This is a genomic window from Parashewanella curva (genome assembly GCF_003675895.1).
Classification (GTDB): Bacteria; Pseudomonadota; Gammaproteobacteria; order Enterobacterales; family Shewanellaceae; genus Parashewanella; species Parashewanella curva.
The window spans coordinates 115344-173014 of the sequence record NZ_ML014753.1 but is presented as its reverse complement, the minus strand read 5'-3'; the positions used below and the strand labels follow the sequence as shown (position 1 = coordinate 173014).

Genomic DNA, 57671 nt, shown 5'->3' with positions numbered 1-57671 from the left:
GTACAAGCTTACCTGCAACATCAGAAATACGTTTAATGCCGCCCATTAGTACCAAACCAACCAGTACCATCATAGCGATACCAGTGATTAAAGGGTCGATACCAAAGCTAGATTCTAAAGCATGAGCAACAGAGTTAGACTGAACCGTATTACCAATACCAAAGCCAGCAATTGAACCGAAGATAGCAAAAGCGCCACCTAACCATGCCCATTTTTTGCCTAAGCCATTTTTGATGTAAAACATTGGGCCACCGATGTGGTTGCCATTTTCATCTGTTTCACGATATTTCACAGCAAGAACAGCTTCTGCAAATTTTGTCGCCATACCCACAAGGGCGGTACACCACATCCAAAATAGTGCGCCGGGGCCACCAAGAACAATGGCAGTAGCAACACCAGCGATATTACCCGTTCCCACAGTGGCTGAAAGAGATGTCATTAGCGCATTAAAAGGGCTGATTTCGCCTTCTTTTTCATCGCCTTGTTTGGGTGTTCGACCACTCCACAGTAACTTAAAACCTGTGCCAAGTTTAAGAATGGGCATTAGTTTTAGGCCAACAGTTAGGAACAACCCAACCCCCAAAATAGCAACCAGCATTGGTACACCCCATACAACGCTGTTTACTGCCGAAATCCAGCTAGTAAGCATTTCCATAACACTTTTTCCTGTGTTTTATTGATAGACACTCAAATCAAGCAGAGCGATTGTTATAATTTGGTTAACAACTTATCGAAAACAGCAGAGCTTGCCAAGTTGAAGACTGAATATTTATGTACTAAAACACAAAAATGTGTTTTCTAGTGAATTAAGGCGTTTGTGTTTGACGGGAATTTGGCTCCAAATCAAAGCTAAAAAATTATCTTCACTCTTTAATTCGTTGGTTAACAAGGATTAACAGTAATTTAATAATTTCAACGTATTAATTTTAAAGGTTTTTTATTTTAGATTGTCGAGGTGGGTAATTTAAGGGCTAGATTTTTAGCTGGTGATGAATAAAGTTATTTCTACACTATCTTCAATCAGTTATCAAAATGAGTATTGAACAAGCTGAAGCTAACTATGAAAATCATATACCAAGCGATGACTGGATGTCTGAAAATGACTTGGATGCAGATGGTGAAGAAGTCGCTGTGGCAGTGGTTCTTGAGTTAAACAATAATAATGTTCCTTCTTTATACTCAACTAATGTTACTGAGAAACCATCCGATGCTCGGAAACAACTTAGCGCTAAGCCTTTAGGTGAATCCGAACAGTCTCACCCACATCCCGATGTGCTGGGAGTTGCTCCATCTAGGGAGAAAAACACTCCTTCTGAGCAAAAGGGGGCTGACAGTGACGAATGTGAAGTTAAGTCAAAAGTTGTGGTTAAGCCTGAAGTTTTTCCTGCGAATTCAAGTACCCACCTATCAAAGAAAGCACCCCAAATGCAATCCGAGGATGGAAAATGGAAAGCAAAGGCTCTAGCTGAGCCAGCTCAACATTCCCTTCAAGCAGAACTGCTGGCCACAGTCCAAAGAAGGAAAAAAGATCTCACTTCCGAGCAGAGAGTTTTTGGCGAAAGCGACTGTGTCGTTAAGTCAAAAATGGAAGGTAAGCCAAAAGTATCTTTAGCAAATCCAAATCCACCCCTAGCAGCGGCAGCGTATGGAGTAATTCCTTTTGAGGATGGAAACTTGGCGGATGACGAAGATGATGAAGGCGAACAGTTCAATTCTATGAGATACATTCACGGTACTGATATTGCCGCGTTTCCTATGCCGCGACCTATAAAACCGGCAAAAACCGCTCTACAGCTAACTGCAAGCGCTGAGCTTGAACCAGTTACAAAAATTACAAACTCATCAGAAACAGTTTCAAATTTTGACCAAGCTACGCTAACTCCTGCGAGCGAAAATGTTACAAAATTTCAAAATTTTAGCGGTTTTGAGAATAAAGAAAGTAAAACGCTCGATGATGCTGATGAAACTGATTATAGGGATCGTTTAGAAGGCTATGGTATCAAAATAATAGGCCAAAGGCGGAATAAACCTCAAAGAGCTTCTTATTCAGATAAAGGTAATCAGTTGAGTGATTATACCGCAAGGATGAAATTAGGAGGGACTCAGCAGCAACTTACAACTGATGAACTTAGGAGGAAAAGGCTGGCTCGGCTAACAAATACATAGCTACCAGCGCAGTGGTTCTTCTAACGAAAAAATCAAAAGCTATCAATTTATCGCTTGATACAGCATGGGTTAAGTCTGCCTAAGAGAGTATAAAAAAGGTTTTGATAAATTAAGGGGTTAACTTTTGGGCTCTCATTGTGAAATTGCTATTTTCTATTATTTTTTCAGGCAAGAAAAATGATAAACGGAGGAGGAAATACAGGAGTAAGCTATTGGTATCATGAGCCTGCAATGCTTCCTACTGGCAATTCAGAGGCGGACGCGACTAAAAGCTCATCTGCAATAGAGCTCCCTCAAAAAGCAACCCCACAAGATGTTGCTTCTCTGAAGAAGCAAGTTATTGAGGAGTACTCAAGGTTTACTGAAGATGACGCTCAATATCTTAAAGGCGATTCTATATGCTGCTGCAGTGATCAAAATACTTGGGGAAAAGCGGATGGCTGTCTAGTTTTATTAGAACGGTTTATCAATACTAATGAAGAAGATTTTTTGCGTAGTGTCATACAACTAAAAAAGTATATAGCGCAAATTGAGAGAGAAGGTGATATCCATCCGAATAGTGATAAGTCTCAAGAAAATTTAGATAACATTAAAAGTCTACATCGTCGCTATATTTTAATTTTTTTCCTGAGTTCAAACGACTGGGGCATGTTTATTCATGAGTTAAAATTTAGAAATAAAGAAGAGCGAGTTTTATTCTTTTCTTCGATTCTTGAATTCGCTTCTAACAATAAGCAATCGAAAGTAAATAAAAATTATCGTCTACTTCGACACTGTAATCTCATGTGTCATTCCAAAGGGAACTCAAGTTATCTAGCAAAACAAGCTTTAGGTCTCATTGAACCCCAAAGTGCGAAAGATTATTGTCCAGAGCATGTTATCAGATCCCTCTCTGAGGTAGATACTCAATGCTTAGCTGAATACTTTAAAACAGCGACAACAAATTTCTCTGAGTTTCAAAAAGTAATCACTACATTAGTGGAGCTTTTAAAGCATCCTGAAAGTGAAGAAAGGAGTAGCGCAAGCCAGTTCTTACTGAGCTCGAAGAATTATTTCATTAATTGTTTGGCCGTCATGATTTATATCTTTCCTCAATTTGGAAAACCGGAAGTCGCTATGGCTGAAAACGTGCTCTGTGAACTTAGAGTTAGAGGGAGGCATGAGCAAGGGCACATCTATGTGTATCAATATTGGGAAGATTCTTTAGTAAAATTAAAACAATTAAAAATCCCTCCTGCAAGCTTAAAGTTATATGTTGAGGGTTATTGTTTTTCTGGCATTAATAAAATGTATATGGAAGCGCTGATACAATTTGAATTTAAGGAGTGCGATAGGTTTTATGCTGCGCTATTTGATAAGTGCGGCACTGACATTGAACGGTGGAATGTTGAGTCATTGGGGTTAGTTTTTCTGGCTGTTTTTATGTTCAATTTTGTCAATATGTCCCCTAATCTAAGGCAATTCTTTAGAAATTCTTCAATAACTCCTGAGCAGTTTGATGATTTGAAATTAAAGTCATTAGAGCAACTTAACCCTCAGACTTGGATGGTCGCGTATCTTCAATATTCATTGTTTAAAAGCCCAGATAAAGAAGGTTTTCATTTATTCATTTTTCAATCCGAAGCGACTTTTCATGACAAAATGCAATCGCTAATTGAGCGCCTTAAATTTTGCCCACACCCATTCATACAAGTGCTTAGATATGTGTTGGGTTATATCGGTAAAAGTGTTGGAGACGAAGAAAATGTAAATGAATCTATAGCACTTTATCCTTTAGATAGCTTTATTTTATTGGCCATCACTAAAGCGTCAACCAAATCACATTCCTCTTCCTCAATCTCAAGTGAACTTTTAGCCAATTTACATCGACGAGAACACGTGACCAGCCTTGCTGCATTAGAGAGAGTCTTATTTTATAAACCCAAAAGCTCACAAAGCTTAGAGCAAATTCAGTGGGAGCTCGGATTACCGGACTATTGCATAAAAAATCCAATGATACTGGTTCGAATACTTAATCATATGTGCGAAGCTCCGCCAGTTCAGCTTAGTGATGAGTATTTTTCATTTTGTTTTCAGCTGCTTGCAGTGCTTAAAGGGGTTTGGGGAAATGCTACTGTGCATATTGAGAAGCTAGAGTTCATTGATGCTGAGCTTGGCATGAAGGTGTTTAAGATGTATATCGGCTTCTTATCCGAAAATGAACTAAGCGAAGAGTCTTGTCGGGCTTTCTCTTTATTAGCAAAAAGCAATCAAAAGTGGAAGGTGGATTTCAATGATGCAACTCCTTTTGTTAAAAAGAAAGAAGCGAATCAAGAAACTCAGCTGATGTGTATACAGACTCACAACTCTTTTCCTGTATTGGCTTATTATAATTACTTTTTGTTAATGAAGTTAAATAAGAGTGCCGTCGCATCTCAAAGTCCTTTTTATCTAGCGATATGGTTCAATCAAGCTATTGATTTTTTTCAATATAATTATGCATCTTTTTCATTGGATCAACAGCAAGCTTTTATCAGAACGCTAAGAGACACAATAGAAGCAATGGCTGTTTTGTCAAATTCGCTTTTCGACAAAATGCATTATCAGATAGTTTCACGCCTTGAAACTATCGATACCGCTAAAGCTAAGCGTTCACTTGAGATGCTTAAAAGAGAGCACTCGATTCGGTCATGGAATAAAAGAGAATGTTCAGTTCGAATACTTTCTCAAAATAAGCCTCGATTTCCTGCTGACCTTTCTCCCTTAAATTATGAACATAAACTAGAGCCAAAAGTCAGAAATGGAGAATGTGAACCATCAAAATTAGTTGAATTAGTCTATGCAGGTTTAGAAAAAAATGAATTGGATGTTTACTTTGTTGTTAGTGAGTGTTTGCAAGTAATGGCGCAATCAACAGGAGAACATTATCAAAAATATCGCGCTTGTGTGATGAAGCTAGTGAAGCCGTTTTATGAAGCAAAAAATAAGATACAGAATATTCAGGACTTCAACGAAATTATGTATCTAAAGTTACTTTTTGAAATTAGCTTTTTACATTCTAAGTCCCCAACCGTTGACGAAAAAGAGCCGTCATTGATAAAGCTTGAGCAAGAGCTTGTTGAGTTTTCTTGTTCAGAAAGACTTGCCATAGTTCCGTACGAAGAGTGTTGTGGTGAGTCGAGAATAAAGTATGCTCAATTTGCACATTTTGTAACGGCTCGGCGGCCAATATCCGAATCACTTGTTGCTAATAAAATTGCTGAAACTTTTGTATCATACATGCAGTATATACGCGTTACAGGAATGTCATTTCAGGCATGCACTTTAAACAAGAAAAAAACATCTCAGGTTGAAACTGCTTTGTTTGAGCTTGCACATAATGCGAAAGTAATCGGGCTTTCTTCCGTTAGAAAAATACTTAAGCTGCTCGAGAATGAACCTTATTCAACTTCGGCGAAACAAAAGCGAGCTCAAGTCTCAAAAGTTATTTTGTATTTGTGGTCAGAGAATAGTATTCCTACTTCACAGATTTCAATGTTAATTGATGAGCTAAATGTCATAGAACCTTTCACTAAAAGGGTTTTAAAGGTGATATTGAGTGAATCACCAGAACAGATTATTGCTGAATACAGAGCCATACATTTAGAATTTAAGCGCTCAGAACAACTTCATTCTAATAGTGAGTCTCTTTATTTATCTAATATGACTTTACTTAACGTACTGGCTGGGCAGTTGATTAGACTGGGGCTTCTAAAAGAAGCTGAGTTAATCTACGCAAATATTTACTCACAACATGCATTAATTTTGTTAGAAATCATTCGGGGAGCTAGTTTCATTAATGCAGTAAAGAGCCATAACTCTATACCTGAGTTTGATTTAGTATTTCTTTCCACAACGAATTTTGGTCAACCATTATTATGTACTGTGGCTCAACATCTGCTAATAGATACTCATGTGACTGAATTAGATAAGATAAGGTTTTATCGTTATCTCTGCAGTGGAGATGTTTGTCCAAGAGCCTCTGAAAAAGAGTTATTAAGACTCGTTTTCGAATTTAGAGGAATTGGCTGCCCCGCAAACCCAAAAAAATGGGAGGAAGCAGTCTTATATGCAGAAAGATCCCCTTTTGCGATGACATCTTTTCAGCTTTATAAGCTTATGGAGTCATGTCAGTTAGGATGCGAAAGTGAAAAAACAGCTTGCCTCAAACAGTTTGCAGAAAAACACTTTAATCCTAAATTTGATCTCATCCATGTTGTTTTTAATTTAAATCTGAGTCAGTACATCTACTTCGTTGAGAAGCTAAAAGTTCTAAAGGAAGAGTTTTGTGGGGCTGAATCTACTGAATTTTCCCTTAGAATAAGGCAGCTGGAGGAAGTGTTAGAACAGAGGAAACTGGCTGAAATGCCTCAAATAGTCGTTGTGTCAGAAGGCGAAGATGACAATGTTTCATCTATATATCATGGTGCGTCAGAAGTTGAAGAACAAGACATTCGATTAGAATCCCCTGTGCCGATACCACCGCAAGAACTTTCGAGAGCGCATCGTTCTGAACCTGAACTGGAGGTTGAGCTCAAACTTAATAAAACTGCAGTGAAAGCCAAACCTAAACCCAAAAAAAATGGTAAGAAAAGCAAGACTAAACCAGCCTCTAAACAGGTGCAGCGACAAAGACAGATGAAAATAGCTACGAAGCAAGCCTTTTTACAAAATGCGGCTGAACAAAGTGCAAGGCAATTAACTGAAGAACAAGTCGGAAAGTTACAGCAAGATATTCTAAATTTACTCACCCCAAAGATAGTGAGTAAACCTAATCCCCAAAAATCGGCCGAGAAAACACTTAAAATACCTGATGAACAAACGTTTGAACCCATTAATAAAGCAGAGGTAATTTCTAAAGCTCAGGAACTCGTACTACATGGTATAAGTCATCTATTCGTTATGCCTCCGGAGAAACGATTCAAATTATCCATTCTGCTTCCATTAACTGAAACAAATCGAGAAATACATCTAGCCTTAGTATCAGGATTCAAAGCAGAGCAATGGCAGATGTTTTATGCTGAATGTACTAACCTTGTTTGTTCAAACTCTTCTGAGAGTGTCCAAAACGGAGAAGAAATTGTAGAGGAAATTGAACCCAAGGCGCAGCAATATGAATATCTTTGGTCGCTTCTACCCAGCAGCTTTACATTTAAAGAAAGTGATGAAACTATAAAACCTTTATTTGATTATATTGTAACGGCTAATACAGTATCTAAGCCTCTTGCTAGAATACTCTCTTTGCCTGAAAATGTTCAAGTTCTTGAAATTTTGCTTATCAAAACGGCTTGCCTAGAAGTATCCGCGCACAGACAACTTTATATTGACTACCTTTCAACTAAATTAGGAATCGTTGCTGCTGTATTTCATTCAAAAGGAGATGATGAATTGCTAAAGCAATTTCTTTCATCCAATTTAAGCGTATTCTCAATTCCTCAAGTAAGATTTTATATATTTTCAGACACTTTATTAACAGTGCAAGAAAAACTTAATTATTTTCTAAAACTGAAGAAAAATTTGAAAATAGAATTATTGAATGACGATGCTTGCAAGCAAAAGATACTGGAATTGGTTTTTGAGGAAATTAGTGAATCCTCAAGCCAAGCTCGGGTGAATACTTATCGACAAAAGGCCGTCCAATGTATAACTGGAACAGAAAAATTTAATCTAAAAACATTATTGAGTATTTATACATCAGTTCTTCAGTACAATAATATTCCGAATCAACGTAATCCTTTTGAAAAATTAGACATAGTTAAAGATAAGCTGGTTGAGCTAGCTAGACATGAATTAGAATTACATGCGAAAGTGCTCGTTGTGATGTCAGTCGATGAATCTGAAGATGTAACTCATAATCAAAAGAAAGAAGACATTGAGTTATCGACGACACCACCTGAGCCTCTACGTACTACTCTTTCTCAAGATAAAACAAGCTTCGAACTCTCCCGTCAAATGCTTTATGCCATAGCCGTTTTAGATAAATGGTCGCCAAAAAACTTAAAAAAACCTTTCCCTAATAGTGTTCCTTTACCGGACACTCAGCGGACAATTAATCGTGTCCGTGGACACAGCTAAGTTACAATTTATTGCGCAATGTTTTTATAGTTTGTTGATTTTTATTGTGAAATATTGATTGGCATGTTGGTTGCTATCCCTTGAGCATAAATCGATAAAGGATAGCCGTAATGATTCAGGATACCAGCAAACAAGATATTACTCTTTCTTCCACATCTACAAATTTGTGGAAGAAGGCGTTATGGCCCGTTGCTATTATTGTGATAATTTTCGTTGGTGCATGGTGGAGTGTTGGTAGCGAGTCAGTTAGTCACTCAGTTGCTAAGGATGAGTTAAGGTTATCAACTATCATCCGTGGAGATCTGACCCGTGATATTGCTGCGACAGGTAAAATTGTAGCGGCGAATGCACCTGTGTTATATAGCACTGAAGCCGGCATTGTTACCTTAGTCTGTAAGCCGGGAGATCAAGTCAAAGCGGGTGATGTTCTTGCTGTAATCACTAGCCCCTCTTTAGCCAATCTAGCAAAGCAGCAGCAATCCACTCTTTCTGCGATGAAAATTGAGTTTGAACGAACCAAGCTTACAGCACGCAGTGAACAGCTTACCGCTCAACGCAGTTTAGATATGGCGCAAGTCGAAATGGCTGCGGCAGATCGTGAAAACCGTCGAGCACAGTTACTTATCAAAGATAATCTGATTTCAAAAATTGATTTTGAAAAAAGTAAAGATGACCTCAATAAAGCGAAGCTTCAATACAAACACGCCGGCCAAGAACTTGAATTAATCAAAGAGCGATTAGCGTTTGAGGTAAAAAACAAATCGTTAGAGGTGGAGCGCCAAGCTTTGGTTGTTGCCGACTTAGAAAGGCAATTACAAGAATTACAAATTAAGGCTCCTGTAGATGGCATTATTGGCAATTGGCTGGTAGAGCAAAAAGCTCGTATCGCAGCCAGTCAGCCAGTGCTTACCGTTGTTGACTTAAGCGCGTTTGAAGCCGAACTTTCAGTTCCTGAATCTTATGCTGATGAAATCGGCTTAGGTATGGACGTTGAACTAAATATTGGTGGCAACAAAATTATGGGAAGTTTATCAGCCATTTCACCAGAAGTTCGAAATCGAGAAGTCACAACTCGGGTTCGTTTTAATCAAAATTCATCTCTTAAGTTAAGACAAAACCAACGACTTTCAGCCCGAGTATTACTTGAAAATAAACAAAATGTACTAATGGTCAAACGTGGAGCCTTTTTAAGTTCAAGCGGTGGTCGTTACACCTATCAACTTCATGATGAATTAGCGAAACGCATTCCTATTCAACTTGGTGCTCAAAGTATGAGCCACATTGAAGTGTTGTCAGGTGCGAAAGAGGGGGATGTGTGGGTTGTGTCTGACTTATCAAGCTTTAAAGAATCACAACAAGTGAGGGTTCGATAATGAAACGGAAATTTATTGCAGCGATGGCGTTACTGCTTTTGAGTGTTGCATTTCATCACGTATTTTCAGAAATAAACCATTGGTCAATGATAGGTTTATTCGCAATAGAAATTACAGAATTAGTTTTTAGTAGTTAGCAGAATTGAAAAAATAGAATTGGAAATAAGGAAATTCAGTATGTTGAAAATGAACAAGGTCAGCAAAGTTTTTAAAACTGAGCTGGTGGAAACCCATGCATTACGTGACTTTAATCTAACCGTAAATGAAGGTGAGTTTGTGGCGGTGACCGGGCCATCAGGCTCAGGCAAAACGACCTTTTTGAATATTGCAGGGTTGTTAGAGCCTTTTAGTCAAGGCGAGTTTGAGTTAGATGGTATTGATGTGGCTAACTTAAATGATAACCAAAGAACCCAAATTCGAAATGAAAAAATTGGCTTTATCTTTCAGGGCTTTAATTTGATCCCAGATTTGAACTTAGCCGAAAACGTTGAAGTGCCATTGCGTTATCGAGGTATGGGACGTAAAGAACGTCAGCAACGAGTGAACGCCGCCCTTGAGCAGGTAGGGTTAGGTTCTCGTCATAAGCATTTGCCATCTCAGCTTTCTGGTGGTCAGCAACAACGTGTGGCTATAGCTAGGGCGTTAGCGGGTGAACCTCGTTTTCTGCTCGCCGATGAGCCAACAGGGAATTTGGATAGCTTAATGGCGCGTCAAGTGATGGAGCTTTTAGAGGATATTAACCGTAAAGGTACCACCATCATTATGGTGACTCATGATCCAGAACTCGCTCGCCGAGCCCAAAGAAACATTCAAATTGTGGATGGTCAGGTTTGTGATTTCACCATGTATCAGCCTCAGCAGGAATCAAATAAAGATGTCCAATTAGAAGAAGCATTGAGTGAGTAATCTATTGGACTTGAATAAGAACGGACAGTCAGAGAACAAGGAACAATAGTGCGCACGACAACAGAAGCGTACGTCCATGTACTGACGACCGTTACATCCTGTAACGGACGGTTGTCTTACCGCACTATTGCTCCATCTGTGTGAACGGAAGTTTCAGATGCTTTAAAAAAATAAAACTCTAAAGGAATACAGAATGTTTCTACATTATTTAGATTTAGCGTGGCGAAGTATTCGCAAAACGCCAGCACTGTCGCTGCTAATGGTGACAGCTATCGCCATTGGCATCGGGATCACTACTACCACGTTGAATATTTACCAAATGATGGCGCTCAACCCAACGGGTGAACGAAGTGAACAATTACATGCGGTGCAGTTATGGAGTCATGGCCCAGATACTTGGGATGAGTTTCATATGCAAATTACCTATCAAGATGCGATGAATCTGAGAAACTTAGCTCCTCAATTTAAGCAGTTAGCGCAGATGCGTTCAGGTATGGTTATTCAAGTCGATAGTGACAAGTTTGAGCCCGAGCTTAGAGCTGTTCGAGTTACGGATAGTGACTTTTTTTCTATGTTCTCAGTCCCTTTTCTTTATGGAACGTCTTGGGGAGAACAGGTAGATAAAGATGCGGCTTATCATGTAGTGATCAGTGAAAAATATAATCAAAAAATGTTTGGTGGTGGGGATAATGTCGGTAAGACCGTATACCTTAACCGTAAACCCTATCAAGTAGTGGGTATCGTTGATAACTGGAACCCTCAACCAAAATTTTTCGACCCGATGAACGGTGCCTTTCGTGATGCTGAAGAAGTCTTTGTACCATTCTCTCTACTGCCAATTGAGAAGTTCCAAGTGTGGGGAAATATCAGTGGTTGGAAACATGAAGACACGAAAAACTTCTCAGATACGGTGAAATCAGAAAAAGTTTGGATCCAATATTGGGTTGAGCTAAACAGCCAAGAAAGCCGCCAGCAATATAAACAAATTTTGACCGGTTATATTGATGAGCAAAAAGCGTTAGGACGATTTACTGACAATAAGACTTCGGCAGATTCAAGTCGGTTAAACACGGTTGCACAGTGGTTAAGTATTGCTGAGGTAATTAAAGAAGATAATCGTATTTTAGTTGGGTTAAGTTTCTTATTTCTATCGGTTTGTTTAGTGAACATCCTTGGGCTGATATTGACGAAGTTTTTAAAGAGAACATCAGAGGTAGGAGTCAGAAGGGCTATAGGCGCAAGCCGAATGCACATTTTTAGTCAATATATGGTTGAGGTCGGTATTATCGGATTACTGGGTGGTCTCGTCGGTCTAGCTTTGGCATCAGGCATGCTTTATCTACTGGGTGAAAAATTCGGTATGGATTCATCACTGATCAGTATGAGTAATAGCATGTGGTTTATTGCACCTTTTATCGCCATTATGACTACTTTAGTGGCAGGCATTTTCCCTGCATGGAAGGTGTGTCATACCAAGCCAAGCGTTTATTTAAAGAGCCAGTAAGGGAATACCATGTTAAATATTAAACCTATTATTAGCGCATTATGGCGTAGTAAAAGCGGCCCAGTTTTATTATTACTGCAAATTATTTTATCAGTAGCGATTGTGGCTAATGCCAGTTTTATTATTCATGAACGATTGCAGAAAATGAATCGTGAATCGGGTATCGCAGAAGCTGAAGTATTTACTGTGAACATTTATAACTTTGGAGAAAATGTTGACTACGACTTGCAACGTCGTAAAGACATCGAAGCTATAAAAAATTTACCCGATGTCAAAAATGCTTCCTTAGTGAGCATGATACCGATGAGTGGAAGTGGGTGGTCTTCAAGCTTTACAAGAGAAGCGTTCGATAGGAACAAAGAGAATCAAGAAGAAGTATCAGCGGGGATCTTTTTTAATGACCATAATTTTATTGATACACTTGGATTAAAATTAATTGAAGGCCGCAATTTTCGAATCGAGGAGATAGATTATTCTCCGAATGCGAAAGACGTTAAGGCTATAGTATCAAGAGCGTTTGCAACTGCTATGTGGGGCGAAGGCCCAGCAGTAGGGAAAACGTTTTTTAATGGCCCAGATGAGAGTGCAGAAGTTGTTGGGGTATTAGAGTACTTACAAGGCGACAGTGTCGGAAGAAGTACCTTTCAGCATGGAGTGATATTTAGCTATGACTTTGTAAGGGCCGGCAAAAATGCTATCTATGCCGTTAGAGCAAACCCTAAAGATATTCCTCAATTAAAGAAAGACATTAAAGATGCTTTGTTAGCTGACAATCCATATCGAGTATTCCAAGGTTTTGAAACCATTGCTGAAATCCGTGTGGATGCATATCGGAATGATGCATTAATGGTCACAGCATTGTCGATGATCATTGTGCTTCTTCTAGTTATTGCCTCTCTCGGTCTATCCGGCATGGTGATGTTCAACATCCAAAAGCGCACTAAACAGATTGGTACGCGCCGAGCATTGGGTGCGAAAAAACGCGATATCATTCAGCAGTTTTTAGTCGAAAATTATCTGATTTGCAGCTTAGGCGCTTTGCTTGGTGGCATTCTTGCCATGCAGTTAGGTAGTCAATTGATGCGTCACTATGATTTACCTATGTTGGATCTCAGTTATGTCTTTGTTACAGTGGCGGGATTATTTGTCGTTACTACCATAGCGGTATTACTTCCAGCTAGAAAGGCGGCAGCAATATCGCCTGCAATTGCTACGAGAAGTGTATAAGACTTAATTGCCGTCATGCCTGCTGAGGCAGGCATCCAGTGACTTTTTAATGGATAAAGGTACTAGGTTCCAGCTTGCGCTGCTGTACGCTTATTAACGGAAAAAACAAAAGAAATGGATAAAATTCTTATTGTCGATGACAACCTATCTGTCTGCCAAGCATTAGCCTTAATGTTGGAGCTTAATGGTCATCGTGCCTTGTTTTGTCATACCGAATCAGATGCGCTGAGTATTATTGAGCAGCAAGATATTTCACTGGTTATTCAGGATATGAATTTCAGTGCGGACACTACGTCAGGTCAAGAAGGACAACAGCTGTTTTATGCCATTCGTGAGCTACAGCCTAATTTACCAATCATTTTGATCACCGCATGGACGCAACTTGAAATGGCTGTGGAATTGGTAAAAGAAGGTTCGGCAGATTATATGTCTAAACCGTGGGATGACGATAAGCTGTTAACAAGTATCAGCAATTTATTGGAGTTACACCGCGCCACTAAGAACAACCAACAGCTAAAACGAGTTGATAATCAACGAACTGAACAAATTGCCAAAGCCGATTTATGTGGTTTGGTGTTTGCAAGTGGCACTATGCAGCGAGTTGTGGACTTAGCCTTGCAGCTTGCTAACTCTGATGTATCTGTATTGGTTGCAGGTCCAAACGGTGCAGGTAAAGATAAAGTAGCCGATATTCTGCACGCTAATTCCCCTCTTAAAGATAAACCTCTTATAAAAGTGAATATCGGGGCGCTGCCGAGTGAGCTATTAGAAGCAGAGCTGTTTGGTGCTGAAGCTGGAGCGTTTACTGGAGCTAGCAAAACCAGAGTTGGTCGCTTTGAAGCAGCTAACGGTGGCACTTTATTTTTGGATGAAATTGGTAATCTTCCGCTTTCTGGGCAAGTAAAGTTACTGAGAATTTTGCAAACGGGAGAGTATGAACGTCTTGGTAGCAGCCAAACCCGTAAAGTGAATGTTCGAGTGATCAGCGCGACCAATGCAGATTTATTATCAGATATTGCTAACGGCAGTTTTCGTGAAGATTTATACTATCGTCTCAATGTTATTGAACTAAAAGTCCCCGCTTTGTGCGAACGAAAAGACGATATTGTGCCTTTAATAGAGCATTTTATTGGTCCTGAGTTTTCATTAGAAAAAATGACGAAACAAGCCCTATTATCACATCCTTGGAATGGGAATGTACGAGAGCTACAAAATGCCTGTAAACGTGCAACTCTGCTTGCAAGAGATAGCAAATTACAACCGCAAGATTTCGGCTTGGTTGCGTCTGACGTTAATCAAGAAATAGAAGTGAATAAACAGCAAATACTAGATGCAATGGAGCAGCATAATGGTGTCATTGCTCATGTAGCTAAATCCGTAGGCTTAAGTCGTCAGGCTTTGTATCGTCGTTTAGATAAGTTCGGGATTGAGCGATGAATTTATCTTCAAGGCTGGCTTTAATTCTAGGTAGTTGTAGCGCAATCAGCGTCTTACTCATCTTGTGGTCAAATTCATTATTGCAACAACCTAATAGTTGGTTAGCAATGGTGAATCATTGGCTTGGGTGGGATATAAGCTGGTTGTTTCACCTATGTGTAATACTGTGTGGCGTTTGGCTTGTAAAGCATTTAACCGCAAATATCAGTAACAGTTTGCAGGCGTTAGAAGTCGGATTGTTAAATTTCAAAGATAATGATTTTAGCGTTACTGTCCCCGAAGTTAAAGACAAGGAAGTAAACCGACTGATACAGTTATTTAATCAGGCTGCTATGATTTTAAGAAAAGAAAAACAGTCGATTTATCAGAGAGAATTGCTACTCGACAAAGTCATTCAAAGTTCTCCTCATATCATGCTGTTGTTGGATAACGCTCAAAGAGTCATATACTCCAACGATGCCGCTAGGCATTGGTTTGCTCAAGGTAAATCTATCACAGGCTGTTTGTTACAAGACTTAAGTGATAACTTACCACCTGAAATGGCACAAATTATCCAAAGTCAGCAAGAAGGGCTGTTTACCTTAAATCAAGAGGAAGCTGAAAGCTGGCATATCAGCCGCGGTACTTTTGTTCTTAATGGTCAGCATCATAACTTATTGCTATTAAAGCAACTTACTAAAGAGATAAGTCGACAAGAAGTGCAGGTATGGAAGAAGGTCATTCGCATCATTAGCCACGAGCTAAATAACTCTTTGGCACCGATTGCTTCAATGGTGAATTCAGGGCGAAAATTAACTCAAGAGAATCAATCGCCCAAGTTAAATTTGATCTTTGACACCATAGAAAGTCGTTGTTCTCACTTAAATCAGTTCATTTTTAATTATGCTCGCTTTGCTAAACTTCCTTTACCACAGAAAGCATCGGTTGAGTGGGAAGCTTTAACTCAGCAACTCTCTCAACATTATTCATTTAAGTTAACAGGGCAATTACCCAGTGAAGCTGGGTATTTCGATCAAATCCAAATCGAGCAAGTTCTATTAAACCTACTGAAAAATGCTCATGAATCAGGTTCAAAGCTTGATGAGATCACAATGACCATTCAAACCACAAGAATTGCAGCTAAACAAGGTGTGAGCATTAGTATTTCTGATGCTGGCTCTGGGATGTCTAGTGAAGTGATGCAGCAAGCGTTATTACCGTTTTATTCGACTAAACAGTCAGGCACAGGATTAGGCTTACCGCTTTGCCGAGAAATCATTGAAGCTCACGATGGGCAAATCAGCTTGCACCATCGACAGTCTCAAGGGTTAGTCGTTCAAGTTTGGTTGCCATGTTAGAAGGCTGTTCAGCGGTACTTTCGCCAGTTTGAGCCTGATAAAAATCAATAAAATTTAGCATAAGTGCTGCACCATCAATAACACTTTGACGATCTTCAGCTTTCTTTAGATAAGCTTGTTCACCCGCTTTGATAAGGTCGATTACAATCGGTATACCCTCAGGGTAATGTTTTGTTAAGTAATCGATTAAAAAGCTGAACCGATTTAACTCACTAAACCTTTGGTGTATAGCATATATCGAGAGGAAACTTTCTGTCAAAATATGGTCAAAGTAAAAATCAAGATTTTTTTCAACATAAGGAATGAAATCCTGATAGAGATGATTTCTTCTCATTAAGTAATTTCGTTCATTAAATTTTTTAGCTGGCTCAGAATCACAATAATTTTCAACATACTCTTTCATTCGCTCTGCATATTGTGTTGATTGTGTATCAAGAAAAGCCAGAGCAAGATCGAAGCTTTTTTGAATGAGTTGAGCAAACGTTTCTGTTACTTCCTGTGCGCACCTCAGATCTGTATGCATTCTATCGATATGTAAACAAAGTTTGCAGATAGGTTCATCTATTCGGCTGATCTGCAATATATACCTTCCATCTTGTAATGCTGAAAATAGTTTCGATACATCTCGGTATATTAATTGTTCAACATTGTTTGAAACTGCATTGTTATAGAGTCTGATACGGTGCTTGTGTTGCCATCGATAATCAGCTAAATCGTCAGCGGACGTATCACCGAGTACAGGTACAGGTTCATACGGGTTGTTATATGTTTGGAGAAATTGGTTAATTAAATTAAATGAAAGTATATACAGGGTGCAATTTTCACTATCGATGGCGACAGTACTATGGCTTAATCGGCTAAACCAACAATAATGATTATACATCTGCTGAGTATCTGAAGTATTGCCTTCATGAGGAATGGTATTAAATGTTTTTTTATCCATTTTCACCATTTGTACATAAGCATTTTCACAAGAATTGTTTTCTAACATTGCAATTAGTCCATAAACTGGGGCATCCGATTTTTGGTAGCAATGTTTGACGATTTCTATCACTCGAGCTTTATCATGGGCATATGAAGGCGATTGTAGGTCAATGACCCTACAAAATTTACAGGGGATGTCTTCAGGGCTTTTTACATAACTTTGCCCCATTTGCTGAAAACCTAAAATAATGAGTGCAGCATTTAAATATTGCACCGCATCCAATTGCTCATTTAGATACAGCGCTAATACTATGTATTCGGCTTTCTCTGTCAAAAAGACTGAAGCATTCCAATCGTTACTTGTGATGGTAAAATGAAAAACCTCCATTTCAGTTGGAGTGACTTTACTGAGCTTGTCGTTTAAATTATCAAGTCCATGGGCGTGTTTTGTTAGGTGGCGATATCGCTCCGAGCGAGTCCAATCCTCAACGCCTGTGGGTTCAAGGCTACTTTCTCCAACGAACTCGGTCGCTGATAGTGGTGTGGTCACGGTTTGAGCTTCTATCATATTGCTACTTTCACTTCGTATATGGATAATGTTGATAATCTATAATGTAAGTACCTGACCATAAGTTTCTTAAGATTTTTTTGCGCTCAGCTTCAGCACTCTACGGCGTTGCAATTTCGGTTACATAGCTACGGCTATGCCCCCTTCATTGCGCCTTGTATTGCACTAAATCTGAACAAAACAATTTTCAAAGAACTTATCGACAGGTGCTTATTGCTGTGAATTGGACTAATTAACGTTAAAATATAAATCATGCCCAGTGATTCTTGCTTTCCAACTATCCAAGCCTTTATTTTGCACTAAATAGATTGTATCTAATGTTTTATTGTCCTTGCTTACGTTGCCAACCATGGCAATTGTGGTTGGCGAACCACAATCTTTAAGGCTCATACTGATAGCCAAAGCATTACCATTGCTACTGCCTTTAAAAGGAATTGGGTAACCAATGCAGGATTTCGTGTCTGCTACAGCAGTTATAAAGGTTCCGATAAAATCATCATTCTCGGTTTGAGTGATGGTTAACGTTGAACCGCGTTCGTTTTTCCAAGTGCCTATTAATCGCCTTGCGCCAAAATTAGATTGGCAAAATGTATTTAATGATGTGAAAGAAAGTGCAAATATTGCGATATGAAAAAGGCGTTTCATAGTTGTGCTCCAGTATTCCTGTATGGCTTGTGCAATTTTACTAAAGGAATACTGGATGAAAACTTAAGGAGTTACTTTAAAAAACTACCTAATAGAAACTTTTGTAGCTTGGTGCCATAAGGTGGGTGGATAAATTTGCCCATATCAAACCAGCCTTTCTTTAATACTGTTTTTGCGTGGCTAAAGGTTTTGAATCCCTCTTTACCATGGTAGTGTCCCATTCCTGATGGGCCAATTCCGCCAAATGGTGCGTCGTCTACCGCCACTTGCATCACGGTATCGTTAATACTGATGCCGCCTGAATGAGTATGGTTTATGATGTGGTTTTGAATATCAGCATCAAAGCTCATGATATACAATGCCAATGGGCGAGGGCGTTGGTTAATGTAATCAAGGCTTTCATCTAAGCTATCGTAACCAACAATTGGTAGAATCGGCCCAAAAATCTCTTGTTGCATTATTTGCATATTATCAGTCACACCTGTGACTAATTGAGTGGCAAATTTTCTTTGTTGCTTATCAATATCGGTATTAGATGCTGAAACAATATGCGCGCCTTTTTCACGGGCATCGTCCAGTAAATTCATTAATCGCTCAAACTGACGCTCATTGATGATACTGGTGTAATCTTGGTTGTTCTCCAAATTTTGATACATGACTTGAAAGCGTTGTTGGTAAGTTTGAACGAATTCTTCAATTCGATGCGATGGGCAAAGTATATAATCAGGAGCCACGCAGATTTGACCAGCATTAAGACATTTACCGTAAATTAAGCGTTCGACAGCAGTTTCAATTTTCATATCTGGAGCAATGATCACCGGTGACTTGCCCCCTAATTCTAATGTGATAGGAGTTAGATTATCGGCTGCCGCTCGCATCACATGGCGTCCCACTTGAGTCGAACCTGTAAATAACAGGTGATCGAAAGGTAAGGCTGAAAATTCTGCTGCAACGTCAGCTTCACCCTCTATAACTGCAATATGGTTTTGAGAAAAAGTAGTTTCGATGACTTTTCTAATAACTGCATTAGTATTTGGAGTGAATTCTGATAGCTTGAGCATCACACGATTACCCGCAGCAATAGCAGTAGCAAGTGGGCCAAGTGATAACATAATCGGAAAATTCCACGGCACAATGATTCCAACCACACCTTTAGGTTGATAGTGCACTTTTACCTTGGCTGGTGCCAACATTAGCCCTGCACTTCGGTTTTCTGGCTTCATCCATTTTTTTAATTTGGAAATCGTATAATTGATTTGAGATACAGTGGGAAGTGTATCGCCAATCATTGTGTCGTATTCTGAGCGACCACTGTAGTCTTGATTCAACGCTGAAACTAACTCTGCTTGATGAGCTAACAGTGATTTTTTTAACGATTTTAAGAAATGAATTCGAACAGAGTAGGGGAGAAATGGTTCACTCTGAAACGCTAGTTTTTGATTATTAAACGTTGAAAGTAAAAGTGAAGCTTGTCCGTTAGTATTCATACTTTTTAAATCTCAATCGTCATCAGGAAGTTAGAATAATAGCACTATAACCTAATGAAAAATTTGATAAAAGAGGTAGTATAAGAATAGCAAGATGAGAAAGTTGGTGCCCGAACCCGGAATCGAACCAGGGACACGAGGATTTTCAATCCTCTGCTCTACCAACTGAGCTATTCGGGCAACGGGCGACATTAAACGGTTTTTTATTGTTGGAGTCAACTCTTTTCATGTGCTTTCTTTAAAAAAGGCGATTAATCGAAGGTTTTGTATACGCTAAAGCTAGACCTAGTTCATTTATTTCCTTATAAAGTTATGAGCATAAAGGCTGATTTTACCTACTTCTTCTCTTGTTGCTTGCTTTACATCATTAGTCTTGGTGTATTCAGGTTTATATTTTGCTGGAAGTTTAGGGAAGTGACTTTGGGGCTGGGTAAAATAAAGGCGAACGCCTGTTTTTGATGCTGCAATCCACATGGCATTTTCAGTCGAACTTTTATCTAGTAATTTATCACTGGCTTTCAATCTAAATAAAACGGTATTGGCATGAGTGAGTTGCATGCCTGAAAAAGGGCATGATGGTGGTTTAATCGAAAGACGAAGACTGGAGTAACTATCAGGTGGAGGCAAAATCCCACTTTCTGCTTGTTTGATAGTATTTAACTCTTGGAAAACGGGAAATAGTTGTTTCCCTTCTGTGGTATTAAAAAATGCTTGGTAGCTATCGCAAATGATAACCTCATCATAGGTTGCAGTTGAATCTTTGTTAATTAAAACAAAGTCAGCGAATTCCGTTTCAAATTCAGAATCTGTCACTTGAGGCGCTGTAGCTTCTGGTGAGTTGACAACGGACTCATTTTCTTGTTTCAATTGTGGCTCTATTGGTTGTATTTTTTCCTGCAGCAAGATTTGCTCTATATACTTTCCTATCTGTTTCGCTTGCAATGAATTACTTTCGTTAGGAGTAACGGTGAATGATGCGTTTGATGTTGAAGTGAATATGCTGAGCAATTTTCTGAGTCTGGCTTTAGGCTTAAACAAGACTGTAAATTCGAATTCATTAATGGTTAATCTGCGTTGACCAGTTGTTTGTTGGAGTAACTGAGTCATCACAAGTTCATGAACATAATCTTGCGTTATTGGGGTCGCAGTTGAAGATGAAGTTGCCATGCTCAGTGCCTTAGGTCGATTAATGCAGTTCGATTAAATATGGAGTAGATTTTAATTATAAGAAAACTATGGATTATGTTCAGTTAAATGAAATTCATGCTCTCTAAATACAAAGTTATGATCATTAAATCGATATTGACATCGCTGAGCCTTATTTATGTTGTCAGCGGTAACTTCCCGGATATCTTCTTCTGTAAGGTGTTCTGGAGAAAAATCAGCAGGAACTGATTCATATTGTTCACCTTCATGCATTGACAGCAGGTATCGGCGCAAACCGACTCTTGAGACTGTAACCCAATGTTCTTCTGCATCTTTGGTAGGGTCAGTAACATCTGGTCTATGTAATCTGAGCTGAATAGCGTTGTCATCTTTGAGTTTTTCACCCGTAAAAGGGCAGATGCATGGGGAAGCTGTCCATTCGGTGGTTTCTTTGCCAAAAAAACGTAAAATGGCTTGTGTAAATAGCTTGAAATTAGAGTTATTGTATTTTTCGTGAACTTGGGCTCCCACTTCTGAGAGAGTAAATAGCTGTTTGACAATTTCCTTTGCTTTTTTACCTTTGTCGGTTTCTAGAAAAGACTCAAGATTACTTTTAAGAGTGGGATTGGGATCTAGAGCTTCGATTTCCCCTATTACTTCAATTTCATTGCCGGGTTGGCTGATATCTAATGAGATAAACTCATCTTTTTTTTCAAACTCTTGTACTCTTTTTAGATCCTCTGCTTTTACAAGTTCTTGCTGTCTTGCTAATGAATCTCTAATAGGTGGAAGTTCTATGCCTGTATCATCACCTGATGCTGTTGCTGATACTGTATGTTCAAATACAGTGTCACCGTCACAAACTATATAATCCTCTAATAAGTTTGATTCTGAATCTTTTTTTGCACTTTCTCTAGATTCATATGCCTTTATCTTTTTTACAGTACTCCTTTGAGGCTCTGGAATACCTGCAACTGGAGATGCGGCTGCAATACCCTCTTCCAAAAAAGCCTTGATCACAGCTTGATGATGTAAATCTGATTGTGGCCCTCCTGCGACTTTATTGACCGTAAAGGCTTTGGTTTCGGCATGGAACTCTAAACTATATGCACTTTGCTTGTTGCCACGTTTATTTGTATCGCGATCTACGACGACAGAAACACCACCATCTTTATTATAATGGAAGTGTTCTTTGCCTACTTCTAACCAAGCGTAGTGAGCAGCTTGTTCTTGGAGTGGACGTTTGTATAAAGGAAAAGACATTAAATCATTCCATAATTTGGAGAATAATTAATAAGTTAAGTGTAGGTCATGTTTTAGGCTTGATAAATAAAGGAAAGGCTGTAGTTTTTACAGCCTTTGGGAAGAAGCTATCTAAGTAGAGAGTTATTAGGGTAATTGGCTTTCATCACGCTCAGCACATGATTTTCTAATGTCTTTTGACCTAATTCTTTGTAGGCTTTGGCCATGATTTCTAAGGCTTTCTCTCTTGATGGAGAGCCTTCGAAAGTTTCTAACACGTACTGAGCTCGACTTGCTGCGGCGCTCCATGCACTCATTTTAAAATAGTATTCTGCAACATGAATGGAATAACGCGCCAAGCGATTTTTGATAGCTTTCATACGTTGACGAGCATCAGCCGCATATTTGCTTGTGGGGTGAAGTTTGATCAATTTGTCAAAATCTTTAAATGCTTGCTCGGCGTGCTGAGGATCACGGTCTGTTCGGTCAATGTTCAGTAGGTCGTGAAATAGGTAGTCATCCGACTGCATATTGGTTAAGCCACGCATAAAGTAAACATAATCAATATCTTTACTGGTCGGATTCAAGCGAATAAAACGGTCAATGTTTGCTAATGCCTGTGCTGTATCGCCTGTTTTGTAGTATGAATAAATCATATCCAATTGAACTTGAGTTTTGTATGGTCCAAATGGATAACGAGAATCTAGAGCCTCAAGGGTACGGATGGCTTTAGAGTAGTTACCTAACTCCATAGAGGTTCTTGCCTGAGAGTATAAAACCTCTGCTGTGGCTTTTTTAGAAATTTCTTCTGGTTTACTACTACAGGCATTTAGCGTTAATGCAAGTAGGGCTAGGGCAACACCTTTTGACACTCTATTCATACTTAAACCTAAAAAAAGCAGTTAGATGTAGTAATAAAGCTAACTGCAAATATTAATAAAAGAAAAAGTATCTGTATGACTCACTTATAAAGGTGAATGCTAAACGTCCATAAGTTGGTCAAAATTTTTGCTAGCCGCATTATGGATTTTGTAGGTACGAAGAACTAGCTACTGCAATCCAGGCCTTGCTAGCAGAAATTTTTCCTGCGCTTCTGAACGTTCCCAACTACTTTTTCTAGGTTGAATTCAATTCTTTTAAAGTTGTAGTTAAGAATTTTTCCATTTCGCGATAAAATGGAGGTTATCCGATTGTAACAGAGATACCAGAGATTCTTCAAAACGTCGAGAGAAATACTTGAAAGCATCTGAATAATCAAACTCTGGTATTCACATATTGACCCCAAAGTTGGGTTAGGGTTCCCATGTCTCAAGAGATTAATCTAAAAAGTGAGTTTTCATCAACTCAAACTGGTCAGCGTTTAGATCAAGCGTTGGCTGAATTGTTTCCCGATTATTCCCGTACTCGAATAAAAGAGTGGATTTTATCGGGTGCAGTCACTGTCGATGGTGAGGTGTGGGACAAGCCTAGAACCAAGGTAATGGAGATGCAGCAGGTCTCGGTAAGCACAGAGCTACCAGAAGAAGTTGTCGCTGAAGCCCAACAAATTGACTTAGATATCGTTTATGAAGATGAAGATATTTTAGTGATAAATAAACAAGCTGGGCTAGTGGTTCATCCTGGTGCGGGTAATCAAGACGGTACTTTAATGAATGCGCTATTGCATCATTGTCCAAATATTGAGTTAGTACCAAGAGCAGGGATTGTTCATCGTTTAGATAAAGACACAACTGGCTTGATGGTAGTGGCTAAAACCGTTGAAGCGCAAACTCACTTAGTAGCAGCGCTACAAGCTCGTGAAATCACTCGTGAATACGAAGCTATTGCAATTGGAACTATGACGGCTGGTGGCTTAGTAGATGCTCCTATTGGTCGCCACCCTACCAAACGAACTCATATGGCGGTGCATCATTCGGGAAAACCGGCTGTTACCCATTATCGTGTGGCAGAAAAGTTTCGTGCTCATACCCGCTTGCGTTTGCGCTTAGAGTCAGGTCGTACTCACCAAATCCGTGTTCATATGGCTCATATTGGCCATATTCTGGTGGGTGATCCTGTTTATGGTGGACGCCCTCGCTTACCTAAAGCGGCTAGCCCAGAGTTTATTGATGTACTGAAAAACTTTAAACGTCAGGCACTTCATGCCGTTCGACTTGAGCTTCAGCACCCAATCACTTGTGAAATGATGAGCTGGACAGCTCCTGTACCAGAGGACATGGCGGAGTTAACCAAAGCGTTGCGTAAAGACACTGAGTTGAACCCCGTAGTCATATAAGTTTTATCGCTACGTTCCAGCAAAACTAGAAACGTAGCGATTTAAGCTTAAGCTCAGGCCTATTAAATCAGAATCGTATCTGATATATCCTCAGCTCTGCATAAACCAACCTCTACAGCACAGCTACTTATGTGCATTTCCCGTGTTAGAACAGTCCGAAATAGGCCAGCTATTACGAACTGTTCTGCTTTGAGCTACACATAATTAGTAGCACTGTAGATAAAAATTTATTGTTTATTTTGTAAATCAGAATGTTATTGATTTCGTTATACAGAGCAGAGGTTAATATACCTCTACCCTGCCTGTTACAAAGTCTATGTCTTGCCGAATGAAACATGGTTAATTGAAATTAACGTGTGAATCTAATCATTCTGAGTAGTATCAATTCTTAGCAAGTTATCCGTGTAGAGGATGTTATGGCAGCTTTAACTGGTGAACAGGTCGATACCACTCCACTTCTGGAAGGTTATCCGCAAGAATTAACTACTATCGAGCTAGAGCAGGTGGACGGTAAGCATCGATTAAAATGCGGCCCTAAAGTGATTTCTCAATTAGTGTTGAACGATAGCTTTGATGTTAGGATTATTAATCAAGAACAGCAGATAATTACTTTTCATTGTCGACAATTACCTAGTCGTCACAGTAAACAAATTAAGTGGCAATGCAAGCATGATGCTCAACAGCCCAAAGTATGCGGATTTGGAATTGTCGACCCAAATGCCAAAATTACCAAAGTCGTAAAAGAAACTTTAGAGTTTCCTGAAGCGACACACTTTTTTGCAGCTATTTTAAACGGTAAAGATAATACTCAAAATGAAAAAAATGTAGAACGCGTTACTCGTTTTTTAAGCCGACCTATCAACTTAATGGTTAAAACAAGCCCTTCAAACTTTTCAGAATCGGTACGACAAAAAAAAGGAGTTGTTCTACATAGAGGAGGTGAAAGTCTTGTTGTTGACGGAGTGACTTATAAAGGCTTTTTATCTATGGGGCAGAGTGCTCTTCACTTGGCGGTTCATGCTGATAACCCTAAGCTCATTAAAATATTAATAGATGCAGGTGCTGATAAAAATGCACAAAACGATCTCAATTTAACGCCATTGGAATTAGCTGTTTACTCAGGACATCCCTATTGTATAGAAGCATTGTTTGATGCCGGAGTAATAATAGATAAAGCAAGTGGACATAAACTGTTAAATGTTGCTCTTCAATGTTCCTTTAAATCATATTCTAATCGCTTAGACGAGTCAGCTGAACTGCTAATAAAGGCGGGAGCTGACATTAATGGCATAGATGAAGCTGGCTATTCGGTACTTATGCGATGTATAGAGCAAGATGATAAAGCTGGAACTATCTTTATCTTAAAACAAGGTGCGGACCCTGCTGTTTGTGGGATTGATGGTCATAGTGCTATTTCATTTATGCTTGAGCAAAACCTCAAAAGATCACCATCCGTTGGGCTGTATTTATTTACAGAACATTATAAAGATGAGCCTTATGACATGAATGGTGGGGCGTTCAAAATTGCTTTTGCATATGCAGCAAAAAAAGGAGCTGTGAGAGATTTAGACTTTTTAATCGAAAAAGGTACTCTGCAAACAGAAATTACGGGTGTTGCATTCCCAAGTAAAGAGTTATTAATCGCTGCTGAAAATGGACAGTGTGAAGCTTGTAAAATATTGCTAAATGATTGGTTTGATAAGCACGAAACTGTTAACGTTTCATCTGAGTCCAGTGAAGAAAAAAATAAGTTTGAAAGGCTATTACAGAAAAAAGAAATGGAAGGTGTATTGGAAGTGTATAAGGAAAAAGCAAAGCTGTTGTGAGAGTTTTATTCCTAGAGCCAGTTCCCTATTAAAGACGTTTTGATTTGTTACAGCATAAAGTTTGCAAAATCACCGGTTATGAAATCATTCAGTCAACAAATCGACCATATAATGATACTTTATAATCTCACTCCACTTTCGGAAAACTAAATGTTTTATAAACATCGTTGGCCTGTTCCTGAAAATGTCGGTATCGCGATGACCACTCGCTATGGTGGTGTCAGCATGCCACCATTCGATAGTCTAAATCTTGCTTTGCACGTTGAAGATGATAAGGCGCATGTGCAGGCTAATCGTGAGCGACTCAAAACTAAATTAGGGTTAAATGTCGATCCCACTTGGCTTGAGCAAGTTCATGGTACCGAGGTTGTTAGTTTACCTCAAAAAGGCGTTCCAGTGGCTGATGGCAGCCACAGTAATCAAGTAGGGCAAGTGTGTGTGGTAATGACAGCCGATTGCTTGCCTGTGCTACTGTGCAATGATGAAGGTACAGAAGTCAGTGCCTTACATGCTGGTTGGCGTGGTTTATGTGATGGCGTGATTGAAAGTGGCGTAGCTAAATTTCAATCTCAACCTCAAAGCATTAGAGCCTATTTAGGGTCTGCAATTAGTGCTCAGGCTTTTGAAGTTGGTGCAGAAGTAAAGCAAGCTTTTGTTAATAGAGATGATATGGCTGAAGAATGTTTTAAACCATTCGGTCATAAATTTCTGGCAGACTTGCAGGGCTTGGCAGTACAGCGGTTACATAGCTTAGGTATCAAACAAATTTACCTTTCAAATCAATGCACATTTTCTAGTTCTGATTACTTCTCTTATCGCCGTGACGGTCTTACTGGAAGGCAAGCCTCTTTGATCTGGATTAAATAATTCATACATATTCACTATTCCCTCGCTTGAAAAAACGCCAACAAGCCCCATCTTTTAAATCAAGTTAGTTTGATTTTAAGGAGAGGCAGTATGCGACTCGACAGAATGACCAATAAATTTCAACAGGCATTATCCGATGCTCAGTCGCTAGCATTGGGGCGCGATCACCAGTTCATTGAACCTGTTCATGTGATGACTGCCTTGATGAACCAAGAAGGTACATCCATTACTCCGCTTTTAAGCGAAGCGGGAGTCAATGTTAGAAGCTTGCGTTCTGCACTCAGCCAAGAGATAGATCGTTTACCTGTTGTTGAAGGCACTGGTGGTGATGTTCAATTGTCTCAATCCATGGGACGCTTACTGAACCTCTGTGATAAAACCGCACAAAAGCGCAATGATAAGTTTATCTCCAGCGAGTTATTTGTTTTAGCTGCATTAGATAGCAATGACAAGTTAACTTCATTGCTTAAAGATGCTGGGGCAACAAAAGAAAAAATCGAAAAAACCATAGAGGCCATTCGTGGCGGTCAAAATATGGATGATCCCAACGCAGAAGATAATCGCCAAGCATTGAAAAAGTATACGGTTGACCTTACTGAACGTGCAGAACAAGGCAAGTTAGATCCTGTGATTGGTCGTGATGAAGAAATCCGTCGCACCATTCAAGTATTGCAGCGTCGTAGTAAAAATAATCCTGTTTTGATCGGTGAGCCGGGCGTGGGGAAAACTGCGATTGTTGAAGGATTGGCTCAACGCATCGTAAACGGGGAAGTGCCTGAAGGCATTAAAAACAAGCGTGTACTTTCTTTAGATATGGGTGCGTTAATTGCTGGCGCTAAATACCGTGGTGAATTTGAAGAACGTTTAAAAGCGGTATTGAATGAATTAGCTCAGCAAGAAGGGCAAATCATCCTGTTTATTGATGAGTTGCACACCATGGTTGGCGCGGGTAAAACCGATGGCGCTATGGATGCAGGTAATATGCTCAAGCCTGCTTTAGCTCGCGGTGAACTCCATTGTGTAGGTGCTACGACATTAGACGAATATCGTCAGTATGTTGAGAAAGATGCAGCATTGGAACGTCGTTTCCAAAAAGTGCTTGTGGAAGAACCAAATGTGGAATCCACCATTGCCATTTTACGTGGTTTAAAAGAGCGTTATGAACTCCATCATCACGTTGAGATCACCGACCCAGCTATTGTGGCTGCGGCAACTATGTCACACCGTTATATGTCTGATCGAAAGCTTCCAGATAAAGCCATTGATTTAATTGATGAAGCAGCATCCTCGATCCGTCTACAAATGGATTCCAAGCCAGAGCCATTAGATAGATTAGAGCGTCGCGCTATTCAGTTAAAACTTGAAGAACAGGCATTATCAAAAGAGAAAGATGATGCCAGTGCTAAGCGTTTGAAAACGTTACGCGATGAATTAAACAAGGTCGAAAAAGAAGTGGCGGAGTTGACTGAAGTCTGGACGGCAGAAAAAGCAGCTCTGGCTGGCACTCAACATATTAAAGCCGATTTAGAGCAAGCTAGGCATGACTTGGAGGTAGCACGTCGTGCCAGTGATTTAGGTCGCATGTCGGAATTACAGTACGGCAAGATTCCTGAATTGGAAAAACAACTGGATTTAGCTTCACAAGCTGAAATGCAAGAAATGACCTTGCTTCGTAATAAGGTAACCGATGTTGAGATTGCAGAAGTGCTATCGAAGGCTACAGGTATTCCTGTTGCCAAGATGATGGAAGGCGAAAAAGAAAAATTGCTGCAAATGGAAGATGCCTTGCATGAGCGAGTGATTGGACAAAACGAAGCGGTAGATGCGGTAGCAAACTCAATCCGTCGAAGCCGAGCAGGCTTGTCAGATCCAAATCGCCCTATTGGTTCTTTCTTATTCTTAGGCCCTACAGGTGTTGGTAAAACTGAGCTGTGTAAATCGCTAGCGACGTTTCTTTTCGATACTGAATCGGCATTGGTTCGAATTGATATGTCGGAGTTTATGGAGAAACACTCTGTGGCTCGTTTGGTGGGAGCTCCTCCTGGATACGTGGGTTATGAAGAAGGTGGTTATTTAACTGAAGCGGTTCGACGTAAGCCTTATTCTGTCATTTTGCTAGATGAAGTAGAGAAAGCCCATCCTGATGTGTTTAATATTCTGTTGCAAGTATTAGATGATGGACGCTTAACAGATGGGCAAGGTCGTACCGTCGATTTTCGAAATACTGTGGTGATCATGACATCGAACTTAGGTTCAGACTTGATCCAAGAACACGCTTCGGATCTTAATTACCAAGAAATGAAGCAAGCGGTGATGGGCGTTGTATCTAACAACTTCCGTCCAGAGTTCTTAAATCGAATTGATGAAACCGTGGTGTTCCATAGCTTAGGGCAAGAGCACATTAAACACATCGCTGGAATTCAACTTGAAAACTTGCGTAGGCGTTTGGCGGACAAAGATTACAGTCTAGAGTTAGGCGAAGAAGCGTTAGAGCTTATCGCTCAAGCAGGCTTTGATCCTGTATATGGAGCAAGACCGTTGAAGAGAACTATACAAACTGAAATAGAGAATCCATTGGCTCAGCAAATTTTGCAAGGTAAATTGCTACCCGGAATGCCTATTAAAGTTAAACGAGTAGATAATGAATTAGCGTTTGAGCAGTAGTTTTTACTGTTTCGAAATACATAAAATGCCGCGATTATCGCGGCATTTTTATGTCCTCATAGAAGGAGTTTTTGAACTTTTAGGATTAAATTTTGTGCTATTTGAGCACTTATCTGTTCAAGGCGTGAGCAGTGAAGCTTAGCCATCTAAGTAAGCTGAACACAACACAGAACAGGAAGTGCTCAAAAGCATCGAAGACAGCGTAAATTGGTCACTTCTGCTACGTTATCGTTTGTTTATGTGGAAACGAAGTAACGACAGTTTTGTATGTCGGTAATAACCACACCGCACAAACTCTGCCTTGCATAAGATAGCCAATTTATCACTGCAAAAATAATCACGAAAGATCGACAGACCCTAATCCCAGTCGCTACACTTATTTAAAACACACTTAACGCCAACATAGTTTTTAGCATCACCGTTATAGAGCACTTTTCCCCCCAGCATACTGATGATTTCAACTTTCTCGGTATCATGTTTTTCAGTTTTATTAGACAGAGTGACTAATCCAAGTTGAGCGAGCTGAGTTGCACCAAGTTTTGTGTCTGGAAACTTCAAAACCAGTGGGAGAATTGATAAATTTCCGACGGGAATACAAGTTGCAGGGTTCCGCTTTAACTTACATACCAGTGATGGAATGGATCCCTGTGGCGTAAAATTACTCGAAGGAACTTTAGATGTACTGACAGTGAAATTTGAAAGGTTATTTGAGCTTTGCAAATTGCTAGTTGCGTGGCTTGCAGCCATGGCTGTACTACAGGTTAGGGTCAATGACGCGAATGCGAGTAGCTTAAGCTTATTAAAAGTACTCATTGTTTCTCCTTTAGTATAAAGAAAATGAGCTGGTATACGGTAAGACGTGTACCAAGAACGAGTAAATCTAATGGCTGTTAATTAAGGCTGTCAAAGAGAATCTTTGAATAAAAAAACTATAAGCTAGGTAAAAGTTGTTTGTTATTGATTTCCCAAGGAAATAGGTTTTATATTTGTTAACTATAGGATATAGCTAAGCTTGATAATGCAGCAAAGCATAAGAAATCTGATGTTTGGCTTTTTTGTTATAGAAATAAATGGAAGAAATCACTAAATGACAACAATTACCATCCGTCATAGCACCCCTGAAGACATCAATGCTATTGTTGCCTTGTATCAGCAACCAAGCATTTACGCTAATACACTTCAACTACCTCACCCATCTACCGAAAAATGGAAGTCTTTTTTTGACTCTTTACCTGAAAACTTTTACAGCTTAGTGGCAGAAATAGATGGCAAAATTGTTGGGCAATTAGGTATGGAAGTGTTTACCCGACCTAGACGTAAGCATGTGGCTAACTTAGGTATGGGAGTGTGCGAGTCTGCACGAGGTCAAGGTGTAGGCAAAGTTTTATTAAAAGAAGCACAGAGACTTGCTCATGATTGGTTGGCTGTATCACGTATTGAAATTGAGGTTTATACCGACAATCACTCAGCGATTGCATTATATAAGAGTTGTGGCTTTGAAATGGAAGGCACTGCTAAGAAGTATGCTTTCCGAGATGGTGAATATGTTGATGCGTATTATATGGCGTCGCTATCGAACTAGTTGTTCTTCTGCTTTTTCTTAAATTTAGAACGGCTGGTGATGTTAGTTAAGTCGCTGTTTTATTTTGGAAACAATCTAAGGTGTAATTTTTCTGTAGTATTTTTTAAATTTTTTAGAAATATAAAATAAACATTTTAGAAATATAAATGCAGTTCTATTGTCATTTTTGAGAGTTAAGTTTTTACCTGCCTAAAAACTTAACCCTAAATTCCGTCCTCGGAGATGACAATGGAACTGAAGAATCTTTTCAAATTGGCTGCTTTAACATCAGCATTAGCATTAGCTGGTTGTGGTGGCGATATCAATGTAAATACTGGTAGTGAAGGTAACAATGGCGGCGGTACTGTTACACCTCCCTCACCTGTAAAGTCTGATCAAGAAAAAGCATATGGTGGCTTTGCATCAAAAAGTACCACAATTGCGAAAGTAGACGGTAAAGAGGTATGGGTACTTAAAGGGACTCTAGCTCCTGCGACTGGTGCTTCAACTATTGGCAATAGCGGTGGTCAAGACGGTAAGCGTATCGTTTTAGGAAACGACGTAGTTTGGTTACTTGAAGGTGCGGTTGTTGCTGGTGGTGACAATGCAAATCAAATCGACTTAGAAGTTCAAGCAGGCACTAAGATCATAGGTGCAAGTGAATCTTATCTTGTTATTAGTCGTGGCTCAAAAATTAAGGCCGAAGGTACTGAAAGTGCCCCAATCGTTTTCACATCTGTAGCTAAAGGAATTGGTCAGCAAGGCACTGCAGGTCAGTGGGGTGGACTAGTATTACTTGGTAATGCTCCTGTCAACACTTGTCCTGACTTAAACGATTGTTCAGCTTCATTTGAAGTCGGTAACCATAATTATGGTGGTAACAAAGCTGACGATAACTCTGGTTCTCTTAAGTATGTTCGCGTTGAGTTTGGCGGTTTTAAAATCAATGATACTCAAGAAATGAATGGTATCTCTTTCGGCGCGGTTGGTAGTGGTACTAAAGTCAGTCATATACAAATTCATGAGAATAATGATGATGGTATCGAATTCTGGGGTGGTAGCGTTTCAGTTAAAAACGTTGTGCTTACTAATAACTTTGATGACTCTTTAGATTGGACCAATGGCTGGACGGGTGCTGCACAGCATGTATATATTCGCCAAAAAGACAATGGATCTAACCGTGGTATTGAAGCAGATAGCAACAGCGAAGCAGATGCAGATCCAATGTCTAATCCTGTGCTAGCTAACTTCACGATTGAAGTAGCTGAAGGTAAAAATTCAGGTGGTGATGATGCAGAAGGTATTCTATTTCGTAAAGGAACTGGTGTTAAAGCTTATAACCTTTTAGTAAAAGGTATGGCCGCTTCTGGTGAGTGTGTTGAAGTGAACGGTGACAGCACTGTTGCAAACGCACAATCAAACAAGCTGACGGTTAAGCATAGTATTATTGATTGCGCTGAGCCATTTAAGGACATTAAAGATGGTGAAAACGTAACGTTTGATGCTTCTGAATGGTTCATGGCTGCTGAAAACAAAAACCTGACAGTAGCTTCAGATCTCAATGGTTATCAACCAAACCCTTCCTCTCCAGCTCTTACGAATGGTAAAGCGGACTTAGCAACCGAAGATTCACGTTTAGATAATGCTGAATATGTTGGTGCGTTTGATGGAACGAACGATTGGACTAAAAACTGGACAACAGACATCCACGGCGACTCAGCTGAACAGCCTTTAGCTGAACTTCCTGTACTTAACTCTTGCCCAGCAGGTACAACTTCAGAAGCAGTAGCAGCTGGTCAGTATAAAGATTCTAAAGTTAATCTTGTTTGTGGTCTTTCTGGTAATCTGAAATCTAACGTTAAGTTACTTGCTGGTTCAAACGTACTTTATAAGCTAAAAGATGGTGCAGTGCTTGTTGGTGGCGATAACAAAGACTCAGCAACTCTAGGTATTCAAGCTGGTGTAAATATTTTTGGTGAAGAAGGCAGTTATATTGCCGTAAGCCGCGGCTCTAAAATCATGGCTACAGGTAGCAAAGAACGTCCAATCGTAATGACTTCAGAAGAAGATGTTATTGATGGTGCGACTCCTTCTCGTGGTCAGTGGGGTGGTTTAGTACTGCTTGGTAACGGTTTAACCAACAAGTGTTCTGACAAAGATAATTGTGACGCTTCGTTCGAAGTCGGTAATCACAGCTATGGTGGTAACAACAATGCTGATAACAGTGGTCAGTTAAGCTATGTCGTTGTTAAGTACGCGGGTTTCAAAGTAAACGATACTCAAGAAATGAACGGCATTTCATTTGCAGCTGTGGGTAGTGGGACTCAAGTTGACCACATTCAGGTTCACGCAAATGGTGATGATGGCGTTGAGTTCTGGGGCGGTGCAGTAAACCTTAAGTATGTTTACCTAACACACAACTTTGATGACAGCTTGGACTGGACAAATGGTTGGACGGGTAAAGTTCAGCATTTATACATCACTCATGAAGATGGTCAAGCTAACCGTGGTATCGAAGCCGATAGCCATAAAACGGCAGGAGCAACACCTATCTCTAACCCTACGCTTTCTAACGTAACTATCCTTCCTGGTGTAGACGTTAAAAATGCGAGTGGTGACGCTGGTGAAGGTATCATTCTGCGTGTAGCTACCAAAGGTTCTTTACACAATGTACTGATACAAGGCCGTAAAGGAACTACTGGTGAAACAGAATCTGGCGAATGTTTAGAGCTTGATGGTTCTTTCCCTGAGCTAGTAACTCATGCTAATGATAAATCTCTACAAATCACTCACTCTGTTATTGATTGTAATGAGCCATTCAAGTACAGCGATGATGACGATAATAGCAGTAATGACATCAATGTTGCAGATTGGTTCAATGAGCAAGATGGTAACAGCGCAACTGCAGTTACTCTGACTAACGGTAAGCCAGCTGCTGACGATGCGACTTTGATTGGTAAAGGTAAAGACCTAAGTGCAGACAGTTTCTTCGATAAGACCAACTACATTGGTGCTTTCGATGGACAGAAAGACTGGACTGAAGGTTGGACTTTCAACCCAGAGAAGTAATCCCACTCAACCGACGACCTAAGCGGTCGTCGGTTTCTTTAAAAAAAGCAATTTATTGAGAGTTGTTTTTTTTAAATAACCACCCTAGGGGCGTTCTCAATTAAAGACTTTTTGATTTGTTACAGCCTAAAATTCGCAAAATCAAGGCACGAAGAATGAAGTTTAGTGAACTAAACGAAAGATGAGTAACGAAGAGTTTGCGAATTTTAGCCGTAACCCGTAGGGCTGCGTTTATTTTGTGTTTAAACTGCGTTGTAAAATGTTTATGTAGAAACGAAGTAACGACAGTTGTGTATGTCGGTAGTAACTACACCGCACATTTTCCGCCTTGTTTAACCACAAAATTAACAGCAGCAAATCAAAAATCTAATTGGGACGCCCCCTAGGTACATAGTGAATGAAAACCGCAGCAGATGACGGTTTGAGACAGGACAGTCAAGAAATGAAGACCAAGCCAAATTTTTCCACAAGTAAACTCACCAAAGCCATTGCCCTTGCTATATCTGCGGCGGCTGCTTTTACTGTTTTACCTGCATTTTCAGCTGAAGAAGCTGAATCAACAACGGCTGATGAAAATGAGGTTATCGACAAAAACGATTTTCCGATTGAAGCCATACAAGTGATTGGTCGTTTAAGAAGTTCTGCTTCAGCTGCTATGGAAGAAAGACGAGAGTTGCCTACTGTTGCTGACTTGATGGGGGCAGAGCAAATCAGCCGCACTGGTGATAGCGATGCGGCAGCGGCTCTTCGCCGCGTAACGGGTTTGACTTTAAAAGACGGTAAATTTATTTACGTGCGTGGTTTAGGTGAGCGTTATTCATCGACTTCATTAAATGGTGCAGTGGTTCCATCGCCAGATCCAACTCGTAACGTTGTGCCGCTTGATATGTTCCCATCATCCATCATTGAGTCCTTGTCGGTCCAAAAGGCTGCCTCGGCTGATATGCCTGCTGCTTTTGGTGGTGGTCACGTTGATATTCGTACCAAATCGATCCCATCTGATTTCATGTTCAAGATGTCTGTAGGTAGTGAATATAATTCTAATGATTCAAACGACAGTTACACCTATCAAGGTGGCAGCGATGACAAATGGGGTAAAGATGACGGCTCTCGTGCAATGCCTCAAAGCATCACTAATACCATCAAGGCTTATGGTGGTATCAGTCCTATTGATATTATAACTGGCTCAAAAGGGACACTGAACTTCCAACAAGCTCAAAGCCTCAACCGTTCATTAGCGTTAGATTTAAACCGCAATATGGCGATTGAAACTAGAGACACACCAACACCCATAAATGCAAACTTAGCCATTGGTGATAAGTGGGACATCGGTGAAGAATCAGTATTCGGTGCACTTGCCGCTGTGGCTTATAAGCGTAAGTCTGAGAATTACACTAAGCGAGAAGTTGAGTTAGATGGCGGTAAAGATAATGTACAAATTGAAAACCAGAAGGACATAAAGGGCACAGAGTCTGTTGTACAGCTTTCCGGCATGTTCAACATGGGTTTCGAATTAAATGATGACCACAAAATAGAGACATTTACGACTTATCTTCGTGATACTTCAGATGATGTGTCGATTGGTATTGAAGAAACCATTGATACCATTAGCGAACCCAATGCACTTCAAGTCAACGAGATTGAATACGAAGAGCGTACTTTGATCAGCAACCAAATTCGCGGCGAACACTACTTAGTGGATTTGTGGGATATTCAAGCAAACTGGATGTACTCTGATTCACGCTCACGTCGCTATGCGCCAAATGAACTGTCATACACTTATAATGTTATTGAGCAAGATGATGGCACTTTTACCAACCCTATTTTAAACACCCAAGATGCGCCAAAGTACGTTTATAGTAATCTGGAAGATGATTCTAAAAACTATGGTTGGGATGCAACGTTACCGTTAGAGTTTGGCAGCACCATGGTAAAAGTTAGAGGTGGCTACCAATACTACGAACGTGTTCGTGACAGTAAAGCAACCCGTTTAGGTCTGGAAGTTCGTCTAACGCCGACATCTACTCATGGTTCAATTTTATCTGAGCGATTTGATCAAATTTTCTCAAACGAAAACATTGATACGAACCGTTTAAGCCTTGAGCTTCGAGATGCATCTACAAATACAGAAGATTATGTCGCCACTGAAAAGAATGATGCTTACTTCGGTAGTGTCGATATTGATTTTGACGATGTGTGGCGCATTTACGCGGGTATTCGTTATGAAGATTTCCGCCGTGTAACGTTACCATTAACACCAGAGGGCGAGATTTCTGATGAGAATGGCCGTTACGATATACTTGATTACATCATTAAAGATGACGGTATCTATCCATCGCTATCGGTAACTTGGAAAGATTCTGATATTACCCAGTGGCGTTTGGGGGTGAGTAAAACGGTTGTGCGCCCAGATTTGCGTGAGGTATCACCAGTTCGATTCCAAGATCCTGTTACTGGTTTTGACTTCTTCGGTAATCCAGAACTTAACAGTTCAGATATTGTAAACTTTGACCTTCGCTGGGAGTGGTACTCTGACGAAGGTAACAGCTTCAGCGTTGGCGGCTTCTACAAAGACTTAGAAGCACCAATCGAGCCAATTCAACGTATCTCTGAAGCGGGTCGTCAGTTGAAGTTCTATAACGCTGAATCAGGTTTGATTTACGGTATCGAAACTGAGTTTTTGCATGACCTTGAGTTCTTCGGCGGTATTGGTGAAAACTTCTTTGTTGCTGGTAATTTAACCCTAAGTGACTCAGAAATTGAAATTTTACCTAATGGTGAAATTGACCCAACCAACTTAAAACGTCGTATGACAGGGCACTCTAAGTGGGTGGCTAATTTACAGTTGAGCTTTGATTCACCTGATGAAGCTCACAGTGCGACCTTAGTTTATAACATCTTTGGTGAGCGCATTGCCTACGGCGGTCGTGGTGGCTTGGATGACGTTTATGAGCAGCCGTTCAGCAGCTTAGATTTTACTTATAGCTTTACACCTGATGAGTTTTGGTCTGTTAAGTTTAAAGCGAAAAATTTGCTAGGCTCTGAAACGGAATATGATCAGCAAGGTACTCAGGTTTATGCCAAGGATCCGGGAACGGGGTTATCTCTACAAGTGAGTTACACTTACTAAAATAAGGTAGATTGGTGCTCCATATAAAAGAGGCGTTGCCATTAGGTATCGCCTCTTTTATCTAGCAAAAATTTAATACTGACTAACCTTTCAACTGTGCTCTAATTTTTTCGTTGTCAGCTTGCATTTGACTCTCTAAAACAGACATCTTTTGTGCAATGTTTACTGCGTTTGCTAGAGCTTCATTGTAATGTTTTTTCATATCAGCAAACAACTTGGCTTGCTCAGGAGATAAATCGCCATCATCTATTTGAATTGCTTTAAATGCACCATCTAATGATTCAAGAACAGAAGCTGTATTATTAGCAACAGTATTCGCATCTTGGGAATGAAGGTTTTCATATAAGCCTTTCAGCGTTTTGAGTTCGTCGTTAATTTTATTAAACTTTTTTGCAATGTCTTGCCCAAACAGAGCTTTCATTTTAGCTTCGTCATATTTGGGCTTAGCTTCTTGCATTTGATCTATATTTTGACTGACACTTCCGCTCGTAATTGAATCAATAGGGCTCATTTTGACTTCCTTGTTGATGAGTAATTAGAAGATTATAGCTAGTTTACCTTAGTAGAGATTTTTTAATCGTTTGATTATTTTGGGCTAATGTAAATTCAACATCAGCCAGTTTTTTTAGGATATCAAGCTGCTGAATATAAGTGTTACGAAAATACCGCGATACATTATTTAGGACTGTTAATTTCTCTACTTCAAAAGCCTTTTGATCAATACCCTTCAGATCTTTAAGAGTTTTGGGATCATTTTTTGCGCTAGCGTAAACCTTTTGTTCTTCGGCTGAGGGCTTAAAATGAGCAGCAGATGCTTGCAATAGTGTTTGTTGAAGCTCTTTCATCACATTTTTGTTCAAGTCTAGGGCTTGTTCTCCCTCATCTGCTGGAAGTGTATCCAACATTTTTTTAAGCTCGTCGACTTGCTTATCTATCTGGGAGAATTTAGTAGCAAGTTCTTGACCTAATACTGCTTTAATTTCATCAGTATTAAGTTTTCCATGCCTTTCAGGAGCGGGATCTAATCCCATAGGTTGTTGACCGCCAGAAATTGAATCAATAGGGCTCATTTTGACTTCCTTGTATATGAATATGACTTGATTATAGTTGATTATTTACAAGTTCAGCGGTTATGCGTTTGATCTCTTTTACATCATCTTGTATTTCTTTTAGACCTTGTTTCACATCATGAAGTGTAACTTGCAAAGACTCTTCTCTTTTTCTATCGGCTTCATCGAGGGCTGTGGCAGCTGATGATTGAGCATTGATAAGAATTAAATTGCTGCTTTGAGTGAGGTCTTGCAGCATCTGCTTTAAGCTTGCAAGTTTTAGTTCCAGCTTTTTTTCATATGCCATAAAGTGATTCACCATCTTGGTAAATTGTTCTTTCAAATCAATTGCACTTTCAGATTCTGATACAGTTGAAGGGGTAGGCTGATCTGCTGAAAGCATACCCCTAGTTGAGTCTACGGATAGATCGCTCATAACCTTTTACCTCTTTGAGTGAAATATCCGTTTTCATTGCTAAATCTCTATCTATTAAGATTAGGACATTGATAATGAACCTACTATTGAATAAATATTAATATTTCATCATTTGGTCGAACCAATTTTAATAACGATTTCTCTCACTCGGCAGGTCAGTTAAATATTCAACAAATTCTACTTCAATTCCGTTTGGGTCAATAAAATATACGCTTTTATGGCTTGGATCTTCTGCTCCATTTATGGCAATTTGATATCCCGCTGATTCTAGTCGGATAATTAACGCATCAAGATTGGAAACAGTAAAAGCGATATGGGCTAAGCCTATTTGTGAAGTTTTCAAATCACGACCATCTTCTATTCCATGGTCACTAAATGCGAGGTAGTGATAATCATCGCCAAAGTGTAACCAATTGCTTGCCATACCATACCGGATATTTTCGCCACCACCTCTCACTTTCCAATGAGGAAATGCAGCTTGGTAAAAGGCTAATGTCTCATCTAAATCTCTAACAACTATATTTACGTGTTCTAATCGAATCATATTGTCTCCTTACATTCCAAACGAATAGTTTTCTTGATTAGGAAAAGGGTTGAGTAGAAGCTGCTCTCGCATAGGTGTTAGTGCTTGTGCATAGCAATGAAGCGTGTGCAAGCTGTAACCTATTCTTCCTCTAATTTGATGATCATGATTGCTATGTTCGTCTTCATTCAGCACGTCTTCCACGCTTCGCACAATTAAGTAATCAGGGAGCGGCAATAGTTTGTTATTTTTAGTGCCATCCAACTTTAATTCAGCGATAGGATACGCACCGCTAATGCCACTCGACACTGAGGTAAACACTACAGGTTTATGAGCTGTCGCTTTGTTTGGGAGCATCATCAAAAAGTTTTTCAATAGTGGGGAAGCCATACCATTCCACTCTGGAGTGATAAGAACAAGCGCGTCGGCTTGTTCGACCTCATGAACAAGTTCGTTCCAGTAAGGTCCACGATTTTCGCTAGCATCCCAAAAGGGCAGCTGTTTATCAGCTAATTCAGTGTGAGTTACTTGGGTAAATTTCCCTGCGTTATTTTTTATGTATTCACCTACTTTGGCGCTTTGTGAGTTTTTTCTATGGCTACCGCTAAAAATAGCTAGTTTCATAATTCATATCCCTTTTCTAAATTTTTCATCTTGATATTTAATAAAGTAAATTGTTTATTTAATGCTGTAAAGTAAAAATAAATAAAAGAGTTTATTTAATTGTGTTTTTATTTGATAATGGGGTTATTAGGACAAGGAAGCTGATATGAAAACTTCTCAAAAAATCCTCAATTTACTTAAGACCCAAGGCGCACTAACGGCAAAAGTGCTTGCTGAAGAACTATCACTTACGACAATGGGAGTAAGGCAGCACTTACTGTCTTTGGAAGAGTCAGATGACGTTACCACCTTTGATAAATCCGCGGGGCGGGGTCGTCCAACTCGATATTGGAAGCTGACAGATAAAAGCGTTGAGCGTTTTGAAGATCGCCATGAAGATTTATCTCTCCAATTAATCGATTCGATTAAAGTTGTGTTTGGAGATTCAGGTTTAGATAAATTGATTGATGAGCGTGAGGCTCGTAGTTTTGAAGTTTACCAACAAGCCATGTCTTTAGCAGTGGGGATTGAGCAAAAGTTGAATATTTTGGCTGATATTCGCAGCCAAGAAGGGTATATGGCTAGCATAGAGCAAGATAATGATGTGTGGTCGTTGTATGAAAACCATTGTCCAATTTGCGCAGCGGCGACTAAGTGCCAGAGTTTTTGCCGTTCAGAACTTCAGTTGTTTCAGCAATTGTTTGAAGCCTGTGCGACAGTGAGCCGAGAAGAACACATTGTTGAAGGCGCACGTCGATGTGCTTATAAATTTTATGCAAAGTAAGCGAGGACGATTAGATCGCTATTTAGCGAAGCAATTAATTCAGCCCAAAAAAGCGATTCGCCAATTATTGCTTCAAGGACGAGTTAAAGTAGATGACGCTATTTGTAAGGATATGGACAAACAAATAGATGAGTTTAGCCATATCCTAGTGGATGATAGAACTCTCCAATCGAACCAGCCTATATACATTATGCTGCATAAGCCTGTTGGCGTGGTGAGTGCAACTCAAGACCCTAACCACAAAACCGTATTAGATCTTATCAACCACCCTCAAAAACACGAACTGCATATTGTAGGACGTTTAGATTTAAATACTTCAGGTCTAGTTTTGCTTACCAACGATAGTCGTTGGTCATCTCAACTAATGCATCCCCAGCATAAAGTAACCAAGCGATATAAAGTTAGACTCGCCAACCCAATTCAACATGAATACATCGAAGGCTTTGCGAATGGCTTTCACTTCGAATATGAGGGAGTAACTACATTGCCTGCCAAGTTAGAAATCGTTGCTGAGCGAGAAGCCATAGTGTCGATACTAGAAGGAAAGTATCATCAAATTAAACGGATGTTTGGTCGCTACCGAAACCCTGTTGTTGAGTTGCATCGACTGTCCGTTGGTCTGTTAGAGCTTGATCCTGTGTTAAAGTGTGGAGAAAGTAGAATGCTGACTCAATCGGAAGTCTTTCTGGTTAGAAGTTAGGGCGTGTTGATCTTTCGTGATTATTTTTGCAGCGATAAATTGGTTATTTTATGCAAGGCAGAGTTTGTGAAGTGTGGTTGCCCCACATGAACAAACGATAACGCTGCAGAAATGACCAATTTACGCTGTCTTCGATGCTTTTGAGCACTTCCTGTTCTGTGTTGTGATCAGCTTACTTAGATGACTAAGCTTCACTGCTCACGTCTTGAACAGAAAAGTGCTCAAATAGCACAAAGTTTAATCCTGAAAGATTAACACGCCCTAATATGTCACTTGGCAGTTATCCCAATCCATTAATTCGAAGATAGACTTAGGTAAAGTGTGAACGCTAGGGTTTTTAATAAATTCAATTACAGCTGGACGGTATGGCTCTAAGATATTTTTATTAATCCAATTAGAGAAGCTAGAAGTGTTTCTTGAATTACACACACTAACTTGTGGTCTTACTCGCAGGAAATTTGGATCTAATTCGTGCCTTATAGAAAATGAACTGCACTCCATCATGGTTAGCAGTAACGCATAATTATCTGCATTAAAATAGGCTTGTTTTTCTCCTTCAACCAACTTTGTAAATAAATTATCAGTGAGTAAAGTCTCTGTGCCTAAATCCAGAGATAAAGGAGCCGCAGTGAGTGGTCGCATATCATCTAAGTCAATCAGTCTCACTTGCTCACCTACTCCTTTTTTAACGCAGTTTTCACTTTTGATATCCCCTAGAATAATATTGTTACTATGCTGCTGGGCAACAAATTCACAGACATTTTTAAAGACCGAAGGAGTTAATCGTCTGTATGATTTTAATAGAGATTCATGCAAGTCTTTGCCTCCATTTTCGCAAATAACCATGCTAGGAGATACGATTTGGCTTTTACAAACTGCGGGAGATTCTTCGGCTTTTTTAACTAATGCTTGTCGATTGCGATATACCTTTGCTACAAAATTATACTTTTCCTCCCGTGTTTTTAATGCAACAAGTTCCTTTGATAGAGCACACACTTCCTTAGATCTACCTGAAACAGAGTCTTTTATTGGCTTTTTGGGGACACAATATGATTCTTGAGTTGGATCTTCGGCAATATAATAATCAGAATGTTCAGATTTGAGGTGCCTAAACCCAAAACCGTTTACCGGAGATTCTGCGAGAGTTTTTTGTACAAGGCGATAGTTTTCTTTGACGCTCTGAGTGACTTTGGGGGCGATAGAACGAAGCCTTGAGCTATCACAAAAAGATGCAAAATCTCTGACATTTTGTCGGCGATAAATGTGTTTAAGTCGAGCGCATGTTGATATTTTAAAGGCATCACTGACACCTTGTCGAAATCGCTTATATGGTGAATTGGTAGGAAAGCTTCTAGTGACCCTTTCAGCATAGCCCTCTTCGGATAACTCGATTAGGTAAGTTTTGCTATCGTTTAATTTAAAATAAACATGTTGATTGTTTACAGGATCAACGGTAAGGGTTCCATATTCAATAAAAGGAAGATTTTCTAGTTGTTGAATTTGAGCCATAGAAGCCATACCCTTTTAAACTTATATCTGATGGCATCTTACCCAGATTGAGACTATTGTTCTATTTCACTGGGGAGGATTTAATACTCTGTTAATGTAAGTGAGGAGAGTTATGTTAGGTACCGCATTATCCAAGAGCGCATTGAGAGCATTGTTATTAGGTAGCGGCGAGCTGGGTAAGGAAATCGCAATCGAATTACAACGTTTAGGCATTGAAGTGATAGCAGTAGACAGATATGCCAATGCGCCAGCAATGCACGTTGCACACCATTCTCATGTAATTGATATGCTTGATGACTCAGCGTTACGGTCAGTGATAACTCAAGAACAGCCTCACATCATCATTCCTGAAATTGAAGCTATAAATACTCAGACCCTAATTGAGCTAGAAAAAGAAGGAGTGAGAGTCGCTCCTTCAGCTAAAGCTACTCAGTTAACCATGGATAGAGAAGGGATCCGTCGATTAGCGGCCCATCAATTAGGCGTACTAACGTCTCGATTTTTCTTTTGTAGCACTCGAAAAGAAATGGACAAAGCCATTGAGGCCATTGGTTTTCCTTGTATTGTTAAACCCTTGATGAGTTCATCGGGTAAAGGGCAAAGTGTTGTAAAGTCTGCAGCTGAAAATGAACAAGCATGGGAGCATGCTCAGGTAGATGCTAGAGGTTGCACTGGCCGTGTAATTGTTGAAAGCTTCGTTAACTTTGATTTTGAAATAACAATGCTAACCGTTAATGCCATTGATGGTATCCATTTTTGTGAACCTATTGGTCACCGACAGCAAGGTGGCGATTACCAAGAATCTTGGCAACCCCAAGCCATGTCAAAACATGCCTTAGAGCAAGCCCAAGAAGTGTCTCGAAAAGTGGTAAAAGCTTTAGGAGGATACGGTGTTTTTGGAGTAGAGCTATTTATAAAAGGTGATGAAGTATATTTCTCTGAAGTCTCACCACGCCCTCATGACACGGGGTTAGTTACATTGATAAGCCAAGATTTATCTCAATTTGCTTTACATGTTAGAGCCATTTTAGGGTTACCAATCAGTCAAATTAATCAGTTGGGGGCAAGTGCTTCAGCGGCTATCAACGCTGATGGTCACTCCGTTAATATTAAATTTAAGGGGATGCTGCAGGTTTTCTCCCATCCACAAGTACAGCTAAGGTTATTCGGAAAACCTGAAATCAATGGTCATCGCCGTCTAGGGGTTGCATTGGCCAAAGGTGAGGATATTGAATCAGCAGTGTTAAAAGCTAAGTCGGTCGTTAAAAGCATTGAGGTTGTGCTTTAGGTTATGCATTTCAAGTTGCAGAGACTAAGCTAAAGGTAAATTGGTTTAAATGGAATTTTCTCAATGAGTGGTATCTCTGTTGGTACACATGGAAATAATTTATTTCTAACGGATAAAGACACTAGTGTCGTAGCGGCTGAACGCGTAACAGCCAAAGCTCTAGCAAAAACTGACCGCTGGGTATCTTTTTCCATAAAAACACCTGACGGCAAAACTGTAAAAAAATTCCAATTGAAAGTGGTCAGTCAAAGTGGTGCACCAGCCGACAATCAGGTTGAAGTGCGGAGAAATAATTTTAGTGCTAAATTCCACCGTGCATTTTTATCTCTTTTTTCTCCGCATAAGTTATCAGAAGCAGATAAGCCTTTAGCTCATTTTTCACAAGATTTATTTTCTCGATATGCTTCAAGTCAAACAAAAATTGCACACAGTTCAGAGCGTTCTAAACCTGCAACTGAACACCTATTTGATGCTGAACAATTAGCACAGGCTTCAAAGCCATTTATGGATGATCACGGCCATCATGTAGTAATGTCTCCTTCGCAAATTATTGATAAGTTAAACGAACAAGCTCATTCTGATGAATCAATAGCCTTAGTTTTCGACTTAGATGAGACTTTATATACTGAGACGGATTATCATGGTAGTACTGATAAAAATACCAAAAGTTTAGACCCTAAACTTCCCCAAAAATTGAAGCTGTTCAAGGAAAAGTATCCAAATGCGAAATTGATAGCCATCACTCAAACGCCACATTCCAGTAAACCTTTGGCTGAAGCTAAATTAAAGAAATGTGGTTATGAATTTATTTTTGATGTATTGAACACTAAAGGTGATCCCAAATATAAAGATGGTGATGGTCGCTCACTGGGCGGGAAGGGAGAGCGTTTCTCAGCCATATTAGAGGAAGAAAAAACAAATTTTAATTGGTCTCCACAAAGGGTTATTTTCTTTGACGATGACGTACCTAACCTTAATAATTTAAAACAAGTGAGTGAAGAATTAGGGATGCAATACGAAGGGTATCACGTGCATACCTCTCAACATGTTTCTGCTCATAAGCATCAACAAATACCGAGCGCTGATGAAGATAGATTGTTAAATCGAGACGAACTTGCAAAGCTTGTAGTAACTGAAAAAACATTAACCGATAATTTAAAGCCAGCTCAGCGACATCGTTCACGAATGTTAAGGTGAGTCCTAGAGGGCGTTCCCAATTAAAGATTTTTTGATTTGTTACTGCCTAAAATTGGCGAAATCAAGGAACGAAGATTGAAGTTTAGTGAACTAAATGAAAGATGAGTAACGCAGAGTTTGCCAATTTTAGGCGTAACCCGGAGGGCTGCGTTTCTTTTTTGTTTAAACTGCGTTGTCAAAAGTTCGTGTAGATTACTACACTTCACATTTTCCGCCTTGTTTAACCTAAAAAATTAACAGCAGCCAATGTAATAACGACTGCTTTGTATGTCGGTCAATCAAAAATCTAATTGGGAACGTCCTCTAACCAATGACTAATGAAGCGAAGCAAGTGTTTTATTGATGGACTCTCTGGTTTTATCTATCGCGGTTATTACAGAGTCGGTGGCTTGTCGGCTATTTTCAACACTATTCCAGTTATTAGACCAAGTACTCATGAGCTTGTTGGACATTTGTTCTACTTCTTCTCCAGCGAGGGGGCTTAAGTCTCTTATTAAACCAACCTTTACCCAGCCCTTTCTAGGACTTCCATCTTTTGTGTTTTTGTCATAATGAAGCAGGTAAATCAGTTGTTCTAGCTCAGAAAGCTCCTTTAGTAGCTCAAAGCTTGCTGTTCGAATCGTGCTGTTTTGCTCGGTAACTTCAAGTCGCCATACGTTATATGAAAAACCAATCAAGGAAAGGATAATACTAAAAGCAATAAAGTAGCCTTGAAAGCGACGTCTTGATTTGTAATCCATAATGGTCCCTTAGATCATTCTCTGTTTCACATAATTAAAGTATCAATATAGTATAGAAAAAACATCAACTTTTTAGAGAGGAAAAAATGGATAATTTTTTGAAGGTTGTATTTATCGCAGTGCCTGCCGTATTTCTTATTTATTTTTTATTCTCAAATCGCCAAGGCCTTACCTTGTTTGAAATGCATTTTAAACAAGGAAAATTGGATCGCCATAAAGGTAAAATTCCACCAAAATTTGAGCGCGGTGCTCGTGATTTAGCAAAGAAAAACAAACTAACAGGACTTGTGAGAGCAGAAAAAAGAAATGGTGTTCGATTGCATATTTCAGCCACCATTAGTGACAATCATAGTCAGCAGCTACGGAACATTTTTCCTTTTGAACTTTATGACGAAAAAACGGTTGATAACAGCAAGCTTAGGGGTTAACTCGTTGGTTTACACTTTTCCCAATCCACTACATCAAACACTGAAACTGTTAATGGGTTTTCTGTAGGTTCAGCTATGAAGCCTTTCACTGCTTGGTGATATTCTGGTTTGATATTGGTTTTTATCCAAGGCAAGAATAGGTGTTCATTAGACCAGTTGTACAAACCTGTTCTTGGTGCGATTATTACTCCTTCTTTCGCAATAAGCGTTCTGATTTTTAGCGAGCTTGCTTCAAGAATGGTTTTTAACATGGCGTATTTATCAGCCTGTAGCACGAAATGTTTGTTTCTGGCTTCAATGCCTTGCACAAGACCTTTTGTGAGCATTGATGGTGTATACATATAGTGGACAGCCTGTAAGTCATCTAAATTAACCACCTCATCTAAATCAATAATTTTCACTTGGGCATGTAGGGATTTTGTGCAAAAATTTTCAGGTTTTATATCTCTTAGTGCGATTCCTCTCGAATGCATCTCAGCTAAAAACCAGCACACATCTTTAAATACGGCAGGATTAAACAGCCAAGAATAGTCGGTAATTAATGTTTTAACTTCATCGCCTGCGTATTCTGAAAGTAATAAATTAGGCTCAACCCAGCGTGCTCGGGAAATACAAGGGAATTCCTCAAAAAGCTCAGTAAGTAAACTTTGGTGTTTTTTACATTGTGACCAAGTCATTTGATTGGCAGGATCTATGGGGCGTAGGGCTATAAAATGTTCGTCAATGGCTGTCACTTTTTTATTAGAACCAAATTCACCATCTTCTATTGGGTTTTTTGGGGCTCTAAACGGTTTCTGCTTTTTAAACCTTTGGTCAAAGTAATATCTGCGAGTTTGGGTTTGTATAACAGCAAAACCAAATTCATTAACTGGAAGCTGCTTTTTTACCTCTAAAAATTTAAGGAATGCTCTGGCAATTGTTTTTCCTGCTTCTAGCTCGCCTTTTTTCCTTAATTTAATTTTGCTTTGAAGTGTATGTATATCTTGCTCCGATAACATTTGTTGTAATTGAGAGCGTGTAGATAAACACAAAAGATCTGCACCCCAGAGATTCAATTGCTCACAAAAATTGGTTGCTAAATAGCTTCTAATAACCTTTGTTGCATAGCCTTTAGAAGACAACTGGATTTTATAGGTTCTTCTATCATCAAGTTTAAATTCTGCTTCTGAGTCATCATCGTTAACTATAAAGTTTTGATGATTAACGATCACATACTCTTCAAATGTTCTAACAATTGCCATTAAATTTTTAGTTTGAATACAAGATGGAGACGTTTAAGTTTATTGTAATAGTGTTAGTTTGCTGAAAAATAAAAAGAAAGTTTAACTTTGAGTTTAAGAAAAATGACATTTTATGGTTGTTTCTTTATTAGATTCAATGTCGCCACGTTGTTTCGAATTTGCTAAATAAAGGTGAATGATGTTTAACTTGCGTTGATGCAAAGTAGTGATAAATTGGTTAAATAAACAAATTTTTTTAGAACACGTGGATATGTCAGAGGTAATTCATGGCTGCAATAACATCAACAATTGAACGTACTAGTTTGTTTGATGAAAGTGACTCTTTGTCTCTAGAGGTGACACCACAAGAATGGGAGGGACGGGACATTGTAGCGACTTACTTGACTCACACGCGTTAAACTTTAGATATCAAGATCAGGATGGCTATACAGGGAAAATCAAATACGATTTAACTGTTGCTGTAAACTGTCGCAGTCCAGAGTATCACTTTCATACTAAAGATGATGGTCCTTCATGGGCGAGTAAGTTAACAGTACAATTATCTGCTTCAATTAATGTTGCCGTGTCGTCAAATAAAACAGTTAGAGAAACGCTTGGTAGAGGCACGTTTCAAACTTCTAGAGAATGGGTTGATAAGCATATCATTACGAAGCATTCAGTTTTCAAACGCTAATGAGTACGTTAACCCCTTATGATAATTTTTAGACAAAGGTTTTTAACCATCAAGAGGTATTCTGCTTTTTCATTACACTCAACGTTGCCATAGCTCTTTCTCTAGCAGCCTTATGTTCAATAATGGAAAGGGGATATTGTTCAGATATCAAATACCCTTTTTCGGTAAAAGTGTTAGCTTGATGCAATTGTTTAGCGTTGACATCAGCTAACTCTGGCACAAAATCTTTAATAAACTTACCATCAGGATCAAACTTCTTGCTTTGTTCTATGGGATTAAAAATTCGAAAGTAAGGCTGGGCATCGCAGCCAGTACCAGCTGACCATTGCCAGCCACCATTATTGGCCGCTAAATCACCATCTATTAATTTTTGTCTGAAGTATTGCTCACCCCAACGCCAATCAATGAGCAAGTGTTTAGTTAAAAACGACGCTACTATCATTCTCAAGCGATTGTGCATCCATCCTGTTGTATTTAACTGACGCATGGCGGCATCGACAATCGGATAACCTGTTCGTCCATCACACCATTTTTGAAAATCAGTTGGATTATTTTGCCACTGAATATTATTGGCAAGAGCATTAAAGTTTTGATTGCGTGATAGCTTGGGAAAAGCCACCAATAAATGACGATAAAATTCACGCCAGATGAGTTCATTCAGCCACATTTCAGCCGGTGTTTTTTCAACAATGGCATTTGGAAATTCAGCCAGTAACGCGGCTAAGCATTGTCTTGGGCTGAGTATGCCAATTGCTAAATAGGGCGACAACTGGCTGGTGACGTGTAGCGCTGGATAATCTCGCTGCTCACCATAGTCGGCAAGGTTTTGTTTACAAAATTGACGCAAAAGTTGGTGAGCGGCTTTCTCTCCGGTGGGCCATTGTTGGCTGCTGGTTTTATCACAGTTTAGGGTAATGGGTTGAGCTTGAGTCGGGGCGGCAAAAGCCGTTAATTTGCCTAATGGTTCAACAGGCACACTTTGCATTATTTCACGCCAGCGATTTTTAAATGGCGTAAACACCTTATACATCATCCCGTGCTGGTTTTTTACAGACATCGGAGGCAGCAAGCAGTGCTCGTCGGTAAATGTGATTGGAAAGCCTGAGTCTAGTAAGGTTTGATCTCGTTGTCTTTCGTTCCATTCAGGCTCTAGCCCTGCAAATACTTGTTTGATATGACCATCTTGCTGCTGAGTAATAAGCCAGTCCATCTGAGCTTGGAAATCATTCACATTGAACATGGATAATGGAATACCAAGCTGTGCTAATGACTGGGACAGCTGGTTAAGTTGACGCTCAATAAAGTCCAATTGTATGGGGGCTTGATCATGTTGTTGCCACTGTGCTGGCGTAGCAAGATAAATCGCATGAAGCGGCAATTGGTGTTTATCTGCATACTCTTTAGCTTGTGTTAAAGCCTGATTATCGCTAATTCTAAGATCATTGCGAAACCAAAAGATAACTGAATTCGACTTAATATCCATATCTGAGTTTTAACGCCTCTGGGTGTGGGTTTAGATAAACCTGATCTTGAATATACTCTTTTGGAAATTCTCTAAGGTAATGATTGATAAGAGTGATTGGAACTAACAAAGGTGCAACCCCTTGATGGTATTTTGCGATGCTATCTGTCAGTTCTTGTTTTTGTTCTTTAGTTAAATCTTGCTTAAAGTAACCTTGAATATGTTGCAGAGTATTGGTGTGAGAGTTTCGAGTGGCTCGGTGCTTTAAGGCGGTCATAAAGCCTGTAAAATACTGCTCGGCTACTTCTTCTAAGTTAGATAAATCGGCCAATAAAGGCCCTAAGCTTTTATAGCTTTCACGATGATGAGCCATGATCAGATATTTGTATCGAGAATGAAACTGGATCAATTTGTGTTTGGTTAACCCTGAGTGCATCATGCATTGCCAGTCATGATAAGCATATACCCGAGTGAAGAAGTTTTCTTTCAAGTTGGGATCGTGTAAGCGACCTTCTTCTTCAACGGGTAATAATGGGTACATTTCCATTAAGGCTCTGGCATACACGCCAATACCTGTTTTGGTGGCATTGTTGGTTCCTTTTTTGTACTCCAATACTCGTTCCATTCCGCAGGTGGGAGATTTAGAGCAAAAAATGTAGCCACCAAGCTTATCCAGTTGTGATACTTTGTTATGGCTAAATTCATTCAATTCATGGGTGACATCTAAGCTACCATCGCCACTTTGTACCAAAATGACATCACCGTCTTTGATTAAGCGAATGGATTTTCTGGGCGCACCTAGCCCAATGGCCATTTCGGGACACACAGGGATGAATCGAAAAAACTGACTAAGTTCTTTTTTACAATAAGTGGAGTTTTTATGCCCCCCATCAAAACGAACCTTTTCACCCAATAAACATGAGCTGATGCCTATTTGAATTTTTTCAGCGTTAAATTGCATTGTGTGTCCCAACCATAAATTACTTTGTATCAGTATCGGAGCGACGGCCGATTTTTTCCAATCCCAACACCAGTACGATAGCACTTAACATACAGATCACGGCTAAAATCAATTGATGTGATTCACCTGTGGCATGTTGATAGGCAAAAGGTGATAGATTTTCTTGAATCAGAGGTACTTGCTCACCTTTTGAGTTCATGCGCCAGCTTTGGGTGATTTTCCAAGGCCAAATCTTCCCAAGCGTACCAAGCATGAGTCCAGTTAAAAAGGCGAGGGTGGCATCGTGCCAACGCGTCAATAACATGGATAAAAATCGACTAAAGCTTAAAAGCCCACAAACCGCACCTGCTGCAAATACGGCAAGAGTGGTGATATCAAAGCTTTTAGCGGCGCCTAAAACTGTTGAATATAGACCAAGTAAAAGTAATAAGAAGCTGCCTGAAATACCGGGTAAGATCATCGCACATATGGCAATCGAACCACCGATGAAAATGGTAAATAGGTTGATCTCTAAGCCAATGTGAGTGAGATGATTTAAGCCCCAAGCGATACCAACGCCCGCCACAAAACAAGCCAATCGCTGAATGGAAAAGCCATTAATTTGCTTAAGAACATGCACAGCAGAAATTAAAATCAGCCCAAAAAAGAAAGACCAAATGGGGATAGGGTGGGTGACTAACAACCAAGAGATCAGCTTAGCTAGGGTAAAGATGCTGGTTAGAATACCTGCAAATAATGAAACGAGAAAGCTACCGTTAATGTAGTCAAAAGTGGCTTTAACTCCATCACGCTTAATCATGCCAATAAGTGAGGGCTTAATTTTGGTGATGCTGCCAAGTAAGGTATCGAGAATACCGGTAATGAATGCGATGGTACCGCCAGAGACTCCAGGCACCACATCCGCTGCGCCCATTGCCACTCCCTTGAAGTAAGTCTTAAGTAAATTCAACTTCTGTTCCGTTTATAAATTATCAATGAAGGCATTATACCGAAACTTATTGCGCTGTCTTTGCTTGTCGTATAGGTTAAACAATATGCTCATCCGACCACTGAATATGGACGTTATGGAAAATCAAGTTAGTTCAAGCGATAACAAAGTGCTAAGCCTTTACAAAAAGTGCTGCAAATACCCCTTTGGAAAATGGTTTTTTTCAAAAATTTTTTGTCATAAAGCACCTTATTTTGCTACAGCAAACCCAAGGATTAAGACGCTCAGACATAATTATTGTGAATGCGTGATAAAAAAACGTCGTAGTGTTGAGAACCACATTAAAACGGTTCATGTAATTGCAATTTGTAATGGTTTAGAAATGGCAATGGGAGCTGTAGCTGAAGCTTCAATTCCCAAGCACCTTCGCTGGATACCAAAAGGCATGACGGTTGATTACACTGCAAAGTCGGGAAGTGATATTCGATGTGTGGCCGAGGTGAAACAAGAATGGCAAGCTGGTGACTTGGATGTCATTGTTACAGCATACGACACTAGCGACAAAGTCGTTGTAAAAGGAATGATACATCTATGGGTTTCAGAAAAGCCTAACAAATAAGCAGGTTAGACCAGTAACATTTTGTGAGTTGTGATATAAAAATAAAGCTACAAATTCATAACTAAATTCTAAGGAAAGAAATGGAACACTTTATTGGTTGTTTAAAAAAGTATGCCGATTTTTCGGGAAGAGCACGTAGACAAGAATATTGGATGTTTATTCTTTTTTACCTCATTTTTTACGTTGTGTTAGCTGTTGTTGATGGTCTCATGGGAACATGGATATTGACCACAGTGTTATCACTTGGATTACTCGTTCCATCACTGGCTGTAGGCGCACGACGCTTGCATGATACTGGTCGTTCCGGCTGGTGGTTATTGATTGGATTAATTCCACTTATTGGTTCGATTGTTCTTCTTATTTTCTTCGTTATGGATAGTCATGACGATAACGAATACGGCCCAAATCCGAAAGGTTAATTTAACCATAAATCGTATATAGCCCGCCAAGTTAGCGGGCTTTTTTGTTATGTCGACTCGTTTAATACACAGTAATGACTTGTGAATCATTGTGGTTGTATGCTTCTCGCTATGAAATGTTGAACAAAATCATTTATGAATACTGAAGTAGCTGTCTATCCTAAGTGAATCATAATTAACTTCTTTTTGTTGTTTGTGTTGAGTTAGTCTTGAAACCCAGTAGGGGGATTTATGGTTGCATACGCTGGTTCAACTGAACACATAGAAAAAACGTTATTTAATTTCTCTTTAGAAGGCTTACAAAAAGCTGAACCTATGAAAAGAGATTCCCTTTTCAATACGAAGAGATATCGAGAGTTAACTCAAAGTACTCAAGGGGGGGGTAGGCTTGAGCAAAAACTATTAGACCTAGAACAGAGGCTCGCCACTAACCTTGAGTCAGAAATTAATGCTAGAGATTGGAATAATAGCGTATTTAAAGATCCTGATGCCGAAAATGCCGCTATTTTGCTGTATCTTCAAAGTAAACTGGATAAGGTTCAGTTCGTTAATAACTATATCATTATTCAATTGTATAGGGAGTTCCAATGTGGAGGTGGATTTGATGCTATTCCCTGTGAATCTATTGATGTGGCGGACTTAAAAAGCCCTACAAATCGACATCATTTACTTAAGGTTAAAACTTGTGTTGCAGACAAGCTTAAAAATGAATCTAAACAATGTAGACCCTTAGCATTTCAAAGGCTGATTGAGGATGTAAATGTCCCACATTTTGACTGTATCGTGATAAAGGGTGTTAAGTTTTCAGAGGATGGATTTACGCTCGGGGACGAATTGACAGAGCTGGCTGAGGAAAGATTAAGACTATTGAAAACCCTGTGTTCAAACCCGATTGGAATGATCCTTTATCACTCGCAGGCTAGTACTATTTTTATACCTACTTTTGAGTCTATTGTTTCTCTATTGAAGTATGAAGATCATCCTATTTCAATGTCTCCAGTTTTAGGTTCATACCCTCCACATGAAGAAAAGGCATTGAGGAAAAAGAGTCTACATCCAATTGTGCTCTCCAATTGCAAAATTATTAATAACCAAGGTGAGATGCTTGGCATAAGTGGAAGTGGCGTTCCGATGTCTCTATTCTCTATGCTAAGTTTTTCAGCATTGCATCGGATTCCTTTTGATTGGCGGCTTGCTTTATTGGAGATAGACTCGGCTATGGAAAGAATGCATGAGGTATTGAAAAACGATAATGCAACTGAGCCATACACAATAGACTCTCTTGTCGAAACATTTAAAGGTGCTATACCTTTGCTAGGTTCGGTTGAAGCTAATGAAGAATTTGACCACGTTTGTGATTTGAATTTTTTTGACCCAAGCGCAAATTTAGAACTGTTAGCGTTTTATTTGCAACCTGAAAATAGGTCTTTTTTGTATCAATTCTTTCCGATAAATCATGAGAATGAATTAGTACCTCTGGTATCCAAAGGTTTATGCTTGGATATGAAAGACATCAATGATTTGTATAGTTTCATGTTCATCTCAGTGTATTTATCAATGAACAGTCCTAAGTCGTTACCATTTTTATATCTATTGCTTCAGGCTGAGGATGCTCCTAATTCTTCACCATCCATTTTTTCAGTGCAGAAGAGTTACCTTGAAAAATTAATCAAAGAAAGCGAAAGTCAGCCTAAATCATATGCATAAAAAAGGCTGGTACGAGACCAGCCAAAAGGGTAATGATTCTTTCTATTACAGTTCTTCAAGCTCTTTTGTTTGATGCGAATCAGCCAAGTATGAATAAATCACTGGCAATACAAACAAGGTGAAGAAAGTACCAATCAACATACCTGCCACCAATATCAAACCAATACTGTTACGCGCGGCAGCGCCTGCACCACTCACTAGCACTAATGGGAAGTGACCTAATACGGTTGCGGCAGTTGTCATCAAAATTGGACGTAAACGTACGCTTGCTGCTTCGATAACGGCTTGAGTTTTATCTTTACCTTCAAGCTGTAAGTGTTTGGCAAACTCCACAATCAAAATACCGTTTTTAGCAACAAGACCAACAAGAGTAATTAAGCCAATTTGTGAGTAAATATTGATAGTGGTGAAGTTAGTAAATGATAACAACAATGCACCAGATAATGCCAGAGGTACAGAGCCAAGCAATACCACCAAAGGATCGCGGAAGCTATTAAATTGTATGGCCAGTACAAAGAATACAAATACTAATGCAATGCCTAAAACACTGACTAAAGTGTTACCTTCTTTACGTAACTGACGTGATTCGCCCATATAGTCAATGCTATAACCCATCGGCAGAATATTTGCTGCCGCTTGCTCAAGTGAGGTTAAGGCCTGATCTTTAGTCACACCCGGCACAATACCTCCGTAAATTCTAAATGAATTACGTTGACCGAATTTCGATAACGCTCTAGGTGCCGCTTGAGTACCCACAGTAGCAATACTGGATAACGAGAATTGCTTACCGTTAGGGGCGGTGAGTTGCAGCTGCATAATGGCTTGCTGATCTTTACGGAACTCATCTGGCACCTGAGCAATCACTTTATAAGCTTTACCGTCTAGGTTAAAGCGATTGACATAGTTATCAGAAAGCAAGAAAGACAACTGCTGGTTAACATCACTAATCGTCATACCCAAGTCAGCAATTTTTGACTTGTTAAACTCAAATTTGATTTGCGGTAAATCCACTTTCAAATCGGTATCGGCAAACATGAAGTTACCCGACTGGAAAGCTGCATAAACCAATTGTTGTGCAATGCCTGACATATTGGCTTGTGGATCAGACGACGTCACAATCAGCTCCACATCAAATTGACCAGAAGTTGGTAGTGATGATGGTAAGTTGGGTAAGGCATTTACTTCAGGGAACTGGCTGATCACGCCATACACTTGTCCACGAAGTTCTTGAATGCTTTGCTCACGTTTATCAACAGGTTCAAACAGCAAGCCACCAAAGCCTGTCGTTTGCATAGCAACGTGCCACATATCTTTGGTATTTGGCAGTTGCAAACCAGCTTCGACAATTTGACCAATCTGCTGACTGGTGAAATCTACGGTTGATTCAGGTGGCGCTATTACATACATCTGAACTTGAGACTGATCTTCTACAGGAGCAAGCTCAGACTTTGAGAACATGAATAATGGCACAATCAGCAAAGTGAAGAATATTGCCACAGCAATCACTTGTGGGCGGTAATTAAACACATTGCTTAAAAAGGCTGAATAGGCTTTTTCAAGGCTTGAAAACTTACCATTGATGAATTGGGTAATTTTGCCTTCTTTACCACCTTCAGGTGATACATAAGCACTCATAATTGGCGATAGCGTTAGCGCTACCACACCAGACATAAGTACTGCCGTAGCTAAGGTAAATACGAACTCTTTAAACAATACACCTGTTAAGCCAGATAAGAAGCCAATTGGCGCATAAACGGCAGCAAGGGTTATCGTCATACCTATGATTGGCGTAAATAATTGTCGAGAGCTGAGTAACGCGGCTCTAGGTCCACTCATGCCTTTACGCATGTGCCTTGCCACGTTTTCAACTACAACGATGGCATCATCAACCACCAAACCTACAGATAGCACGATTGCCAATAGAGTTAATAAGTTTAATGAGAATCCCATTAACGTCATTGCGGCGACTGCACCAAGAATAGAGATTGGAATCGTTATCAAAGGTACTAATGCGGTGCGGAATGAGCCCATCATTAATAAGATAACAATACCAACCAATAATACGGTTTCGATTAGAGTTGAGAATACTTCTTTAATCGAATCACGCATATATTCGGTAGCATCATAAGCCATCTTGATTTGCAGATCTTTTGGCAGACGCTGGTTTAACTCTGCAATCTTTTTATAAAGTTCGTCACCAATGGCAATTTCGTTAGCGCCGGGTTGTGCATAAACCGAAATGTAGGCTGAGTTTTGGCCACTCAAACCAGAGACTTCGTTACCTTGTTCTGCGCCAAGTTCAACTTTAGCCACATCACTGAGTTTGACACTACGACCGTCCATTTCTTTGATCACGATATTTTCGAAATGGGATGCATCTTCAAGCAGAGTGTTAGCTACAATATCAATGCGCTGATTATGAGTTTTGGTGCTGCCAAATGTGGCGGCAACGTTATTGCTCATCAATGCTTGTTGAATGTCGTTGGCACTAACATTCATCATCGACATCTTGATTGGGTTTAACCAAATGCGCATAGAAGGTGAGCGACTACCGACTAAGCCAACTTTTTGCACGCCGGGAAGCGAATTAAATAGCGGGTTAACTTGTCTAGTCAGGTAGTCACTCAAATCAGCAATGTTGAACTCTTTGGTATCGGCATACAGATAGAAAGAGGCAAACGGTCTATCTGCTCGAACGACATCAATGCTTGGATCTTGCGTTCCACGAGGTAACTCAAAACGGATTTGACTCAAGCGAGTGTTTAATTCAGCCAAGGCTTTAGTGCTGTCGGCATTCAATTCAAGTTGAACGCTTACTGAACTTACGCCAGCGGTTGAATTAGAGTTAATGTAATCCACACCAGTAATGGTTGCGGCGGCCTTTTCGATAGGATCGGTAACAAATCCTTGAATTTCTTCGGCCGAAGCACCAACATAAACCGTGGTGATATTTAATG

Annotated in this window: 45 protein-coding genes and 1 tRNA gene (2 of these 46 cut by a window edge); 25 read left to right on the top strand and 21 right to left on the bottom strand. The window is 39.7% G+C overall.

Annotation, left to right across the window (positions count from 1 at the left end):
• Positions 1–655: the 5' portion of an alanine/glycine:cation symporter family protein gene (locus tag D5018_RS00830; RefSeq protein WP_121837093.1), read on the bottom strand. The gene continues 695 nt to the left of window position 1, outside the view; only the first 655 of its 1350 coding nucleotides appear in the window; the start codon lies at positions 653–655; the stop codon falls past the left edge of the window.
• A gap of 377 nt (positions 656–1032) precedes the next feature.
• Here D5018_RS00830 and D5018_RS00825 point away from each other — a divergent pair, with 377 nt between their 5' ends.
• The 9 genes from D5018_RS00825 (at position 1033) to D5018_RS00790 (ending at position 16043) form a co-directional block, all read left to right on the top strand.
• A complete protein-coding gene (locus tag D5018_RS00825; RefSeq protein WP_121837092.1) occupies positions 1033–2166 on the top strand; it encodes a hypothetical protein in 1134 nt (377 codons plus the stop codon).
• Between the two features lie 177 nt (positions 2167–2343).
• Entirely contained in the window at positions 2344–8259 is a 5916-nt protein-coding gene (locus tag D5018_RS00820; protein WP_121837091.1) for a hypothetical protein, read from the top strand.
• Positions 8260–8369: 110 nt separating this feature from the next.
• Positions 8370–9632, top strand: coding sequence for an efflux RND transporter periplasmic adaptor subunit (locus D5018_RS00815; protein ID WP_121837090.1), 1263 nt, complete (start codon positions 8370–8372; stop codon positions 9630–9632).
• Positions 9632–9769 (top strand): hypothetical protein, encoded by a 138-nt coding sequence (locus D5018_RS21595; protein WP_165904971.1) that lies wholly within the window; start codon positions 9632–9634, stop codon positions 9767–9769. The genes D5018_RS00815 and D5018_RS21595 overlap by 1 nt, the downstream gene beginning before the upstream one ends.
• Positions 9770–9809: 40 nt before the next feature.
• A complete protein-coding gene (locus D5018_RS00810) occupies positions 9810–10538 on the top strand; it encodes an ABC transporter ATP-binding protein (protein ID WP_121837089.1) in 729 nt (242 codons plus the stop codon).
• A gap of 193 nt (positions 10539–10731) precedes the next feature.
• On the top strand, positions 10732–12042 hold the full coding sequence (locus D5018_RS00805; protein WP_121837088.1) for an ABC transporter permease: 1311 nt from the start codon (positions 10732–10734) through the stop codon (positions 12040–12042).
• A 9-nt stretch (positions 12043–12051) separates the two neighbouring features.
• Positions 12052–13269, top strand: coding sequence for an ABC transporter permease (locus D5018_RS00800; RefSeq protein ID WP_121837087.1), 1218 nt, complete (start codon positions 12052–12054; stop codon positions 13267–13269).
• 114 nt (positions 13270–13383) lie between these two features.
• Positions 13384–14706: a sigma-54-dependent transcriptional regulator gene (locus D5018_RS00795; protein ID WP_121837086.1), complete on the top strand. Its 1323-nt coding sequence runs from the start codon at positions 13384–13386 to the stop codon at positions 14704–14706.
• A complete protein-coding gene (locus D5018_RS00790) occupies positions 14703–16043 on the top strand; it encodes a sensor histidine kinase (RefSeq protein ID WP_121837085.1) in 1341 nt (446 codons plus the stop codon). The genes D5018_RS00795 and D5018_RS00790 overlap by 4 nt, the downstream gene beginning before the upstream one ends.
• Here D5018_RS00790 and D5018_RS00785 read toward each other — a convergent pair.
• The 7 genes from D5018_RS00785 to D5018_RS00755 all read right to left on the bottom strand — a co-directional run bounded on the left by D5018_RS00785 (position 15985) and on the right by D5018_RS00755 (position 22936).
• Positions 15985–17535 carry a hypothetical protein gene (locus tag D5018_RS00785; RefSeq protein WP_121837084.1) on the bottom strand — a complete coding sequence of 517 codons (1551 nt, stop codon included), beginning with the start codon at positions 17533–17535 and terminating at the stop codon, positions 15985–15987. The genes D5018_RS00790 and D5018_RS00785 overlap by 59 nt on opposite strands.
• 228 nt (positions 17536–17763) lie before the next feature.
• Positions 17764–18180: an avidin/streptavidin family protein gene (locus D5018_RS00780; RefSeq protein WP_121837083.1), complete on the bottom strand. Its 417-nt coding sequence runs from the start codon at positions 18178–18180 to the stop codon at positions 17764–17766.
• 71 nt (positions 18181–18251) lie between these two features.
• Entirely contained in the window at positions 18252–19667 is a 1416-nt protein-coding gene (locus D5018_RS00775; RefSeq protein WP_121837082.1) for a coniferyl aldehyde dehydrogenase, read from the bottom strand.
• A 104-nt stretch (positions 19668–19771) separates the two neighbouring features.
• A tRNA-Phe gene (locus D5018_RS00770) sits at positions 19772–19847 on the bottom strand.
• Between the two features lie 114 nt (positions 19848–19961).
• Positions 19962–20834, bottom strand: a complete 873-nt coding sequence (locus tag D5018_RS00765; RefSeq protein ID WP_121837081.1) for a hypothetical protein — start codon at positions 20832–20834, stop codon at positions 19962–19964.
• 66 nt (positions 20835–20900) lie between these two features.
• On the bottom strand, positions 20901–22076 hold the full coding sequence (locus tag D5018_RS00760) for a hypothetical protein (protein WP_121837080.1): 1176 nt from the start codon (positions 22074–22076) through the stop codon (positions 20901–20903).
• A 107-nt stretch (positions 22077–22183) separates the two neighbouring features.
• Positions 22184–22936, bottom strand: a complete 753-nt coding sequence (locus tag D5018_RS00755; RefSeq protein WP_121837079.1) for an outer membrane protein assembly factor BamD — start codon at positions 22934–22936, stop codon at positions 22184–22186.
• 422 nt (positions 22937–23358) lie between these two features.
• On the opposite strand from D5018_RS00755, the gene rluD reads away from it, so the two are divergent.
• The 4 genes from rluD (at position 23359) to clpB (ending at position 29687) form a co-directional block, all read left to right on the top strand.
• Positions 23359–24330, top strand: coding sequence for a 23S rRNA pseudouridine(1911/1915/1917) synthase RluD (rluD, locus tag D5018_RS00750; protein ID WP_121837078.1), 972 nt, complete (start codon positions 23359–23361; stop codon positions 24328–24330).
• 416 nt (positions 24331–24746) lie between these two features.
• Positions 24747–26156, top strand: coding sequence for an ankyrin repeat domain-containing protein (locus D5018_RS00745; RefSeq protein WP_121837077.1), 1410 nt, complete (start codon positions 24747–24749; stop codon positions 26154–26156).
• Between the two features lie 150 nt (positions 26157–26306).
• The gene (gene pgeF / locus D5018_RS00740) at positions 26307–27023 is read left to right on the top strand and encodes a peptidoglycan editing factor PgeF (RefSeq protein ID WP_121837076.1); all 717 of its coding nucleotides are present in this window, start codon (positions 26307–26309) and stop codon (positions 27021–27023) included.
• A 90-nt stretch (positions 27024–27113) separates the two neighbouring features.
• Positions 27114–29687 carry an ATP-dependent chaperone ClpB gene (gene clpB / locus D5018_RS00735; RefSeq protein WP_121837075.1) on the top strand — a complete coding sequence of 858 codons (2574 nt, stop codon included), beginning with the start codon at positions 27114–27116 and terminating at the stop codon, positions 29685–29687.
• Positions 29688–30044: 357 nt separating this feature from the next.
• Here clpB and D5018_RS00730 read toward each other — a convergent pair whose 3' ends face one another.
• Positions 30045–30500 carry a hypothetical protein gene (locus D5018_RS00730; protein WP_121837074.1) on the bottom strand — a complete coding sequence of 152 codons (456 nt, stop codon included), beginning with the start codon at positions 30498–30500 and terminating at the stop codon, positions 30045–30047.
• Positions 30501–30774: 274 nt separating this feature from the next.
• On the opposite strand from D5018_RS00730, the gene D5018_RS00725 reads away from it, so the two are divergent.
• The 3 genes from D5018_RS00725 to D5018_RS00715 all read left to right on the top strand — a co-directional run bounded on the left by D5018_RS00725 (position 30775) and on the right by D5018_RS00715 (position 37447).
• Positions 30775–31269, top strand: coding sequence for a GNAT family N-acetyltransferase (locus D5018_RS00725; RefSeq protein ID WP_121837073.1), 495 nt, complete (start codon positions 30775–30777; stop codon positions 31267–31269).
• Between the two features lie 228 nt (positions 31270–31497).
• Positions 31498–34317: a hypothetical protein gene (locus D5018_RS00720; RefSeq protein WP_121837072.1), complete on the top strand. Its 2820-nt coding sequence runs from the start codon at positions 31498–31500 to the stop codon at positions 34315–34317.
• A gap of 397 nt (positions 34318–34714) precedes the next feature.
• Complete coding sequence (locus tag D5018_RS00715; protein WP_243637350.1) at positions 34715–37447, top strand: TonB-dependent receptor plug domain-containing protein; 2733 nt, start codon at positions 34715–34717, stop codon at positions 37445–37447.
• Positions 37448–37529: 82 nt separating this feature from the next.
• Here D5018_RS00715 and D5018_RS00710 read toward each other — a convergent pair whose 3' ends face one another.
• The 5 genes from D5018_RS00710 to D5018_RS00690 all read right to left on the bottom strand — a co-directional run bounded on the left by D5018_RS00710 (position 37530) and on the right by D5018_RS00690 (position 40079).
• Complete coding sequence (locus tag D5018_RS00710) at positions 37530–37958, bottom strand: hypothetical protein (RefSeq protein ID WP_121837071.1); 429 nt, start codon at positions 37956–37958, stop codon at positions 37530–37532.
• Between the two features lie 43 nt (positions 37959–38001).
• Entirely contained in the window at positions 38002–38517 is a 516-nt protein-coding gene (locus D5018_RS00705) for a hypothetical protein (protein ID WP_121837070.1), read from the bottom strand.
• 31 nt (positions 38518–38548) lie between these two features.
• Positions 38549–38932, bottom strand: a complete 384-nt coding sequence (locus D5018_RS00700) for a hypothetical protein (protein ID WP_133309212.1) — start codon at positions 38930–38932, stop codon at positions 38549–38551.
• A 127-nt stretch (positions 38933–39059) separates the two neighbouring features.
• Positions 39060–39476 (bottom strand): VOC family protein, encoded by a 417-nt coding sequence (locus D5018_RS00695; RefSeq protein ID WP_121837068.1) that lies wholly within the window; start codon positions 39474–39476, stop codon positions 39060–39062.
• Positions 39477–39485: 9 nt separating this feature from the next.
• Positions 39486–40079 carry an NADPH-dependent FMN reductase gene (locus D5018_RS00690; protein ID WP_121837067.1) on the bottom strand — a complete coding sequence of 198 codons (594 nt, stop codon included), beginning with the start codon at positions 40077–40079 and terminating at the stop codon, positions 39486–39488.
• 145 nt (positions 40080–40224) lie between these two features.
• On the opposite strand from D5018_RS00690, the gene D5018_RS00685 reads away from it, so the two are divergent.
• Both D5018_RS00685 and D5018_RS00680 read left to right on the top strand, forming a co-directional pair.
• Positions 40225–40842, top strand: a complete 618-nt coding sequence (locus D5018_RS00685) for a helix-turn-helix transcriptional regulator (RefSeq protein ID WP_121837066.1) — start codon at positions 40225–40227, stop codon at positions 40840–40842.
• A complete protein-coding gene (locus D5018_RS00680; protein ID WP_121837065.1) occupies positions 40832–41542 on the top strand; it encodes a pseudouridine synthase in 711 nt (236 codons plus the stop codon). Before D5018_RS00685 ends, D5018_RS00680 begins: the two co-directional genes overlap by 11 nt.
• 261 nt (positions 41543–41803) lie before the next feature.
• On the opposite strand, the gene D5018_RS00675 is transcribed toward D5018_RS00680, so the two are convergent.
• A complete protein-coding gene (locus tag D5018_RS00675) occupies positions 41804–43051 on the bottom strand; it encodes a protein kinase family protein (protein WP_121837064.1) in 1248 nt (415 codons plus the stop codon).
• A 112-nt stretch (positions 43052–43163) separates the two neighbouring features.
• Between D5018_RS00675 and purT the strand changes: the two genes are divergently transcribed.
• Both purT and D5018_RS00665 read left to right on the top strand, forming a co-directional pair.
• Entirely contained in the window at positions 43164–44339 is a 1176-nt protein-coding gene (purT, locus tag D5018_RS00670) for a formate-dependent phosphoribosylglycinamide formyltransferase (RefSeq protein ID WP_121837063.1), read from the top strand.
• Between the two features lie 63 nt (positions 44340–44402).
• The gene (locus D5018_RS00665; RefSeq protein ID WP_121837062.1) at positions 44403–45536 is read left to right on the top strand and encodes a hypothetical protein; all 1134 of its coding nucleotides are present in this window, start codon (positions 44403–44405) and stop codon (positions 45534–45536) included.
• Positions 45537–45850: 314 nt separating this feature from the next.
• Here the strand turns inward: D5018_RS00665 and D5018_RS00660 are convergent, their stop codons facing one another.
• The gene (locus D5018_RS00660; RefSeq protein WP_121837061.1) at positions 45851–46276 is read right to left on the bottom strand and encodes a hypothetical protein; all 426 of its coding nucleotides are present in this window, start codon (positions 46274–46276) and stop codon (positions 45851–45853) included.
• Between the two features lie 86 nt (positions 46277–46362).
• Here D5018_RS00660 and D5018_RS00655 point away from each other — a divergent pair, with 86 nt between their 5' ends.
• Positions 46363–46704 carry a DUF3634 family protein gene (locus D5018_RS00655; protein WP_121837060.1) on the top strand — a complete coding sequence of 114 codons (342 nt, stop codon included), beginning with the start codon at positions 46363–46365 and terminating at the stop codon, positions 46702–46704.
• Here D5018_RS00655 and D5018_RS00650 read toward each other — a convergent pair.
• Positions 46701–47945: a hypothetical protein gene (locus tag D5018_RS00650; RefSeq protein ID WP_121837059.1), complete on the bottom strand. Its 1245-nt coding sequence runs from the start codon at positions 47943–47945 to the stop codon at positions 46701–46703. The genes D5018_RS00655 and D5018_RS00650 overlap by 4 nt on opposite strands.
• A gap of 349 nt (positions 47946–48294) precedes the next feature.
• On the opposite strand from D5018_RS00650, the gene D5018_RS00645 reads away from it, so the two are divergent.
• Positions 48295–48618, top strand: a complete 324-nt coding sequence (locus D5018_RS00645) for a hypothetical protein (protein ID WP_121837058.1) — start codon at positions 48295–48297, stop codon at positions 48616–48618.
• A gap of 49 nt (positions 48619–48667) precedes the next feature.
• Here the strand turns inward: D5018_RS00645 and phrB are convergent, their stop codons facing one another.
• The 3 genes from phrB to D5018_RS00630 are packed head-to-tail and all read right to left on the bottom strand — an operon-like array spanning position 48668 to position 51990.
• Complete coding sequence (gene phrB, locus D5018_RS00640) at positions 48668–50101, bottom strand: deoxyribodipyrimidine photo-lyase (RefSeq protein ID WP_121837057.1); 1434 nt, start codon at positions 50099–50101, stop codon at positions 48668–48670.
• On the bottom strand, positions 50091–51041 hold the full coding sequence (locus D5018_RS00635) for a YbgA family protein (RefSeq protein WP_121837056.1): 951 nt from the start codon (positions 51039–51041) through the stop codon (positions 50091–50093). The genes phrB and D5018_RS00635 overlap by 11 nt, the downstream gene beginning before the upstream one ends.
• Before the next feature lie 19 nt (positions 51042–51060).
• Positions 51061–51990 (bottom strand): polyprenyl-phosphate transporter, encoded by a 930-nt coding sequence (locus tag D5018_RS00630; RefSeq protein ID WP_121837055.1) that lies wholly within the window; start codon positions 51988–51990, stop codon positions 51061–51063.
• Between the two features lie 115 nt (positions 51991–52105).
• On the opposite strand from D5018_RS00630, the gene D5018_RS00625 reads away from it, so the two are divergent.
• The 3 genes from D5018_RS00625 (at position 52106) to D5018_RS00615 (ending at position 54714) form a co-directional block, all read left to right on the top strand.
• Positions 52106–52588 (top strand): hotdog fold domain-containing protein, encoded by a 483-nt coding sequence (locus tag D5018_RS00625; protein ID WP_121837161.1) that lies wholly within the window; start codon positions 52106–52108, stop codon positions 52586–52588.
• 80 nt (positions 52589–52668) lie between these two features.
• Entirely contained in the window at positions 52669–53007 is a 339-nt protein-coding gene (locus D5018_RS00620) for a DUF805 domain-containing protein (RefSeq protein ID WP_121837054.1), read from the top strand.
• Positions 53008–53238: 231 nt separating this feature from the next.
• Positions 53239–54714, top strand: a complete 1476-nt coding sequence (locus D5018_RS00615; protein ID WP_121837053.1) for a hypothetical protein — start codon at positions 53239–53241, stop codon at positions 54712–54714.
• Between the two features lie 45 nt (positions 54715–54759).
• Here the strand turns inward: D5018_RS00615 and D5018_RS00610 are convergent, their stop codons facing one another.
• Positions 54760–57671 carry the 3' portion of an efflux RND transporter permease subunit gene (locus D5018_RS00610; RefSeq protein WP_121837052.1) on the bottom strand. Its footprint extends 151 nt past the window's final position, so only the last 2912 of its 3063 coding nucleotides appear in the window; its start codon lies beyond the right edge, outside the window; its stop codon occupies positions 54760–54762.

Coding starts and splice junctions, on each gene's coding strand:
- pgeF (WP_121837076.1), top strand. CDS start 26,307: ATGTTTTATAAACATCGTTGGCCTGTTCCTGAAAATGTCGGTATCGCG.
- phrB (WP_121837057.1), bottom strand. CDS start 50,101: ATGGATATTAAGTCGAATTCAGTTATCTTTTGGTTTCGCAATGATCTT.
- D5018_RS00795 (WP_121837086.1), top strand. CDS start 13,384: ATGGATAAAATTCTTATTGTCGATGACAACCTATCTGTCTGCCAAGCA.
- D5018_RS00690 (WP_121837067.1), bottom strand. CDS start 40,079: ATGAAACTAGCTATTTTTAGCGGTAGCCATAGAAAAAACTCACAAAGC.
- D5018_RS00655 (WP_121837060.1), top strand. CDS start 46,363: ATGGATAATTTTTTGAAGGTTGTATTTATCGCAGTGCCTGCCGTATTT.
- D5018_RS00700 (WP_133309212.1), bottom strand. CDS start 38,932: ATGAGCGATCTATCCGTAGACTCAACTAGGGGTATGCTTTCAGCAGAT.
- D5018_RS00620 (WP_121837054.1), top strand. CDS start 52,669: ATGGAACACTTTATTGGTTGTTTAAAAAAGTATGCCGATTTTTCGGGA.
- D5018_RS00615 (WP_121837053.1), top strand. CDS start 53,239: ATGGTTGCATACGCTGGTTCAACTGAACACATAGAAAAAACGTTATTT.
- rluD (WP_121837078.1), top strand. CDS start 23,359: ATGTCTCAAGAGATTAATCTAAAAAGTGAGTTTTCATCAACTCAAACT.
- D5018_RS00800 (WP_121837087.1), top strand. CDS start 12,052: ATGTTAAATATTAAACCTATTATTAGCGCATTATGGCGTAGTAAAAGC.
- D5018_RS00725 (WP_121837073.1), top strand. CDS start 30,775: ATGACAACAATTACCATCCGTCATAGCACCCCTGAAGACATCAATGCT.
- D5018_RS00815 (WP_121837090.1), top strand. CDS start 8,370: ATGATTCAGGATACCAGCAAACAAGATATTACTCTTTCTTCCACATCT.
- D5018_RS00645 (WP_121837058.1), top strand. CDS start 48,295: ATGGGAGGGACGGGACATTGTAGCGACTTACTTGACTCACACGCGTTA.
- D5018_RS00730 (WP_121837074.1), bottom strand. CDS start 30,500: ATGAGTACTTTTAATAAGCTTAAGCTACTCGCATTCGCGTCATTGACC.
- D5018_RS00650 (WP_121837059.1), bottom strand. CDS start 47,945: ATGGCAATTGTTAGAACATTTGAAGAGTATGTGATCGTTAATCATCAA.
- D5018_RS00760 (WP_121837080.1), bottom strand. CDS start 22,076: ATGTCTTTTCCTTTATACAAACGTCCACTCCAAGAACAAGCTGCTCAC.
- D5018_RS00745 (WP_121837077.1), top strand. CDS start 24,747: ATGGCAGCTTTAACTGGTGAACAGGTCGATACCACTCCACTTCTGGAA.
- D5018_RS00805 (WP_121837088.1), top strand. CDS start 10,732: ATGTTTCTACATTATTTAGATTTAGCGTGGCGAAGTATTCGCAAAACG.
- D5018_RS00775 (WP_121837082.1), bottom strand. CDS start 19,667: ATGAATACTAACGGACAAGCTTCACTTTTACTTTCAACGTTTAATAAT.
- D5018_RS00685 (WP_121837066.1), top strand. CDS start 40,225: ATGAAAACTTCTCAAAAAATCCTCAATTTACTTAAGACCCAAGGCGCA.
- D5018_RS00780 (WP_121837083.1), bottom strand. CDS start 18,180: ATGAAACGCCTTTTTCATATCGCAATATTTGCACTTTCTTTCACATCA.
- D5018_RS00765 (WP_121837081.1), bottom strand. CDS start 20,834: ATGGCAACTTCATCTTCAACTGCGACCCCAATAACGCAAGATTATGTT.
- D5018_RS00715 (WP_243637350.1), top strand. CDS start 34,715: ATGAAAACCGCAGCAGATGACGGTTTGAGACAGGACAGTCAAGAAATG.
- D5018_RS00675 (WP_121837064.1), bottom strand. CDS start 43,051: ATGGCTCAAATTCAACAACTAGAAAATCTTCCTTTTATTGAATATGGA.
- D5018_RS00785 (WP_121837084.1), bottom strand. CDS start 17,535: ATGATAGAAGCTCAAACCGTGACCACACCACTATCAGCGACCGAGTTC.
- D5018_RS00720 (WP_121837072.1), top strand. CDS start 31,498: ATGGAACTGAAGAATCTTTTCAAATTGGCTGCTTTAACATCAGCATTA.
- D5018_RS00810 (WP_121837089.1), top strand. CDS start 9,810: ATGTTGAAAATGAACAAGGTCAGCAAAGTTTTTAAAACTGAGCTGGTG.
- D5018_RS00635 (WP_121837056.1), bottom strand. CDS start 51,041: ATGCAATTTAACGCTGAAAAAATTCAAATAGGCATCAGCTCATGTTTA.
- D5018_RS00695 (WP_121837068.1), bottom strand. CDS start 39,476: ATGATTCGATTAGAACACGTAAATATAGTTGTTAGAGATTTAGATGAG.
- D5018_RS00790 (WP_121837085.1), top strand. CDS start 14,703: ATGAATTTATCTTCAAGGCTGGCTTTAATTCTAGGTAGTTGTAGCGCA.
- D5018_RS00705 (WP_121837070.1), bottom strand. CDS start 38,517: ATGAGCCCTATTGATTCAATTTCTGGCGGTCAACAACCTATGGGATTA.
- D5018_RS00680 (WP_121837065.1), top strand. CDS start 40,832: ATGCAAAGTAAGCGAGGACGATTAGATCGCTATTTAGCGAAGCAATTA.
- clpB (WP_121837075.1), top strand. CDS start 27,114: ATGCGACTCGACAGAATGACCAATAAATTTCAACAGGCATTATCCGAT.
- D5018_RS00660 (WP_121837061.1), bottom strand. CDS start 46,276: ATGGATTACAAATCAAGACGTCGCTTTCAAGGCTACTTTATTGCTTTT.
- D5018_RS00665 (WP_121837062.1), top strand. CDS start 44,403: ATGAGTGGTATCTCTGTTGGTACACATGGAAATAATTTATTTCTAACG.
- D5018_RS00820 (WP_121837091.1), top strand. CDS start 2,344: ATGATAAACGGAGGAGGAAATACAGGAGTAAGCTATTGGTATCATGAG.
- D5018_RS00710 (WP_121837071.1), bottom strand. CDS start 37,958: ATGAGCCCTATTGATTCAATTACGAGCGGAAGTGTCAGTCAAAATATA.
- D5018_RS21595 (WP_165904971.1), top strand. CDS start 9,632: ATGAAACGGAAATTTATTGCAGCGATGGCGTTACTGCTTTTGAGTGTT.
- D5018_RS00825 (WP_121837092.1), top strand. CDS start 1,033: ATGAGTATTGAACAAGCTGAAGCTAACTATGAAAATCATATACCAAGC.
- purT (WP_121837063.1), top strand. CDS start 43,164: ATGTTAGGTACCGCATTATCCAAGAGCGCATTGAGAGCATTGTTATTA.
- D5018_RS00625 (WP_121837161.1), top strand. CDS start 52,106: ATGGAAAATCAAGTTAGTTCAAGCGATAACAAAGTGCTAAGCCTTTAC.
- D5018_RS00755 (WP_121837079.1), bottom strand. CDS start 22,936: ATGAATAGAGTGTCAAAAGGTGTTGCCCTAGCCCTACTTGCATTAACG.